This is a genomic window from Pseudomonas sp. G166 (assembly GCF_037027455.2).
GTDB lineage: Bacteria > Pseudomonadota > Gammaproteobacteria > Pseudomonadales > Pseudomonadaceae > Aquipseudomonas.
Genome location: NZ_CP146985.1, coordinates 3,668,098 through 3,725,209 on the forward strand (window position 1 = coordinate 3,668,098; position 57,112 = coordinate 3,725,209).

General features: G+C 59.7%; 52 protein-coding genes and 1 pseudogene (2 of these 53 running past the window's edge). 32 read left to right on the top strand and 21 right to left on the bottom strand.

The genetic code is table 11. The features are described 5' to 3' along the window. Positions 1-1,408, top strand: partial view of a DNA ligase D gene (gene ligD, locus SGN16_RS15820; RefSeq protein WP_335945222.1) — the 3' portion only. 581 nt of this gene lie to the left of the window's left edge; the window shows 1,408 of its 1,989 coding nt (coding positions 582-1,989); its start codon lies off the left edge, out of view; its stop codon occupies positions 1,406-1,408. Between the two features lie 27 nt (positions 1,409-1,435). On the opposite strand, the gene lpxO is transcribed toward ligD, so the two are convergent. Further along, complete coding sequence (gene lpxO / locus SGN16_RS15825) at positions 1,436-2,335, bottom strand: lipid A hydroxylase LpxO (protein ID WP_335945221.1); 900 nt, start codon at positions 2,333-2,335, stop codon at positions 1,436-1,438. Positions 2,336-2,737: 402 nt separating this feature from the next. On the opposite strand from lpxO, the gene SGN16_RS15830 reads away from it, so the two are divergent. Next, on the top strand, positions 2,738-4,327 hold the full coding sequence (locus SGN16_RS15830; RefSeq protein WP_003181279.1) for an ABC-F family ATPase: 1,590 nt from the start codon (positions 2,738-2,740) through the stop codon (positions 4,325-4,327). A gap of 268 nt (positions 4,328-4,595) precedes the next feature. Here the strand turns inward: SGN16_RS15830 and SGN16_RS15835 are convergent, their stop codons facing one another. Further along, positions 4,596-6,305: an RHS repeat-associated core domain-containing protein gene (locus SGN16_RS15835; protein WP_335945220.1), complete on the bottom strand. Its 1,710-nt coding sequence runs from the start codon at positions 6,303-6,305 to the stop codon at positions 4,596-4,598. 469 nt (positions 6,306-6,774) lie between these two features. On the opposite strand from SGN16_RS15835, the pseudogene SGN16_RS15840 reads away from it, so the two are divergent. Next, a pseudogene (locus SGN16_RS15840) lies at positions 6,775-6,951 on the top strand (fimbria/pilus outer membrane usher protein); the annotation flags it as partial. 350 nt (positions 6,952-7,301) lie between these two features. Here the strand turns inward: SGN16_RS15840 and SGN16_RS15845 are convergent. Then, complete coding sequence (locus SGN16_RS15845) at positions 7,302-9,305, bottom strand: hypothetical protein (protein ID WP_335945219.1); 2,004 nt, start codon at positions 9,303-9,305, stop codon at positions 7,302-7,304. Positions 9,306-9,649: 344 nt separating this feature from the next. On the opposite strand from SGN16_RS15845, the gene SGN16_RS15850 reads away from it, so the two are divergent. Continuing rightward, positions 9,650-10,843: an MFS transporter gene (locus tag SGN16_RS15850; RefSeq protein WP_335945218.1), complete on the top strand. Its 1,194-nt coding sequence runs from the start codon at positions 9,650-9,652 to the stop codon at positions 10,841-10,843. Here the strand turns inward: SGN16_RS15850 and SGN16_RS15855 are convergent. Then, positions 10,837-11,874 (bottom strand): dienelactone hydrolase, encoded by a 1,038-nt coding sequence (locus SGN16_RS15855; RefSeq protein ID WP_335945217.1) that lies wholly within the window; start codon positions 11,872-11,874, stop codon positions 10,837-10,839. The two genes, SGN16_RS15850 and SGN16_RS15855, sit on opposite strands and share 7 nt — an antisense overlap. 183 nt (positions 11,875-12,057) lie before the next feature. Next, positions 12,058-12,666 carry an FMN-dependent NADH-azoreductase gene (locus SGN16_RS15860; RefSeq protein WP_335945216.1) on the bottom strand — a complete coding sequence of 203 codons (609 nt, stop codon included), beginning with the start codon at positions 12,664-12,666 and terminating at the stop codon, positions 12,058-12,060. Between the two features lie 129 nt (positions 12,667-12,795). Here SGN16_RS15860 and SGN16_RS15865 point away from each other — a divergent pair, with 129 nt between their 5' ends. Further along, entirely contained in the window at positions 12,796-13,704 is a 909-nt protein-coding gene (locus SGN16_RS15865) for a LysR substrate-binding domain-containing protein (RefSeq protein WP_210638973.1), read from the top strand. Continuing rightward, a complete protein-coding gene (locus tag SGN16_RS15870; RefSeq protein WP_210638974.1) occupies positions 13,701-14,051 on the top strand; it encodes an MmcQ/YjbR family DNA-binding protein in 351 nt (116 codons plus the stop codon). The genes SGN16_RS15865 and SGN16_RS15870 overlap by 4 nt, the downstream gene beginning before the upstream one ends. On the opposite strand, the gene SGN16_RS15875 is transcribed toward SGN16_RS15870, so the two are convergent. Both SGN16_RS15875 and SGN16_RS15880 read right to left on the bottom strand, forming a co-directional pair. Further along, a complete protein-coding gene (locus SGN16_RS15875) occupies positions 14,048-14,473 on the bottom strand; it encodes a DUF1294 domain-containing protein (RefSeq protein WP_335945215.1) in 426 nt (141 codons plus the stop codon). The two genes, SGN16_RS15870 and SGN16_RS15875, sit on opposite strands and share 4 nt — an antisense overlap. Further along, complete coding sequence (locus SGN16_RS15880; protein WP_210638976.1) at positions 14,470-15,300, bottom strand: undecaprenyl-diphosphate phosphatase; 831 nt, start codon at positions 15,298-15,300, stop codon at positions 14,470-14,472. The genes SGN16_RS15875 and SGN16_RS15880 overlap by 4 nt, the downstream gene beginning before the upstream one ends. Before the next feature lie 268 nt (positions 15,301-15,568). Here SGN16_RS15880 and SGN16_RS15885 point away from each other — a divergent pair, with 268 nt between their 5' ends. The 9 genes from SGN16_RS15885 (at position 15,569) to SGN16_RS15925 (ending at position 23,852) form a co-directional block, all read left to right on the top strand. Further along, the gene (locus SGN16_RS15885) at positions 15,569-17,203 is read left to right on the top strand and encodes a methyl-accepting chemotaxis protein (RefSeq protein WP_335945214.1); all 1,635 of its coding nucleotides are present in this window, start codon (positions 15,569-15,571) and stop codon (positions 17,201-17,203) included. A 257-nt stretch (positions 17,204-17,460) separates the two neighbouring features. Then, a complete protein-coding gene (gene pnuC / locus SGN16_RS15890; protein ID WP_210638978.1) occupies positions 17,461-18,024 on the top strand; it encodes a nicotinamide riboside transporter PnuC in 564 nt (187 codons plus the stop codon). Then, the gene (locus SGN16_RS15895; protein WP_335945252.1) at positions 18,021-18,545 is read left to right on the top strand and encodes an AAA family ATPase; all 525 of its coding nucleotides are present in this window, start codon (positions 18,021-18,023) and stop codon (positions 18,543-18,545) included. The genes pnuC and SGN16_RS15895 overlap by 4 nt, the downstream gene beginning before the upstream one ends. 363 nt (positions 18,546-18,908) lie before the next feature. Next, positions 18,909-19,355 carry a hypothetical protein gene (locus SGN16_RS15900; protein WP_335945213.1) on the top strand — a complete coding sequence of 149 codons (447 nt, stop codon included), beginning with the start codon at positions 18,909-18,911 and terminating at the stop codon, positions 19,353-19,355. Position 19,356: 1 nt separating this feature from the next. Continuing rightward, positions 19,357-19,935, top strand: a complete 579-nt coding sequence (locus tag SGN16_RS15905) for an adhesin (RefSeq protein WP_335945212.1) — start codon at positions 19,357-19,359, stop codon at positions 19,933-19,935. Positions 19,936-19,998: 63 nt separating this feature from the next. Next, positions 19,999-20,979, top strand: coding sequence for a heme utilization protein (locus SGN16_RS15910; RefSeq protein WP_210638981.1), 981 nt, complete (start codon positions 19,999-20,001; stop codon positions 20,977-20,979). Between the two features lie 64 nt (positions 20,980-21,043). Next, positions 21,044-21,724, top strand: coding sequence for a C39 family peptidase (locus SGN16_RS15915; RefSeq protein WP_210638982.1), 681 nt, complete (start codon positions 21,044-21,046; stop codon positions 21,722-21,724). Positions 21,725-21,775: 51 nt separating this feature from the next. Continuing rightward, on the top strand, positions 21,776-22,522 hold the full coding sequence (locus tag SGN16_RS15920; protein WP_210638983.1) for a hypothetical protein: 747 nt from the start codon (positions 21,776-21,778) through the stop codon (positions 22,520-22,522). Positions 22,523-22,568: 46 nt separating this feature from the next. Beyond that, the gene (locus SGN16_RS15925; RefSeq protein WP_210638984.1) at positions 22,569-23,852 is read left to right on the top strand and encodes a hypothetical protein; all 1,284 of its coding nucleotides are present in this window, start codon (positions 22,569-22,571) and stop codon (positions 23,850-23,852) included. Between the two features lie 235 nt (positions 23,853-24,087). Here the strand turns inward: SGN16_RS15925 and SGN16_RS15930 are convergent, their stop codons facing one another. Continuing rightward, positions 24,088-25,413, bottom strand: coding sequence for a sigma-54 dependent transcriptional regulator (locus SGN16_RS15930; RefSeq protein WP_210638985.1), 1,326 nt, complete (start codon positions 25,411-25,413; stop codon positions 24,088-24,090). 341 nt (positions 25,414-25,754) lie between these two features. Between SGN16_RS15930 and SGN16_RS15935 the strand changes: the two genes are divergently transcribed. The 3 genes from SGN16_RS15935 (at position 25,755) to nhaB (ending at position 29,095) form a co-directional block, all read left to right on the top strand. Next, a complete protein-coding gene (locus tag SGN16_RS15935) occupies positions 25,755-26,021 on the top strand; it encodes a hypothetical protein (RefSeq protein ID WP_003181216.1) in 267 nt (88 codons plus the stop codon). Between the two features lie 186 nt (positions 26,022-26,207). Further along, positions 26,208-27,497 carry a delta-60 repeat domain-containing protein gene (locus SGN16_RS15940; protein WP_210638986.1) on the top strand — a complete coding sequence of 430 codons (1,290 nt, stop codon included), beginning with the start codon at positions 26,208-26,210 and terminating at the stop codon, positions 27,495-27,497. Between the two features lie 95 nt (positions 27,498-27,592). Beyond that, positions 27,593-29,095, top strand: coding sequence for a sodium/proton antiporter NhaB (nhaB, locus tag SGN16_RS15945; protein ID WP_335945211.1), 1,503 nt, complete (start codon positions 27,593-27,595; stop codon positions 29,093-29,095). Positions 29,096-29,208: 113 nt separating this feature from the next. Here the strand turns inward: nhaB and SGN16_RS15950 are convergent, their stop codons facing one another. From SGN16_RS15950 to gnd, 3 genes are read right to left on the bottom strand one after another with little or no spacing between them, the layout of a single operon-like run. Next, a complete protein-coding gene (locus tag SGN16_RS15950; protein WP_210638988.1) occupies positions 29,209-30,030 on the bottom strand; it encodes an HAD family hydrolase in 822 nt (273 codons plus the stop codon). Continuing rightward, entirely contained in the window at positions 30,027-31,547 is a 1,521-nt protein-coding gene (gene zwf / locus SGN16_RS15955; RefSeq protein ID WP_210638989.1) for a glucose-6-phosphate dehydrogenase, read from the bottom strand. The genes SGN16_RS15950 and zwf overlap by 4 nt, the downstream gene beginning before the upstream one ends. After that, positions 31,544-32,548 (bottom strand): phosphogluconate dehydrogenase (NAD(+)-dependent, decarboxylating), encoded by a 1,005-nt coding sequence (gnd, locus tag SGN16_RS15960; protein ID WP_335945251.1) that lies wholly within the window; start codon positions 32,546-32,548, stop codon positions 31,544-31,546. The genes zwf and gnd overlap by 4 nt, the downstream gene beginning before the upstream one ends. Positions 32,549-32,797: 249 nt before the next feature. Here gnd and SGN16_RS15965 point away from each other — a divergent pair, with 249 nt between their 5' ends. Both SGN16_RS15965 and SGN16_RS15970 read left to right on the top strand, forming a co-directional pair. Next, the gene (locus tag SGN16_RS15965) at positions 32,798-32,971 is read left to right on the top strand and encodes a DUF6026 family protein (protein WP_210638991.1); all 174 of its coding nucleotides are present in this window, start codon (positions 32,798-32,800) and stop codon (positions 32,969-32,971) included. Positions 32,972-33,388: 417 nt separating this feature from the next. Then, entirely contained in the window at positions 33,389-35,128 is a 1,740-nt protein-coding gene (locus SGN16_RS15970) for a phosphoethanolamine transferase CptA (RefSeq protein ID WP_335945210.1), read from the top strand. Positions 35,129-35,223: 95 nt separating this feature from the next. Here the strand turns inward: SGN16_RS15970 and SGN16_RS15975 are convergent, their stop codons facing one another. From SGN16_RS15975 to SGN16_RS15990, 4 genes are all read right to left on the bottom strand, one after another. Further along, positions 35,224-35,718, bottom strand: coding sequence for a GNAT family N-acetyltransferase (locus SGN16_RS15975; protein ID WP_210638993.1), 495 nt, complete (start codon positions 35,716-35,718; stop codon positions 35,224-35,226). 57 nt (positions 35,719-35,775) lie between these two features. Further along, positions 35,776-36,897, bottom strand: a complete 1,122-nt coding sequence (gene zapE, locus SGN16_RS15980) for a cell division protein ZapE (RefSeq protein WP_335945209.1) — start codon at positions 36,895-36,897, stop codon at positions 35,776-35,778. A 144-nt stretch (positions 36,898-37,041) separates the two neighbouring features. Then, on the bottom strand, positions 37,042-37,383 hold the full coding sequence (locus tag SGN16_RS15985) for a nuclear transport factor 2 family protein (protein ID WP_210638995.1): 342 nt from the start codon (positions 37,381-37,383) through the stop codon (positions 37,042-37,044). Positions 37,384-37,434: 51 nt separating this feature from the next. Further along, on the bottom strand, positions 37,435-38,151 hold the full coding sequence (locus tag SGN16_RS15990; protein ID WP_210638996.1) for a YafY family protein: 717 nt from the start codon (positions 38,149-38,151) through the stop codon (positions 37,435-37,437). Between the two features lie 299 nt (positions 38,152-38,450). Between SGN16_RS15990 and SGN16_RS15995 the strand changes: the two genes are divergently transcribed. Then, positions 38,451-38,921 carry an LEA type 2 family protein gene (locus tag SGN16_RS15995; protein ID WP_210638997.1) on the top strand — a complete coding sequence of 157 codons (471 nt, stop codon included), beginning with the start codon at positions 38,451-38,453 and terminating at the stop codon, positions 38,919-38,921. Here the strand turns inward: SGN16_RS15995 and SGN16_RS16000 are convergent, their stop codons facing one another. Continuing rightward, positions 38,922-39,845 (bottom strand): carbon-nitrogen hydrolase family protein, encoded by a 924-nt coding sequence (locus SGN16_RS16000; RefSeq protein WP_210638998.1) that lies wholly within the window; start codon positions 39,843-39,845, stop codon positions 38,922-38,924. It abuts the gene before it with no gap. Between the two features lie 85 nt (positions 39,846-39,930). On the opposite strand from SGN16_RS16000, the gene SGN16_RS16005 reads away from it, so the two are divergent. Beyond that, positions 39,931-40,839, top strand: a complete 909-nt coding sequence (locus SGN16_RS16005; protein ID WP_335945208.1) for a LysR substrate-binding domain-containing protein — start codon at positions 39,931-39,933, stop codon at positions 40,837-40,839. Positions 40,840-40,842: 3 nt separating this feature from the next. Here the strand turns inward: SGN16_RS16005 and SGN16_RS16010 are convergent, their stop codons facing one another. Continuing rightward, positions 40,843-41,097 carry a hypothetical protein gene (locus tag SGN16_RS16010; RefSeq protein ID WP_076384979.1) on the bottom strand — a complete coding sequence of 85 codons (255 nt, stop codon included), beginning with the start codon at positions 41,095-41,097 and terminating at the stop codon, positions 40,843-40,845. Positions 41,098-41,257: 160 nt separating this feature from the next. On the opposite strand from SGN16_RS16010, the gene SGN16_RS16015 reads away from it, so the two are divergent. Next, positions 41,258-41,575, top strand: a complete 318-nt coding sequence (locus SGN16_RS16015) for a DUF883 family protein (RefSeq protein WP_210639000.1) — start codon at positions 41,258-41,260, stop codon at positions 41,573-41,575. Positions 41,576-41,761: 186 nt separating this feature from the next. On the opposite strand, the gene SGN16_RS16020 is transcribed toward SGN16_RS16015, so the two are convergent. Together SGN16_RS16020 and SGN16_RS16025 are read right to left on the bottom strand one after the other, a co-directional pair. Continuing rightward, positions 41,762-42,793 (bottom strand): Ldh family oxidoreductase, encoded by a 1,032-nt coding sequence (locus tag SGN16_RS16020; protein WP_335945207.1) that lies wholly within the window; start codon positions 42,791-42,793, stop codon positions 41,762-41,764. Between the two features lie 146 nt (positions 42,794-42,939). Next, positions 42,940-43,515: a hypothetical protein gene (locus SGN16_RS16025; RefSeq protein ID WP_335945206.1), complete on the bottom strand. Its 576-nt coding sequence runs from the start codon at positions 43,513-43,515 to the stop codon at positions 42,940-42,942. An 18-nt stretch (positions 43,516-43,533) separates the two neighbouring features. Between SGN16_RS16025 and SGN16_RS16030 the strand changes: the two genes are divergently transcribed. Together SGN16_RS16030 and SGN16_RS16035 are read left to right on the top strand one after the other, a co-directional pair. After that, a complete protein-coding gene (locus SGN16_RS16030; protein ID WP_335945205.1) occupies positions 43,534-47,841 on the top strand; it encodes a DUF6543 domain-containing protein in 4,308 nt (1,435 codons plus the stop codon). Positions 47,842-48,033: 192 nt separating this feature from the next. After that, positions 48,034-49,044, top strand: a complete 1,011-nt coding sequence (locus tag SGN16_RS16035) for a FecR family protein (protein WP_335945204.1) — start codon at positions 48,034-48,036, stop codon at positions 49,042-49,044. A 75-nt stretch (positions 49,045-49,119) separates the two neighbouring features. Here SGN16_RS16035 and SGN16_RS16040 read toward each other — a convergent pair whose 3' ends face one another. Then, the gene (locus SGN16_RS16040; RefSeq protein WP_335945203.1) at positions 49,120-51,468 is read right to left on the bottom strand and encodes an acylase; all 2,349 of its coding nucleotides are present in this window, start codon (positions 51,466-51,468) and stop codon (positions 49,120-49,122) included. A 296-nt stretch (positions 51,469-51,764) separates the two neighbouring features. On the opposite strand from SGN16_RS16040, the gene SGN16_RS16045 reads away from it, so the two are divergent. Beyond that, positions 51,765-52,145: a fe2+ zn2+ uptake regulation protein gene (locus tag SGN16_RS16045; RefSeq protein ID WP_335945202.1), complete on the top strand. Its 381-nt coding sequence runs from the start codon at positions 51,765-51,767 to the stop codon at positions 52,143-52,145. A gap of 9 nt (positions 52,146-52,154) precedes the next feature. On the opposite strand, the gene SGN16_RS16050 is transcribed toward SGN16_RS16045, so the two are convergent. After that, positions 52,155-52,343: a hypothetical protein gene (locus SGN16_RS16050; protein ID WP_210639006.1), complete on the bottom strand. Its 189-nt coding sequence runs from the start codon at positions 52,341-52,343 to the stop codon at positions 52,155-52,157. Positions 52,344-52,493: 150 nt separating this feature from the next. On the opposite strand from SGN16_RS16050, the gene SGN16_RS16055 reads away from it, so the two are divergent. The 6 genes from SGN16_RS16055 to SGN16_RS16080 all read left to right on the top strand — a co-directional run. After that, on the top strand, positions 52,494-52,646 hold the full coding sequence (locus SGN16_RS16055) for a hypothetical protein (protein WP_335945201.1): 153 nt from the start codon (positions 52,494-52,496) through the stop codon (positions 52,644-52,646). A 165-nt stretch (positions 52,647-52,811) separates the two neighbouring features. Next, positions 52,812-54,806, top strand: a complete 1,995-nt coding sequence (locus SGN16_RS16060) for a methyl-accepting chemotaxis protein (protein ID WP_210639008.1) — start codon at positions 52,812-52,814, stop codon at positions 54,804-54,806. Between the two features lie 284 nt (positions 54,807-55,090). After that, positions 55,091-55,537, top strand: coding sequence for a DUF411 domain-containing protein (locus SGN16_RS16065; RefSeq protein ID WP_210639009.1), 447 nt, complete (start codon positions 55,091-55,093; stop codon positions 55,535-55,537). Further along, positions 55,537-55,971: a YqaA family protein gene (locus tag SGN16_RS16070; RefSeq protein ID WP_335945200.1), complete on the top strand. Its 435-nt coding sequence runs from the start codon at positions 55,537-55,539 to the stop codon at positions 55,969-55,971. Before SGN16_RS16065 ends, SGN16_RS16070 begins: the two co-directional genes overlap by 1 nt. A gap of 85 nt (positions 55,972-56,056) precedes the next feature. Next, positions 56,057-57,088 (top strand): alpha/beta hydrolase, encoded by a 1,032-nt coding sequence (locus SGN16_RS16075; protein WP_210639011.1) that lies wholly within the window; start codon positions 56,057-56,059, stop codon positions 57,086-57,088. An 11-nt stretch (positions 57,089-57,099) separates the two neighbouring features. Then, positions 57,100-57,112, top strand: the 5' portion of a protein-coding gene (locus tag SGN16_RS16080; RefSeq protein ID WP_210639012.1) for a D-2-hydroxyacid dehydrogenase family protein. The gene runs 950 nt beyond the window's last position; only the first 13 of its 963 coding nucleotides appear in the window; its start codon is at positions 57,100-57,102; its stop codon lies off the right edge, out of view.

Consider the following 57,112-nt stretch of genomic DNA (forward strand, 5'->3'; position numbering starts at 1 on the left):
CGCCCTCTCCCTGGACAGCGTGGTCGGCAAGCGCCTGGGCAGTCCATATATGTCCCGACGCAGCGCCGATTGGGTGAAGCTCAAATGCCGGCTTCGCCAAGCCTTCGTGATCGTCGGCTTTACCCGCCCACAGGGCAAGCGCAGCGGTTTCGGCGCGTTATTGCTGGCGGTCAACGGGCCGTCGGGGCTGGTATATGCCGGTCGGGTCGGCACCGGGTTCACTCAATCCCAGCTCAAACACCTCCATGAACAACTCAGTGCCCAGGAGCGTGACACCGCGCCGCTGGCTACACCGGTCAACGGCGCGCAAAAACGCGGTGTGCATTGGGTCGAGCCGACACAAGCCTGTGAAGTCGAATTCGCCGAATGGACCCGTGACGGCCTGATACGCCAGGCGGTTTTCCTGGATCTGTCAGCCAGCACACCGACCAGCAGGATTGTCCGTGAGCAGCCCATGCCGATAAAGGCCATGACGGCTAAACCCCAACACCGCGGCAAAACCCGCAGCGTGAAAATCGGCGGCGTAGTGATTAGCCATCCCGAGCGCGTCATCGACAGTGTCAGCGGTGTCCAAAAAGCCGAACTGGCCCAGTATTACGCGGACGTCGCTCCATGGATCCTGCCCCACCTGAAGCAGCGTCCCGTTGCTCTGCTAAGAGCTCCGGACGGAATCGGTGAGGAGCAGTTTTTTCAGAAACACGCTGATCGCCTGGACATTCCCCACATCAAGCAACTGGATCCGGGGCTGGACCCCGGCCATGCCGCCCTGATGGAAATCGACAGCGTCCAGTCGCTCATCAGCGCGGCCCAGATGGGCACCGTGGAGTTGCACACCTGGGCCGCGACCCACGACCGGATCGAAACACCCGACCAGTTCGTCCTGGACCTGGACCCCGACCCGTCGTTGCCCTGGAGCGCCATGCTCGAGGCGACACGCCTGACTCTGGCGCTGCTCGATGAGCTGGGCTTGCAGGCCTTTCTCAAGACCAGCGGCGGCAAAGGCATGCACCTCATCGTGCCGTTGGCGCGAAGCGAAGGCTGGGACAGCACCAAGGCGTTCGCCAAGGCCATATCCCAGTATCTGGCCCAGCAGATGCCCGAACGGATCACCTCTACCATGGGGCCGAAAAATCGCGTCGGGAAAATATTCGTCGATTACCTGCGCAACGCCCGAGGCGCCAGTACCGTGAGCGCCTACTCGGTACGCGCCAGGCCAGGCCTGCCGGTATCCGTGCCGATTGCCCGTGCCGAACTCGACAATCTGCGTAACGCCCAGCAGTGGGATATCTATACGGCACTGGAACGGGCCAAGGGCCTGAGCGCCGATCCGTGGGAGGGCTACAACCATCGACAGCGGATCACGGCGAGAATGTGGGAACAATTAGACGCGCAAAAACCCATGCAATGATCGGACAGGGTTCAGGGAGGAACCCGCTCAGATCCAGACGAAGATCGCCAACAAACCGCCGAAAAAGGCCCATTTCTGCAAGTAATACAGCTTGCGGTTGCGTTTCTTCAGCTCTTTGCCCTGCAGACGAATCTTGTAGAGCCTGGAAAATGCCCGGTTCAGCCACCCCGTCTTGTCACTCGCATCGTTAGGCGCGCCGGCGGCGGCCATCACGGTACGGCTGAACCAGCGGTTGAACGCAGTGGCCCAGGAAAATTTCATGGGGCGTTCCACGTCACAAAACAAAATAATGCGATTGTGTGGCGTGGTGTTCTCGGCGTAATGAATGAACGTCTCGTCGAACATCACCGCTTCGCCATCACGCCAATGGTAAGGCTCGCCATCGACGTTGATATAACAGCCGGCATCATTGGGCGTTTCCAGGCCCAGGTGATACCGATACGACCCTGCGTACGGGTCGCGGTGACGGACCAGTTTCGACCCCGGTGGCAATTGCGCGAACATCGCGGCCTTGATCGATCCGATGCTTTGCACCAGCTCCGTGGTCCGCGGGCAGAGCTTCATGGCCGAGGGATGGCTGTCGCCGTACCACTTGAGGTAAAAACGCTTCCAACCGGTCTTGAAGAATGAGTTGAAACCAAGATCATCGTATTGATGGGAGCGCTTGATTTCCCCCGCTTGCAACAGGTTCTGGCCTTCGGCACGGATCTCCTGCCAGTGGGCCTGCAACGGGCTCAGGTCGGGAAAATCCGCCGGATTGAGGAAAGGCTTGTTGGGCAGTTTCGAACACAGGTAAAGCAGGCAGTTGATCGGCGCGAGAAAGGACGAATGGTCGCTCAACTGGCGTCCGAACTTATGCCGTACATGCCCACGCAGATGCACATAGCCGATGGACAGGATATAGATCGCGATAATGATGAGCTTCACGGAATCGATCACAAATAGGAGTGAACAGGCGGTTCCCCCCGGCCAGCCGAGTGACAAGGGAGACGGCGTCGGGTGAGATGGCATTTTAGCCAGAGTTTGTAGCCGAAAGTTATCCTTCAGTTGTGAAAAACTGTCATGCCGGGGCAATACCCTATCGTTAATGCGGCCAGATCAGTACAATCGCCGCCAAACATCACGCGCCCCCTTTGGCCGATACCGGAAACCCGGCTTCGGCGCACGTCTATTCGGGCCGGGCGCTCCGTATGCTGCTGTCCTCTTATGCCGGATGGACCCTTGCGCTTGCGACCGCGATGCCTTAGTGCGGTCGGGACCTGCGCAAACAGGTACTGAACAGGTACTGCCGCACCCTTAGCTACTCTGAATGTTCCGCAGGATAAACCTTTGATCTCTACAGCTAACATCACCATGCAGTTCGGCGCCAAGCCGCTGTTCGAAAACGTCTCGGTCAAGTTCGGCGCGGGTAACCGCTATGGCCTGATCGGCGCCAACGGTTGCGGCAAGTCGACCTTCATGAAAATCCTTGGCGGCGATCTTGAGCCGTCCGGCGGCCAGGTGATGCTCGAGCCGAACGTACGCCTGGGTAAATTGCGCCAGGATCAGTTCGCCTACGAAGAATTCACCGTGATCGATACCGTGATCATGGGCCATGAAGAGCTGTGGAAGGTCAAGGCCGAGCGCGATCGCATCTATTCGCTGCCGGAAATGACCGAAGAAGACGGCATGGCCGTGGCCGAGCTGGAAACCGAGTTTGCCGAGATGGACGGCTACACCGCCGAATCCCGCGCCGGCGAACTGCTGCTGGGCCTGGGGATTGGCATCGAGCAGCATTTCGGCCCGATGAGCGAAGTGTCGCCAGGCTGGAAACTGCGTGTGTTGCTGGCCCAGGCACTGTTCTCCGACCCGGAAGTGCTGCTGCTGGACGAGCCGACCAACCACCTGGATATCAACACCATCCGCTGGCTGGAAAACGTGCTGACCCAGCGTTCGAGCCTGATGATCATCATCTCTCACGACCGTCACTTCCTGAACAGTGTCTGCACCCACATGGCGGACCTGGACTACGGCGAGCTGCGCCTGTTCCCGGGCAACTATGACGAATACATGACCGTGGCGACCCAGTCCCGCGAGCAGCTGCTGTCGGACAACGCCAAGAAGAAGGCACAGATTTCCGAACTGCAATCGTTCGTCAGCCGTTTCTCGGCCAACGCCTCGAAAGCCAAGCAAGCCACCTCCCGCGCCAAGCAGATCGACAAGATCCAACTGGCCGAGGTCAAGCCATCGAGCCGTGTCAGCCCGTTCATTCGCTTCGAGCAGACCAAGAAACTGCACCGCCAGGCGGTCATTGTCGAGCGCATGGCTAAAGGCTTTGACGGCAAGCCGCTGTTCAAGGACTTCAGCTTCACCGTCGAAGCCGGCGAACGCGTGGCGATCATTGGCCCGAACGGTATCGGCAAGACCACCCTGCTGCGCACCCTGGTCAATGAACTGGAACCGGATGCCGGCACCGTGAAATGGACCGACGCCGCGGAACTGGGCTACTACGCCCAGGACCATGCCCACGACTTCGAAGACGACGTCAACCTGTTCGACTGGATGGGCCAATGGACCCAGGGCGGCGAACAACTGGTGCGTGGCACCTTGGGCCGCATGCTGTTTTCCAACGACGAGATCCTCAAGTCGGTCAAGGTCATTTCCGGGGGTGAACAGGGCCGCATGCTGTTCGGCAAACTGATCCTGCAAAAGCCCAACGTGCTGGTCATGGACGAACCCACCAACCACTTGGACATGGAATCCATCGAAGCGCTGAACCTGGCGCTGGAAAACTACCCGGGCACGCTGATCTTCGTCAGCCATGACCGGGAGTTCGTCTCCTCCCTGGCCACCCGCATCATCGAGCTGAGCGCCGACGGCGTGGTCGACTTCAGCGGCACCTATGACGACTACCTGCGTAGCCAGGGTGTGGTGTTCTAAGGGCAGCTCCGAGTTGTAAGCTTCACGCAGCAAGTAAAAAGCCCTGTCCACTGTGACAGGGCTTTTTGTATTTCAAGGCGCATATCCCGTGATGCAGTTCATGCAAGAAGAATGAGGAAATCCGTGGCGAGGGAGCTGGCGCCCTCGCCACGGATGACTTCGTCGCCCCGTTGAACGGCAACCAATATAGCCATCCGACGAACACATGCGTCATGAACACGCTGGGCTTTAACAGCACAATGAAGGAATGGCGTTGCGCGGGTTAGGCTTATGAAGAAGTTTGTCTAATATTATTCATTCTTATTGTCTGGACTTTCGCCCCTCTCAGCAGTAGCACGTTAAAATCCACCGGTGGCATGCCTGATTTTCCTGTCACGGCAGAATAACTCGGCGGAGGAGAAGGAGGGGGGGCAGTAGCAGCAACGTGTGGATCGCCAGCCCCTATCGACGCTAGGGATTCATAACTCGGGGGAGCAGTCGCAGCGTATGGATCGCCAGGCCCTATCGACGCTAGGGATCCATGACGCGGGGGAGCAGTCGCAGCGTATGGATCGCTACCCCCTCTCGACGCATTGCCTGTGGAGCGCGAAGAAGCTCCAACGCTAGGCCGTGGACGCGCACCGGGCATTCTATTCATTGTTGGGGTCATCCTAAATGCCGACACCCCTAAACCAATCGACGCCCCCGCCGCTACCGAAGCAATGGCGATAAACACGATGCGAGCCGTGTTGTCGTCGGTGCGAGCTGCACCAACACCTGTGGCGACAGCTATAACGCCTAAAAGCAAGGCGCCCAACGCCGCGTTAACAACGAAGTGCCCCGTAGGGTCTACCTCATCGAGCGGCCTCTGGCTGTATGCATACCCATTCAGCCCCCCCTTGCCGAACGGACTCCAGCTGTCCGGACTATGGAATCGCATGAGCACCGGGCTATACACCCGGTAACCCTTTCCCAACATATATCCTCCGGTCTGAGCCTCCCTCAGTTCACCATTGAAACCCAGTTCGGTACTGATAGGTTGTTCGGCGCTACGATGGCCATAAGGGCTGTAAGCAAGAGAATGGGTTGAGTCGGAGCTGACTTCATTCATTACACTGTTGGTGAAGTTACTGGCCAGTAACAGTGTGTTGTCGCCCTGACGCTCTGCCAGTAAATGGTCATCGCCGCGCATGAAGGTACTGCTCCGCTCCCCGTTCACAAGGTTGGCGATGTGATCGCCCTTGTAAAAATGTTGCTGGGAACCGCCACCGTCATCGTTATTGGATAACCGGTCCAGCGGATCATATTGGAAGTTACCCGTTTTACCCGATCCGGACTCACTCACACTGAGCAGCCGATTAAGCGCGTCATATTCCAAGACTCGGCCTTGCTCGTCTTGAATCAGGTTACCGTTGGCATCATAGGAAAGCACCAACTCGTCTGGATGCCCCGCATCCCCTGAATGGGTGACTCGACTCAGTTGGACAGGGTCTTGCGGGTTTTCATAATGATATTCGGCCATGTTGTTTTTCCCATCGGCCGTCTCTGTGATGACGATGATCAGATTATCCATCGCATCGAAGATAAAGGTTTGCCCCGAGAGCCTGTTGCCATACGGATCAATTGGCGGTTGGCTGCCCGCACAGGTATACGTCTCCAGGCGTCCACGAAGATCATAGGCATAGGTTTCGTCACGCAGCGTCTGGGCGCCTTCGGTCAAGGTGCGTCGCACGAGACAGTCAAACTCGTCGTATACCTGATCCAATACCTGGATAACGCCATCAAGGTCGAACGTACGCTTTATTTCGCGATGAAACTCATCGTATTCAAGGCTGATACCAAGGGTTCTCGCCGGTGCGCCGTCGACAATGTCTTGCGTGGTGATGGTAGCGACACGCCCCAAGGTGTCGTAAGTGAAGGCCGACGAAGTCGTCCCCAGGGATGTACGCTCCAATCGACCTTCAGGGTCATATTCATACTGCTGTATTTGATCGAGCACATCGGTATAGCTGGGCGGTAGTGAACTGATCGTCTATGACAGCGAACACAGCTTCCCCGGCCCGTCAGGCCGCTACCTGCCACGTGTCAGCCGTCACGAGATTTATCCCGATGGCGCCCCTGACAACCCGGACAAGGTGCAAGTCGAATACACCTATCTGGATGATAAGAACTTTCTGGGCAACACCTTGCCGATCCAATGGGGCACCGACAACAAGGACCCGCTGATCTATCAGAGCGGCACTTACGACTACAGCACCGTGGAAACCCATTACCTGGCGGGGACACCTGTGCGCAGTGTCAAACGCACGTTCAACCGTTTCCACTCGCTCATACTCCAGACCACGACGCAAGGTGACAATATCCAGGAAACCGAAACCTTTTACCCTTTGCGAAACGGCTCGGTGCTGGATCAACCGAATACCTATCAGTTGCCTACGCAGGTGATCAGTCGCTGGCGGCTTAAAAGCAAATCATTCCAAAGCGGGACTCAGTTGCGTTTCGCTGGCTATCGCTATTCCACCGAGGGTTACCGCGATTTCGACGAAGCTGTGCGCGACCGCGAGCACGACGTCCGTTTTTTTGGCAGCCGACGCAGCCGTCTCGAAGCGGCAATCAACCAGAAAATTGGGAAACACAGCTCCGTCAGGTATTGCTCTCTGTAGGGCCCGAGCCACAACAACTTAACGTGCGCTGGGCACCGGGCGACGCCCCTCAATGCCGGCTCGACGTCAATCAGCAGACGATGGAGCAGGTGCAGGGCTACCGCATTCAGGCGCTGACATGCCATTGACACGCGCCACCCAGCCACTGGCAAACAGCCTATTGTCATGCCCGATCCCACAGGAAACACCATGAAACAATCGACACGTCTGCTGCTGACATCTCTGGTGCTGGTCACCGGCAGCCCGACTTCATCCGCATTCGCCGCCGCCGATACTTGCTGGTGGGAGGCCGGAAGTGGCCCCCTGCATTTCCAGCCTCAGTTGGGCACGCTTTATGTCCCTCGGGATGCTGCCGTAGGAAGTGTCATCGGCACCTTGAACAAACACACCTTCACGAGCGGCGGTGGTTCGCAACTGGACTGCAGCATCGATACCCCCGGCATTATCCTCAACTTCCAGGCCCAGCCAACCGCCCCGCTGTTCGCCGGCCAGTTGCCGCCGGTTGACGGGATCGATGTGAACGGCAAGGTAAAGCCTGTCACCGGCCAGGTTGTGTCATCCAGGGTGACCGTTTCATCCTTCTCGGCCCCATTGATCGGCGTTTCTCCAGCGGTACCCGCCAGCGCGACCCAGTGCAGCGTCACCTCATCCCCGGCGGTCAAATTGTAAGGCGGGCCCGATAGATCAGGCACTTGCACACGAATGGCGTAGTCGGGACCATCGAGCGAATCGCAATTCAAGAACTGGCCCTTTTTATCGGGGAAGGTCGGCGCAGGGGGCTTGAAGATGACCGCGTTCACCTCGACCGGCGTGTCGTCCGAACGTTGGCGGTTGGGAGAGTTGGGGGAATTGATCCAGTACCACACCGGCACCTCGTCGCCATTGCCGCCCTTGTCGATGTAGGACCACGGAATGATTTGCGTTTTTTCATAACCCTCTTTATCAGTGGGCAAGACTGTATAATCGGCTTCGACGACGTGCTCGCCGTTCCAGTAAATCGTTACGACTTCGTCCGTCTTCACATTCGGGTACAACTCAAATACAAAGTTGGCACTTTTATTATTGTGCGCTCGGGTCAAAACGTTAGGCGTTGTTGAATTCTCGCCAAAGACGTTACCCAATGGGATGTCACCATTGATCGGATCAGGCCAAGGAATGGTGGGCGTGGGCCCCGGTAGCCAAAAATTGGTCACGACCGTAATCCCTGTTTCGATGTCCGAACCATAAGGCTCCGTACCTCGAAGTACGCGATAACTTACTTGAATACTAATCGGCCCGGTCGCAGCGCCATATTCGCTACGCAGCACGTCGGGGTCGATGCGGATGCTCTTGGTTGGGGCCAAACCCATGGTTTCCAAAGGAAGCACTGTCGTTCCCCAGGTCACCTCAATGAAATCGGTCCCCTTTCGCCCCGTATAGGTTTTGACGACCGCATCCACGCCATCCAGAGCATCTTGAAAATCGAGGAACCCCTTGAATGTCGCTTGCGGCACTTCGATTCTTTGAAGATCAGGGGGCGGCCAAGTGCCCAAGGCCACGCCCAAGTCGGTTACATCAGACAGCGGGGTGCGATTCTGCGCTTTGTCGCGCAGTGCATACACCGCATAGCAGCCACCATCCCCCTCCTCATGAATGATGTTGACAGGTATCCGTAATATCAGGTCATTCGGTACAAAATCTGTGACCGTCGGCGGGGTACCGGGCAGGGAGTCCGGCAACGGGAGTTTTCCGTACCACAGAAAATATTCATCGCTTGCCGCGCGGTCGTCATATTCGTCAAGGATCGCCGGAACCCCAGTAGGATTAGCCACCAAAACAGCATCGGTGATGGGAGACGTAATGGTTAACTTCTTGGGCTCCTTATGGTTATAGGGCGGCGTGCTATCGAAAATACGAGTGGTAGGTGTCGACCTTTCGTAGCCGCCGTTATAACTCTCTAACAACGCTCTAAATGTATAAACGCCATCGACGGCAAAGTGCTTGCGCTCAAGAGTCAGTTCAAACGGAAAATCGGCTTGCGGGTCGACCGGATAAGGAAAGCTTTTTTCAGCGACGTTCTGATAGTCTCCCTCAGCAGGCGTCGCACCCGAAGCGAACTGCAAATACATGGTCGACTCATCACCCGGAAGTGTCGGCAAGTCAGAGAAACCCAAGAATTTGACTTGCAGATCCCTATCCAGATCTTCGCCATGGAGCGTACCGTCTGTGCTATCAACAACCCTGGCCAGAAGCTCAGGAGGATCCAAAGCCTTGGGCCCTGAATGCTGTTCACGTCGCTGCGCGAGGTAGTCAATACGAGCCTGCGCCGCACTGGTTTTCTTGTCCACGCTTGCCATATCTGATTCTCCTGATATTCAGACCGTCGTGATTGGAGCTACCGCCGTAAAGCTCGGCAAACACAATGCCCATGGACATCTCGAAGCGTTTCACATCGACCAATAGGGCCTGCGACTGATTGAACGCCCTCTTTCATATCTTGGATACTGTCAGAGTTGACAGGTCGTCCTTTTACAGAGCACAAGCAGCGACTGCCCGCCAGAAAAGCCGGGGGTTCAAACCAAGGGACTATTCGCCAAGCCCGGGCCGCATCCCGTGCCAGCACATTTAGTTAGCCTGCTTTCTTTTATCCTCACCTCGCGCCATGATGAGGCTCTCTTACCGCTGCCCGCGAACGAGCCCCATGCCCACGCCCTCCTCTGCTCCCAGTTCCCTATCGATCACCCTGCAGATCGTCTCCATCGTTTTCTACACCTTCATCGCGTTTCTCTGCATCGGCCTGCCGATTGCCGTGCTGCCCGGGTATGTTCACGAACAGCTGGGCTTCAGCGCGGTGGTGGCCGGGTTGACCATCGGTTCACAGTACCTGGCGACCCTGCTCAGCCGCCCCATGGCCGGGCGCTTGTCAGACAGCGTCGGCACCAAGCGCGCCATCGTCTATGGGTTGTCGGGGATTGTGCTCAGCGGGGTGCTGACGCTGGTCTCGACCTTGTTGCAAGGTTTTCCCCTGCCCAGCCTGCTGATTCTGATTGCCGGCCGCTTGCTGCTCGGCGTGGCCCAAGGGCTGATCGGCGTGGGCACCATCAGCTGGTGCATGGGCCAGGTGGGTGTGGAGCACACGGCCCGCTCGATTTCCTGGAATGGCATCGCCTCTTACGGGGCCATTGCCATCGGTGCCCCGCTGGGAGTGGTGATGGTCGGTGGACTGGGGTTCGCCAGCCTGGGCATTGCGTTGTCGTTGCTGGCGGGCGCTGCGCTGTTGATGATTCGCAACAAACCGTCGGTGCCGGTCATTCGTGGCGAGCGTTTGCCATTCTGGGCGGTGTTTGGGCGCATTGCGCCGTATGGGGCGGGCCTGAGCCTGGCGTCGATCGGCTACGGTACGCTCACGACGTTCATCACACTGTTTTATATCAGTCGCGGCTGGACCGGCGCGGCCTGGTGCCTGACGGTCTTCGGTGTCTGCTTCATCCTGGCGCGATTATTGTTCATTTCCAGCATCGCTCGCTTCGGTGGCTTCAACTCTGCCATTGCCTGCATGAGTATCGAAACCCTCGGCCTGGTATTGCTGTGGTTGGCGCCGTCCACCGCGTTCGCCCTGGTCGGTGCCGGGCTGGCTGGCTTCGGGCTGTCGCTGGTATACCCGGCGCTGGGAGTGGAGGCCATCAAGCAAGTGCCGAACACTAGTCGTGGCGCGGGATTGAGCGCCTATGCGGTGTTCTTTGACCTGGCGCTGGCGATTGCCGGCCCGCTGATGGGCGCGGTGGCATTGAACCTGGGCTATTCGTCGATCTTCTTCTGCGCCGCGTTGCTGTCCGTCAGCGGCCTGGGGCTGACCTTGCTGCTGCGTCGCCGGGCCATAAACTCACCTTATTGATCGGCCGTCCTCATCCCCGCCCGGGTCGGCTTGCCCAAGGCCTCGCCGAAGAAGCGACTGGCCTCGGAAATCATGGTGCGGTGGATATCCTTGCGGTCGACACCGTCAGCGTCGGTGCACAACGCCGGCATCGCGGCGATCTGTTCATCGGTACACGGGGCCAGGAAGACAAAATGCCCCGCTCCGGCCAGCGTCTTGAAATCCGGTGCGGTAGGCAGCTTGCGGGCCAAGGCGGCGGCGTTTTTATCGAAAGCCACCAGCTTGTCGCCGTCGCCACTGTACAACAGCACCGGTACATGGACGTCGGCCAGGGTGTGACGGCCAAACTTCAGGCTCAACGGCGCCATGAGCAACAATGCCCGGACCCTGGGGTCGGCCACCGGGTACAGGTCGTCGCGATCGGCAATCAACTCGCCCTGGGTGTTACAGGCGTCACGGTCATCCGGTCGCTCCTGGCAGTAGCGACGCAGGCGGTTGAGATCCGGCGTCGCGCCGGACAGGATCAGCGCCGTCTCGCCACCGGCCGAATAGCCGATCACCCCGACCTGCCCGGCGTTGACGAACGGCGAGAGCATCGGGTCGTTCAACGTTGCGGTAATGGCTTCGGAAATCTGGATCGGCCGGCCATACAGGTTGCTCAGGGTCCCGAGCCGGCTGTGGTCCTGGGCGTTGTCGCCGGGATGAATCACCGCCACCACCACGAACCCCCGGCGCGCCAGGGAAGTGGCCAGGTCATGCAGGGCCAGCGGCGTACCGGTATTGCCATGGGACAGCATCAGCAGCGGAAAGCGGCCGATGGCGATCTGTGCGTCTGGCGCGGCATCGATCTGGTAGCCACCCAGCAGGCTGGACTGTTCCCGGTCGGTGGACGGATAAAAGGCGATGGCGTGCATCGGCTGCTGATCCAGCGGATCGAGAAAGCTCAGTTCATGGAAACCGGCGCTCCAATGCGGATGCGGCCCCGGTGCGGCCTGCACTGAAGCGAGACTGGCTAACAAGCAAAGCAGCAGCGCTGCACCAAAACGTGTCATCGAATCTTCCACCTTCACCAGCGCACGGGAAGGCCCCGCCGCTCGCAATCCTGGCCGTGCATAACCTGCGCCATAACGCCCAGCGCCGAATGCAGAAAACCCTGCATCCCGACCATCCAATGACGACGAGAATACAGGGTTTTACCAAGGTTGCCCGAAGAGCTTGGTGCCTTTACGCAAGCCTTACGCAGCGGCGAACTGCTGGCCGATCTGCAACGTGGCTTCGCGCATGGCTTTGGTGCGCATATCATCACCGTAGGCCAGGCCTTCGGCGCGGACGAATTCGATATCGGTGATGCCGAGGAAACCGAACATCTGCTTGAGATACTCCTCGTGACCCACTCCGCTCGGTTGGCCGGCATGCAAACCGCCTGCGGTGGAGACAATCACCAGTTTCTTGCCGCCACACAGGCCTTCTGGACCGGCTTCGGTATAGCGAAACGTCTGGCCGGCCACGGCAATGCGGTCGATCCAGGCCTTGAGTTGGGTCGGAATGCTGAAGTTGTACATGGGCGCAGCGATGACCACCGCATCAGCCGCCAGGAACTCGGCCATCGTCGACGCACTGAGATCGGCTTCGTGTTTGAGGGCCGCGTCGCGCAATTCGGCGCTGGTGCCGGCGGCAACCAGGGTCTGGGCGGAAAAATGACTGATGGCGTCGGCCGCCAGGTCGCGGTAGGTCACCGTGATGCCTGGCTCGGCAGCTTTCCAGGCTTCAACCACTTCACGGCTCAATTGGCGGGAAGCAGAGTTATCGCCGAGGATGCTCGAATCGATGTGCAGCAATTTCATGTGAGTGCTCTCCAAGTGAGGACCGCAACCAGGCGATCAATTGAAGACAATCCTATAGATCGAGCCAATATTCGATAAGTGAGCATAAATGCGATAGTTTGTCCCACTGATAGGACAATCGAGCCAGACATGCAAGACCTCAATGACTTGTACTACTTCGCCAAAGTCGTCGAAGCCGGCGGTTTCGCGGCGGCCGGGCGATTGCTGGGCATTCCCAAGTCGCGATTGTCGCGGCGTATCGCCGAGCTGGAAGAGCGCCTCGGCGCCCGCCTGCTCCAACGCACTACTCGCCAATTGAAACTGACCGCGGTTGGCGAACGTTATCTGCGCCATTGCCAGGCCATGTTGCTGGAGGCCGAGATGGCTGACGAAGCGGTGGCAAGCATGTCCAGCGAGCCCCGTGGGCGCCTGCGGGTTTCGAGCCCGGTCGGGCTGGCTCATCAGTTCCTGCCGGTGGTGATCGAGACCTTCCTGGCGAAATACCCTTTGGTGCAACTGGATATGACCCTGCTCAACCGGCGGGTGGACTTGATCAGCGAAGGCATCGATGTGGCGTTGCGCGTGCGTGACCTGGGAGACGAAGACCCGCTGCTGATGACCCGGCGCCTGCGCCAGGCACGGCTGATGCTGGTTGCCAGCCCAGCCTTTGTCGAAGGACGGCGGATCGAAACCCCGGACGATCTCAAGCCATTGCCAGTGCTGGGAGCCCTTGAAGCGGATCGCCTGGTGCACCTGCGCCTGGTCAAGACCAACGGGGAAAGTGTCGAACTGGCTCTGGAGGCCCGCCTGGGCATCGACGACTTTGTCGTACGCCGTGCCTGCACCCTTGCCGGCTTGGGTTTTACCTTACTGCCAAGTATGTATTGCGAGCAGGAATTGCAAGACGGCACACTGGTGGAATTATTGCCTGGATGGTCGCTACCCGATGGCTGGCTGCAGGCGGTCTACCCGCATCGACGCGGCATGCTGCCGGCGGTGCGCGCATGGATCGACCATCTGGTAGAAGCGTTCGAAGGCTGTGGAGATAGAAAGATATGAGCTTGAGCGAAGAGGATGTCGCGCAATTTTGCCTGGGCTTGCCCGGTGCTCGGGAAGACTACAAATGGGGCGGCGTGCGGGTGTTCTCCATCGCCGGAAACAAGATGTTCGCTCTCCAAGGCCTGCGCAGCGATTCGTTGGCGTTCAAGGTCGACAAGGATCTGTTCCTCGGTCATTGCGACCGCCCGGGCATTCATCCGGCGCCCTACCTGGCGCGGGCCCAGTGGATCATCATGCACCTGCCCTACCCGCTGGGCGCCGACGAGCTGCAAGGCCTGCTGCAACGCTCTCACCAATTGGTGGTCAGCAAATTGCCCAAGCGCACCCAGGTCGGGTTGCTGCTCTAGAACAACGCCAGCAGGCGCCCGAGGAACAACTGGTCGATCCAGAACACTTGGTGCAGCAGGACGATGCACCAGAACACCACCTGGAACGACACCTTGCGGGTTTTGTGGCGAAACACCTGCTGGGCCAGCAATGCCCCCGGCCAACCGCCCGCCAGTTCCACGGCATGCAGCACATTCTCGGGGATGCGCCAGGCGTCGGCACGGGCCTTGCGCTTGTCACTCCAGTAGAGCAGAAACGCCACCAGACTGACGAGCCCATAGGCTGTCATCGGCACCCAGGACACGGCTCGCAATCCGAGCATGAGCGAACCGAACAACGGCAAGGCACACAGCAGCGCAAACACGATCAACTTGAGCCGCAGGTTCTGCACGGCACTGTCGGCAGTGCGCGCGGAGCGTTTGCGGGCGCCGAAATCGTTCATGGCCGGGCTGCCGCCCAGTCCACCCAACCGAATTGCCAGGTTGCCAGGATCAACAGGCCGAACGCGATCCGATACCAGGCGAACACCGCGTAGCTGTGACTGGCGATAAAGCGCAGCAGGCCCTTGACCGCAATCATGGCGAAGATGAACGCGGTGACGAAACCGATGGCGAACACCGGGAAATCCGCCGGAACGAACAGTTCGCGGTACTTATAGCCCGAATAGACGGCTGCCCCGACCATGGTCGGCATCGCCAGGAAGAACGAAAACTCGGTCGCGGTCTTGCGTGACAGCCCGAACAGCAACCCACCGATGATCGTTGCGCCCGAACGGGAAGTCCCGGGAATCATCGCAATGCACTGGGCCAGGCCGACCTTCAGCGCATCCTTCCAACTGATCTCATCCACCGTTTCGGCATGCACTTGATGCTGGCGCTTCTCGGCCCAGAGCATCACCAAGCCACCCAACACCAGCGCCATCGCCACCGTGACGGGGTTGAACAGGTACTCGTGGATCAGATCAGCAAACAGCACGCCCAGCACCACGGCGGGCAGGAAAGCGATCAGCAGGTTGGCGGTAAACCGGCGAGCGCTGGGTTGCGTCGGCAAGCCCAGCACCACGTCGAAGATCTTGCGCCGAAACTCCCACACCACCGCCAGGATAGCGCCAAGCTGGATAATGATGTTGAACGCCATAGAGCGCTCGCCGCCGAACTCGAGCAAGTCGGCGACAATGATCTGGTGCCCCGTGCTGGAAATCGGCAGGAACTCCGTCAAGCCTTCTACCACGCCAAGAATCAGTGCCGAAAAGGCGGTCCACAAATCCATTCATCCCCCAAAAGACTATGCTTGCGCAGGTCTCATCAAATTTTAAGCGGTATGCGAGTGAAAACAGCGGGTGCACGGTGACTGCGATTTTTCAGAAAAACCAATGAAAAAATCAGGACAGGCTCAGGTTTTGCGCTGCGGGGCCGAAATCCTATCAGACAAGCCCTGATAACGCTGCCGCGTTATGACCCAGGTCAATCACGCGTACCTGGCGGGCGCTAAAGTGCCGGCCGTCGTTATGACAAGAATAAAAACGGAGTGACAGCGTATGAATAGCTTGCGCAGTGTGTCGATCAGCCGACGCTTGTGGCTCATATTGGTCGTAGCCATCGTGATGTTATTCACGTTGGGCGCGTTCATGTTGAAACAGATCCACACCGACCTCTATCAGGCCAAGGTGCAGAAGACCCAGCATGTGGTGCAGACCGCCAGCGGCGTGCTGAGCTATTACCATGGTCTGGAAACTGCCGGCACCCTGACCCGCGACGCCGCGCAAAAGCAGGCCCTCAGCGCCGTGCGTGGCCTGCGCTATAACGAGACTGATTATTTCTGGATCAACGACCTCACGCCCGTCATGGTCATGCACCCGGCCAACCCGAAACTCGAAGGCCAGAACCTCTCGGCGATCCGCGACCCGAACGGTTATGCGCTGTTCAATGAGATGGTTGCCATCGCCAAGTCCAAGGGCGCCGGCATGATCAACTACCTCTGGCCGAAACCGGGGGCCGAGGCGCCGGTGGGCAAGACTTCCTACGTCAAACTGTTCGAGCCGTGGGGTTGGATCATCGGTTCGGGCGTGTATGTTGATGACGTGCAAGCCGAATTCCAGTCCCAGGTGATCAAAGCCACCGTGATCGGACTGGTGATCACCCTGCTCATGGGCCTGCTGCTGACCTTGATTGTGCGCAGCATCGTTCGCCCCCTGCAGGAAACGGTCAACGCCATGGCCAACATCGCCAGCGGCGAAAGCGACTTGACCCGCACCCTCGACACCCACGGCCAGGACGAAGTCACCCAACTGGCGCGGCACTTCAATGCCTTTACCGCCAAGCTGAGGCAAGTGGTGACCCAGCTGCAAGCCTCGGCCAGCGCGCTGGGACAATCCTCCAACGAGTTGGGCAACGACGCCGCCCAGGCACAGGAGCGCAGCCAGCAGCAATCGCAACAAATGGAACTGGTGGCCACCGCGATCAACGAAGTGACCTATGGCGTGCAGGACGTGGCGAAGAACGCCGAACACGCCGCCAGCGAGATGCGTGACGCCGAATCCCAGGCCCAGCAAGGCCAGGTCAATATCGACGGCAGCCTGCAACAGATCGACCGCCTCTCCCAGACCATCGATCAGGCGGTGGAAGTGATTCGCACCCTGGCCAGCGAAAGCACCCAGATTGGCAGCGTGCTGGAGGTGATCCGCTCAATTGCCGAGCAGACCAACCTGCTGGCCCTCAACGCCGCCATCGAAGCCGCTCGCGCCGGTGAGCAAGGCCGCGGCTTTGCGGTGGTGGCTGACGAAGTACGGCTGCTGGCCCAGCGCACGCAAAAGTCCACCGCCGAAATCCAGGCAATGATCGAACGTCTGCAGAACCATTCCGAAGCGGCGGTAAAAGTCATCAGCGACAGCAGCCGAGCCTCGCAGCTCACCATCGAACAAGCCGGCCTGGCGGGCGCCAGCCTCAACGCCATCGGCCAGGCCTTGCGCAACCTCAACAGCCTGAACGCTTCCATCGCCAGCGCCACCCTGCAACAGGCCCATGTGGTGGAAGACATCAACCAGAACGTCACCCAGGCGGCCGGTCTGTCCCACAGCACCGCCCTGGCCGCCGAACAGTCGAGCCTGGCGAGCACCCGCCTCAAGGCTCTGAGTGAGCAGTTGAACGGGTTGCTCACACAGTTCCGTGTCTAAGGATTGATGGCCCCTTTGTGGGAGGCGAGCTTGCTCGCGATGGCGACGGTACATATCAGCACTGATACAAGCTGAGCCACCGCTATCGCGAGCAAGCTCGCTCCCGCAGGTTTTTTTTGTATTGGCCCCACACCGCAAGTCCCTTGTGGGAGCGAGCCGGCTCGCGATAGCGGCGGCACAGCCAGCATTGATATTGGAGCTGGCCACTGCATAACGTTTACAATCGCCGCCCTCTCCTATTTTCCCAAGGAACCGCCATGTCCGGGCTTGAACTGTTTGCCGCAGCCCTCGGCGTGATTGCTGTCTGGTTGACGGTCAAACAGAACCCCTGGTGCTGGCCGATCGGCCTGGTCATGGTGTTGCTGTACAGCTGGATTTTCTTCGAAGTGAAGTTGTACTCAGACATGTTGCTGCAGGTGATCTACGCCGCGCTGCAACTCTATGGCTGGTGGCAATGGACCCGTGCCGGACAGCATCATGATGGCCGTCAGGTGACGTACCTGGGCACGCCGTCGGTGCTGCTCGGTCTGGCCATTGGTGCGGCAGGCAGTTTGATCCTGGGCGCCGCCATGGCGCACTGGACCGACGCCGCCCAGCCCTGGCTCGACGCGGCGCTTACCGGCTTCAGCCTCGTGGCCCAGTGGTGGATGGCGCAGAAACGCGTGCAATGCTGGCCCCTGTGGATCGCCCTGGACGTCATCTTCGTTGGCCTGTTCATCTACAAAGGCCTGCACCTGACCGCCGCACTCTACGCCTTGTTCACCCTGCTGGCCGTGCAAGGCTGGCGGGAATGGCGCGTCGACCCGGCCCTGCGCGCATGAAAGTGGTGGTCCTGACCGGTCCGGAATCCAGCGGCAAAAGCTGGCTGGCGGCGCAATTGCAGGCGCATTTCGGCGGTTTGCGCGTGGACGAATACGTTCGCCACTACATGGAACAGACCCTGCGCGATACCTGCCTGGCCGACATCACTGACATCGCCACCGGCCAATTGGCCTGGGAGGACACGGCCCGCGCCCATCAGCCCGCGTTGCTGATCCTCGACACCCATCTGTTGAGCAATATCCTCTGGAGCCAGACCCTGTTCGACGACTGCCCGGACTGGCTCGAACCGGCCTTGCTGGCACGCCATTACGATTTGCACCTGCTGCTGAGCCCCGAGCAGGTCGAATGGACCGGTGACGGCCTGCGCTGCCAGCCCGACCTGACAGCGCGCCTGCGTTTCTTCGACGCGATCGAGCATTGGCTGGTCCGGCATCGGCAGCCTTTCCAAGTCATCGAAGGTAATTGGGCACAACGTCGGGACCGGGTGTTCGCAGCCGTGACCCGACTGCTCGAAGCCTGACCCCGGTCAAAATCCCTCCTTGAGGCTAGCAGCCTTGCCCCCCCTCACCACGGGAATGTGTTCCGCTGCTGAAACACTTGCCCCGTGCCAAACCCTGCCCCCGTGCCGCTTCACACAATTGTCATCGTCACTGTAAGTTTTTTGAAACACCTGCCTCCAGGCCCCTGATCCAGAGCCAAGCGATAGCGCACGGCCATTAGCGGCCATTACGGCTGTCTCACGGATGAAACAGATCGACTTCGCGACCCACCCCAAAAAACCTAACCCATTGAATTCGAAGTCATTCCAAAACACGGCACAACACCTGCTCTCCCACTTCGCAACGCTGACAAGGGCCAGCCCACCGAAGAAGGAATCGATGCCGTGGGGACTTTCAAAAGAAGTTTGACCTGCCTGCTATTGATCGGCTGCGCCGCTGGCGCAACGCTCAGCCTACCGGTGCAGGCCGAGGGAAATGGCGTCATTGTGCTCAACCGTGACGTGCAGCCCGTCCACATCGGTCGCAACGGTGGCAAAGACCCCTACCCGACCACTGTCAACGCCAACCCATCGGACCGAATCAATCAGGCGATCACCAGCACCGAATTGAGTGACGGCGAGTTCGCCAGCGTTGCCAGCGGCTCCTCGATCCGCAACACCATTAACTCGAACACTGGCGTACAGGGCCTGAATGTCGTCACCAACCCCAACGGCATGCCGGGCATGAGTGCCGGCCACGGTGGCGGCAGTGGTGGCGCGATTTCCGGCACCATCAACCGCTCGCTGAGTTCCGGCCTGGCCCCACTGGGTCGGTTGGCGGGAGGTCAGTGACATGAAGCCAGCCTTGTTTCTGCTTGCCCTGCTCGGCACCTCCATCGCGTTCGCCGATCCTGGCGCGGCGGTGGTCAGCAGCGCCACCTTGCAAGATTCCGGCAGCCATTACACCGGCAACTTCAACGTCAACCAGGCGGCCGGCGACCAGACCCAGCAGACCAATACTCGGGCCATCGCCATCGGCACCAGCGCGCATGCCACCACCAACGTGCACCAACGTCTCGACACACCGGCTGACCCGTCCATGAACGCGACCGCCCGCATCGGCGGCAACTCTTTCACCAACGGCAACGGAGTACTGGGCGTCAACCAGTCCGCCGGAGCCAACAATCAGATGGCCAATGTCATGCGCGTGGGTATCAGCGCCCATCCGCAGAGCATTGACGACAGCGCCCTTTCTCAACAGAACGTGGCGTTGCTACCGAACTCAGGAGCAACTGGCACCCCAACCGGCAGTCGCCAGGTCGTCACCAGCGACCAGGCCTTCACCGGCAGCCGAGGGGTCATCCAGGTGAACCAGAGTGCCGGGGTGGGAAACCGTATGGCCAACACCCTGAGCATCCGGGTCGCAGACTGACCCGGCGCAGCAACCATAAGAAAAGCACTGACACTTAACCAACGACACGCAAGGAGAAACACCATGAAACCTACAATGGCACTCAAACCATTGGTTTTCGCTCTCGCCGCTGTCATGGCAATGGCCGCACAGGCCGGAGGAAACGGCAACGGTAACGGGCACGGCAATGGTCATGACCACCATGACCATCAAGGGCCAACATTGGATCAACTGCTCTCCATCAATGCCGGCGCTGGGGCTACGGTGCTGGATGAGCAGAACAGCGACGGCAACGTGGTGACCAACCAGGCCACCAAAAACACTGCTGACGCCGCAGACTCGCTCAATGGCAGCAACGGCAACATGGGCGCCAACATCGCCGCTGGCGACGGCAACCAACAAGACAACGCCGCCGCCCTGGCCACCGCCGACGAAAGCTTCATCTTCGGCTCGGCAGTTGCCGCCTCCAGCGCCACGCAAGTCAATAACAACAACTACGTTAAAAACAACTCGACCCAAAACAACGCCTCACTCACCAGTGCAGGCAACAACGGCTCCGGCAACATCGGCATCAACGTGACCGCCGGCAACTTCAACCAACAGAAAAACAACCTGGCCATCGCCGTCTCCGGAGGCCGTGTCGCACAAGCCTCTGCCTCGGCTGACCAGTCTTCCACCGGTCTTGTGGTCGACAACAAAGGCGTGCGGACCTACAAAACCGACACCCTCACCAGCACCTACAGCGCATCTGGCACGTTCAAAGCCAAAGGTACCGGTACCGCCGAGGATGATCACGGTGGCTGGGACAACAAAGGTGGCTACGGCGGTGGTCACGATGACGACAAGTTCAAGTTCTCCGCCGTGGGTACGTTTGAACTGGCCGGCAGCAACACCCAGCAGGTGCTGACGCCTGATGGCTGGAAAAACCCTGTGATCAACAACGCCACGATGCACAACTCCATGAACGGCTTCTCCGGTAACGGCGGCGCCAACGTATCGGCAGGCGTGGGCAACCAGCAAAGCAACTCGCTGTCCATCGCAGCCGGCTGCAAAGCCTGCATGTAAGCGCGTATGAAAGAAGCCCCGGAAACGGGGCTTTTTTTCCAGGTTTCCATAAGGCGTACTCATCATGCGTATGACTGCCCTTTCCCTGCTCCTGTGCTTTGCTTGCGTAGCTGAAGCGGCGCAGATGCCAGTCGCAGCCCTGCCTGGCGGCATGCTGGTCTATAAGCCGGTGCAAAGCGTACGCGAACGCAAGTTCAGCGACATCGTCGAGCAGAAAACCGATTTCAGCTGCGGCGCTGCCGCACTGGCCACGGTGTTGCGCCAGGCCTATTGGCTTGACGTCGATGAAGAGCACGTCATCAAGGGCATGTTGACCAATGCCGACCAGAACCTGGTTCGCACCCAAGGGTTTTCCATGCTGGACATGAAACGCTATGTGGAAACCATCGGCATGCGCGCCCGGGGCTACCGGATACCGCCTGAGAAACTCGAAGCGGTGACGATTCCGGTGGTGGTCCTGATGGAAATACGCGGCTACAAGCACTTCGTGGTGTTGCAACGGGCCGACAAGCAATGGGTCTACATCGGCGACCCGGTGCTGGGGCACAAACGCTACACCCATGATGATTTCGTCAAAGGCTGGAACGGCATCGTCTTTGCCATCGTCGGCCCGGGTTATGACAAGACCAATGCATTGCGCAGCCCTCCGCAACCGCTGACGGCGCGTAACAAGCTGGACGGCTTCAACCCGGTCAAGGATGCAGAACTGATGGATTTCGGCTTCATACAGAGCGACTTTTTTTAATCGCCGACAACTGCCAAAGAAAAAAGGAGCAGGACGCTCCGGGAGCAACACATGAAAACTTCACACTGGCTGTCGCTGGCCTGCCTGGCCGCGACTGCCTCGGGCTATGCCCATGCCGGATTCAAACCCATCGAGGTCAAGGACCAGGAGCTTGCCGAGCTACGTGGTCGTTATGTCATGCCCGGCCGAGTCATCAGCTTCGGCATCGTCATGAGCAGTACCTGGCGCAACGCCAGCGGCGACCTGATCGGCGCCAGCAGTTCCATGCAGATCCAGGCCGCTACCGTCAAACCCGAGTTCTACGTCTCGACCATCAAGCAGACCGGCAACGGCAGCGCGCCGGAACAGGGCAACGGCAATATTACCGGTGGCGCAGGCCTTGGCAGCAGCCAGGGCGTGACCCAGAGCGTACGCGCCGCCGGCGACGGCAACACCGCCTACAACAATGTCACCATCAATGTGAAGGAGAGCAGCCAGGCACCCGCATTGACGCCCTCCCAAGGCCAATTGCTGACCAAGGGCCAGACCATCAGCGGCAGCAACGCCGCCGGCAGTGTCGCGGTCACCGCCACCGGCAGCGGCGTGCAAATGGCGATCCAGGCCAGCCACAATCAGGGCAGCACCCTGCAACAAGTGGCCCAGGGCGGCCTGCTGCAAAACACCCGTCTGTTGGGCAACAGCAACCTGGTCAACAACATGACGCAGCTCAACGTGGTGCTGAACAATAACGGCCCCAGTGCTGGGGCGCTGGACTGCAACCTGACCCAACTACGCGGCCTTCGTAACCTCGGTTATTGAACTACGCTGTTTTGCGACCATTGGGCAATTAGGGACGGCATATTTCATGTATCGATCCGTATCGTTGCGCGCTGTGATGTGTTTAAGCACGTTGTTCCCGGCAACCGTGTTGCAAGCGGCACCGGACGCGGACATCGAGGCCCTGAAACAGGAACTTCTTGAGCTCAAGCAGCGATACGAGGTCCAGCAAAAAGCCCTGGCGGTGCTCGAACAGCGGGTTCGCCAGGTGGAGGATCAACCCGCCGCCCCACCGCCCAAACGCCTGGTCAAATCCCCGGCCGACATGAAAGGCAGCCAGACCGTGGCCGGCAGCGGTGCGCCAACGACCGGCGGCAGCGGCTACGGACAGTCCCTGGCGGATGACTCCCAACCGGCCCAGAGCGTCTCCAACCTCTATGACGAGGCCAGTGGCTTCTTTGGCGGCGGCAAATTCAGCTTCGAAACCGGCGTGACCTATTCGCGCTACGACACACGACAACTGATCCTCAACGGCTTCCTGGCCCTGGACTCGATTTTCCTGGGCAACATCAACCTCGACCGAATCAAGGCCGACACTTGGACGCTGGACCTCACCGGTCGCTATAACTTCGATAATCGCTGGCAGTTCGACCTCAACGTGCCGGTGATCTACCGCGAATCCACGTACCAATCGGGCGGCGCCAACAATGGAGCCGCCGGCGTCACCAGCGAAGAAACCGTCACCCGCGACCCCACCATCGGTGACGTCAACTTCGGCATCGCCTACAAGTTCATGGATGAATCGATCGACACCCCGGACGCAGTGGTTACCCTGCGCGTCAAGGCGCCAACGGGCAAGGATCCGTTCGGCATCAAGCTGCGCCAATCCCAGGCCAACACCAACCTGTTCGTGCCTGAAGACCTGCCTACCGGCAACGGCGTCTGGTCGATCACGCCCGGGCTCTCGTTGGTCAAGACCTTCGACCCGGCGGTGCTGTTCGGCACCCTGTCCTACACCCACAATTTCGAAGAGTCGTTCGACGACATCAGCTCAACCGTCAATCAGAAGGTACCGGGCAAGGTACGCATCGGCGACAGCTTCCAGCTTGGCGCGGGCATCGCCTTTGCCTTGAACGAAAAAATGAGTATGTCGTTCTCGGTTTCTGACCTCATACAAAAGAAAAGCAAGCTCAAGCAGGACGGCGGGGATTGGGAGTCGGTGGTATCCAGCGACGCCAATGCCGGCTACTTCAACATCGGCATGACCGTGGCGGCCAGCGACAACCTGACCATCGTGCCCAACCTGTCCATCGGGCTGACCGACGACGCGCCGGATTTCACCTTTAGCCTGAAGTTTCCGTATTACTTCTAGCGTCATCCCTGCTCGCGATAGCGGCGGCACTTCCCACATTTATGCAGGCAGGTCCACCGCTATCGCGAGCAAGCTCGCTCCCACAGGGGTTTTGGGGGACTGAACATCCAGGTTCACCGCTATTCTCCTTGTGGGAGCGAGCTTGCTCGCGATAGCGGTGTGTCAGTCCCAGCAAAAATGACCGATCCACCGCTACCCGAGCAAGCCCGCCACAAGGGGTTTTGTGTTGGCAGCCCTAGCGGATCTGATGCTTGTGCAGCAACCGATAGAAAGTCGGCCGGGACACGCCCAGCACCCTGGCCGCCACGCTCAGGTTGTCGCTGTGGCGGTTGAGCACGTCGCTCAGCGCCTGACGTTCGGCGCGGGTCTTGTAGTCCTCCAGGGTGCCCATGGGTGCAACAACACCGTGGTGACTGGCCAGGCCCAGGTCCCGGGCTTCGATCTGCCGTCCCTCGGCCAGTACCAGCCCGCGGCGGACACGGTTGGCCAGTTCCCGCACATTACCCGGCCAATCATGCATGCCCATCGCCACCAGCGCATCCTCGCTGAAGCTGCGGGGCCGGCGGCCGGTTTCCTGGCTGTAGAAATGGGAAAAGTGACTGGCTAGCATCGCCAGGTCACCATGACGTTCACGCAGCGGCGCCATCACCACCTGCAATACGTTCAAGCGGTAGTACAGATCCTCACGAAAACGCTTGTGCTCGATGGCTGCCTCCAGATCGACGTGGGTGGCCGCCAAGACCCGCACATCGACCGCAATCGGCTGGCTGCCCCCGACCCGCTCAATATGCTTCTCCTGCAAAAAGCGCAACAGGTTGGCCTGTAATTCCAACGGCAGGTCGCCGATTTCATCCAGAAACAATGTGCCGCCGTGGGCCGCCTCGATCCGCCCGATCTTGCGTTGATGAGCGCCCGTGAAGGCACCTTTTTCATGACCGAACAACTCAGACTGGATCAGGTGCTCCGGGATGGCCCCGCAGTTAATGGCTATGAAGGGCTTATTGCGGCGGTGAGACTGAAAATGCAGGGTGCGCGCCACCAGTTCCTTGCCGGTGCCGCTCTCGCCACGAATCAACACGGGCGATTCGGCAGGCGCCAGTTTGCTCAGCAACTTACGCAGTTCGCGGATCGGCTTGCTGTCGCCGAGCAATTCATGTTCGGGCTGATCGATGTGAATCGAGCCCTGCCCTCGCAGGCGCGCCATGCCAAATGCCCGTCCCAGCGTCACCTGAACCCGGGAGACGTCGAACGGCAAGGTATGAAAGTCGAAAAACCACTCGCAGACAAAATCACCCACATTTTGTAAGCGCAGGACTTCCTGGCTGAGCACGGCGATCCACTCGGTGCCGCTGCGACTGATCAACTCCTTGACCGCTTCCGGACGGTCCAGGTGAAAAGGCTGCAAACGCAAAAGCCCCACGTCACAGGTTCGGTCGGCGGCATGCTCGAGAGAGCAACTGTCGACGTCCCAGCCAATGGTACGCAGGCCAGGCAACAGGCGATGACAGTCATCGCAGGGATCAACCACGAGCAGACGACGCGACGTACTGGCTTCGATCATGACTGATCCTTGGCGCCAAAATTAAGAAATATGAGTAGAAACAGTCGTTTGGCGAACCTGCATGTAACAGTAGCAAGAAGTTGACACGCCCTTGTATCAATTGATTATCGACATCGCTACAAAACGGTTATAAGCAAGCCTTTGATAAGTTGCCGGTGCGTTAAATCTTTCATCCAGCTTTCAAACAAAAGCCCACGGGCCTTGTCTGAAAGAAAGTCGAAATTTATTTGAAGATTGTGTGACCTGTCCCCCTATTGCGGACATCAGTACAAGTAACCAGCCGCACGGTACGCCCAACCGACGGCAGATCATTTGATTGGGCACACTTAAGAGAAAATGCCATGAACGCCCCGCTCCGTATCAACGAAGCTCTTTTGATTGCCGACCGCGCATTCCGTCCTTTCCAATGCGTGGCCTGGGCTCCCCAAGACGGTAACGGCGAACTGAGCCTGACCGTCATCGACCGCACCAATACTCATATTGGCCGCACTCAGATTCCAAGCAGCGCTTATACCGACCCCGCCCAACTGGCCAACCTGTTGAAACAGGCCCGTGCTGAATTGAGCCAGGAAGGTTACAAACTGCAATCCTGGTCCATGCCTGAATAACGCGCTCATAGAGCCGGTTATTGATTAAAGACTCGGCAGTGGGTCGAAAAGCCATCGTTATGGCACGAATCGCCCTTATATCTATAGTGCCTGACAGTTGTGCACTGTCACGTTCAGGGATTGAATGTTGCCCTCATGCAGTCGTCTCGCCCTTCCGGGCTGGTCGACGCGCAAGGAGAGGCATGCATGCTCGATCACCCCGTGTTTGCACTCCCGACGGCTGCGGCTCACGCCGGGGAGCTCGACCCAGGCTTTGCCACTACCGGTAAAGCCTGGGTTCATTTCGCCGATGGTGCATCGAGCCTGACCACAGGGCTGACCATCGACCATACCGGGCGGATTCTGGTGGCGGCCAGGATCGATACCCCCCACGGCAGCCGGTTCGGGCTGGCACGGCTCAATCATGACGGCTCGAGCGATCCTGGCTTCGGCACCGGCGGTTGTGTCATCGGCTCTTTTGAACAGAACTTCGAAGCGACTGCAGGCAAAGTGATTGAGTTGCCCGACGGGCATATCCTGTTGTCAGGCCTGCACTACGAAGGCCCCGACCGCACCTTTCCCGCCCTGGCGCTGTTCGATCAGCATGGCCGTGCCGTACAAAGCTTCGGCAACGCTGGGCGGCAGGTCATCCGGCTCTGCGGCAATCTCTCCCAAGGCCTGCGCGACCCGTGGTTGCCGCCCGGCGTACCGGGCCTCGAAGCCTGTGACATGCGTGTGCAAGCCGATGGCCGGATTCTCCTGCTGGCCAACCATCATTACCAATTGTCTGATCATGTCGGCGTGCTGATCCGGCTGTTGCCCGATGGCACCTTGGATACCTCGTTCAACAATCGCGGTTTTGTGATGGTCCGGCGCTTGTTGAAAAATACCTGGCTGGGCTGCCTGATACTCCAGGCCGACGGCAGCATCGTGGTGGGCGGTGCCATCGACCTGCCCCAACATGGCTTAATGGCCCGCTATGACCCCAGCGGCAAACTCGATGACAGCTTCGGCGAGAACGGATTCCTGTCCATCATGATGCAAGGGCACAGCGTCATGGTCAGCCAGATCGTCGAGCACGAAAACGGTGATTTGCAGGCATTGGGCAGCAGCCGCGACCCGATGCATTGCCTGTCCTTCAAGGTACGCCAGGACGGCACGCCAGACCGGCATTGCAACCAGGGCCAGTGTCGGCTCCTGGAGGTCGGCCGCAACGCCAGCCAATGGACCGCCGCCCAGATTCTGCCGGATGGAAAGCTGGTGACCGCTGGCGCCACCATCGGCGGTATCGAGGCTGATTTCATTGTTGCCCGGCATCTGCCGGATACCAGCCTCGATCCCGATTTTGGCCAAGGCGAAGGCTGGGTTCGCACGCGACTGGGCTATAGCCTGGACACCGCTACCTCCATCGCCGTGCAAGCTGACGGGAAAATCCTGGTGGGGGGCTACTCGCTGCATGGCCGTTATCGAGCGGTGGTGACACGGTATTGGGCCTGAGCCGGATTCCTCCAGGCTAACAGTATTCGTTCCTACGCTTGATCTTCCGCATTTCTTACGGCAAGTTGCGCGCTTCTAATTAAAAGGAGCAGCCGATGTCCGGTCCAATGGCTCAAGCGTTCGCGCATAACTTTCTTGGGCACTCACCGCGCTGGTACAAGGCGTGCATCATCACCTTCCTGATTCTCAATGCCGTGGTGCTGTGGACCCTGGGCCCGGTCGTTGCCGGTTGGATGCTGGTCGTGGAGTTCATCTTCACCCTCGCCATGGCCCTTAAATGCTACCCGCTGATGCCCGGTGGGCTGCTGCTGGTCGAGGCCCTCGTACTGGGCATGACCACCCCCAAGGCGCTGTACGACGAACTGCTGCACAACTTTCCGGTGATCCTGTTGCTGATGTTCATGGTGGCCGGGATTTACTTCATGAAGGACCTGCTGCTGTTCCTGTTCTCGCGCCTGCTTCTGGGGGTTCGCTCCAAAGCGGTGCTGTCCTTGATGTTCTGCTTTCTCTCGGCGTTCCTGTCGGCGTTCCTGGATGCCTTGACCGTCACAGCGGTCATCATCAGCGCCGCGGTGGGCTTCTATGCGGTGTATCACCGTGTGGCTTCAGGCAATGATCCGCGCCAGGACAGCAGCGTCGATGAGGACCACGACCTGCCGTCGCGCCATCATGAAGACCTCAATCAGTTTCGGGCATTTCTGCGCAGCCTGCTGATGCATGGCGCCGTAGGCACCGCGCTGGGTGGTGTGTGCACCCTGGTAGGCGAACCACAGAACCTGCTGATCGGCCATGAAATGGGTTGGCATTTCGTGGACTTTTTCGTAAAAGTCGCGCCTGTGTCGTTGCCCGTGCTGGCGGCGGGGCTGTTGACCTGCGTGGCACTGGAAAAGCTGCGCTGGTTCGGCTACGGCACGCTGTTGCCGGAAAACGTACGCACCGTACTGGCCGACTACGCCGAGCAGGACAATCGTGAACGCACTGCGCGTCAGCGGGCGGCATTGATCGTCCAAGGTATCGCCGCCCTGATTCTGATCGTGGGCCTGGCGCTGCACATTGCCGAAGTCGGCCTGATCGGCCTGATGGTCATCGTGTTGATTACCGCCTTCACGGGGATCACCGACGAGCACCGTCTCGGTAACGCGTTCAAGGACGCCATGCCCTTCACCGCACTGCTGGTGGTGTTCTTTGCCGTGGTGGCGGTCATTCATGACCAGCAACTGTTCACCCCGCTGATTCAATGGGTGCTCGCCCTGCCCGCCGATCAACAGCCAGGCATGCTGTTCATTGCCAACGGCCTGCTGTCGGCCATTAGCGACAACGTATTCGTGGCGACCATCTACATCACCGAAGTGAAGCAGGCCTTTGTCTCCGGCCACATGAGTCGTGAGCAGTTCGAGACCCTGGCGGTGGCCATCAACACCGGCACCAACCTGCCCAGCGTCGCCACGCCTAACGGCCAGGCCGCCTTCCTGTTCCTGCTGACCTCAGCGATCGCACCACTGATTCGCCTGTCCTATGGCCGGATGGTCTGGATGGCCGTGCCCTACACCGTGGTAATGGGTGGCTTGGGCTGGTATGCAGTGACGTACTGGCTGTAAACGCTCCCCCTGTGGGAACGAGCTTGCTCGCGATGACAGCGGCACATTCAGCATAGATACGGCTGAACCGGCGCTATCGCGAGCAAGCTCGCTCTCACGAAGGCTCCTGGTCGCTATCGGGGCAGGATGTACCGCTCGATCGCCAGCGCCGCACCGTCGTCGACAACGGCGGCTGTAATGACATCCGCCTGACACTTGATCGCCTCCTCCGCCTGCCCCATGGCAATCGACAGTCCCGCACGATGAAACATCGCCGGGTCATTGCCGCCATCCCCCATGGCCGCCGTCTGCTCCAGCGGCACATCCAGGAACGCCGCCAGGGTCGCCAGCGCTTGCCCCTTGTTGGCCTGCATCGCCGTCACGTCCAGGTAGATCGGCTGCGAACGCGATACTTGGGCCTGGTCCTTGAGCAGTGGATGCAACCGTGCCTCCAATTCAACCAATAGATCCGTATTGGCGCTGGTAGCGACGATTTTATCGATGCGCTCCAGGTAAGGTTCGAAGCTGTCGACCTGCACCGGCGGATAGCCCAGGCCACGGGTTTCCACTGGCACCATCGGCCCGTTGGCATCACGCACCAGCCAGTCGCCATCGGCGAATACCCACACCTCGATACCGGGCTGATCGGCGTACAACGCCAGGGTGGTCAGCGCCGCCTCGGCAGGCAAGTAATGCACGGCAAGGAAACTGCCGTCCGGATGAACCAGTGTGCCGCCATTGAACGCAGCAGTGGGCAGGTCGACGCCCAGGGCCTCGATCTGTTGCAGCATCGCCCGGGGCGGCCGCCCGGTGGCGAGACTGAACAGCACACCGGCTTCGCGCAATGCACGAACGGCCTCGATGGTGCGTTGGTTGAGACTGTGGTCAGGCAGCAGCAGCGTACCGTCCATGTCACTGAGCAAAAAGCGGATGGGGTGTTTCACCTGAATACTCATCCGAGGCTGTGCCAGACGCGACCGTCGCGTATCAGCAGATCATCGGCGGCCGACGGGCCATCTTCTCCGGCCTTGTAAGGCTGGACCGTGGCATCTTGTTGCCAGGCATCGAGGAAGGGTTGCACCACACGCCAGCCGTTTTCGATGTTGTCGGCGCGCTGGAACAACGTCTGATCGCCGGTAAGGCAATCGTAGATCAGGGTTTCGTAGCCCGTGGACGGTTGCATTTCGAAGAAATCCTTGTAAGCGAAGCCCAATTCAATATTCGCCATGTCGAGTGCCGGCCCTGGCCGTTTGGCCAACAGGTCGAACCACATGCCTTCATTGGGCTGAATCTGGATTCTCAGGTACGTAGGTTGCAGTTCGTCGACTTCGGTATCACGAAACTGCGCGTATGGCGCCGGCTTGAAGCAGATGACGATTTCCGTGTCGCGCACGCTCATGCGCTTGCCGGTGCGCAGGTAAAACGGCACGCCCACCCAACGCCAGTTATCGATCATGACCTTGAGGGCGACATAGGTTTCGGTGCTGCTGTCGGCAGCCACATTCGCTTCCTGGCGATAGCCCTTGACCGCCTTGCCAGCGACTTCACCGGCCGTGTACTGGCCCCGTATGGAGTTGGCACGCGCCTGCTCCACCGACCAGGGCCGGATGGCCCCGACCACCTTGGCTTTTTCCCCGCGTACCGCGTCTGCGCCAAATGCCGCCGGCGGCTCCATGGCCACCATCGCAAGCAACTGGAACAAGTGATTGGGCACCATGTCCCGCAGGGCGCCGGTGTGCTCATAAAAACTGCCACGGGTTTCCACACCGACGGTTTCGGCGGCAGTGATTTGCACGTGGTCGATGTAGTGGTTGTTCCAGAACGCTTCGAACAAGCTGTTGGAGAAACGGCTGACCAGAATGTTCTGCACCGTTTCCTTGCCCAGGTAATGGTCGATCCGATAGATCTGTTTTTCGCTCATGACCTTGAGCAGGCAGGCGTTCAGCGCTTCGGCGGTTTGCAGGTCGGAACCGAACGGCTTTTCGATCACCACGCGCCGGAACGCATCCTCCTGCTCCTGAAGCAGCCCGGCCGCGCCAAGGCGGCTGACCACCTCACTGAAAAAGCGCGGCGCGGTCGCCAGGTAGAAAACCGCATTGCCAGTGCCGCTGGCGGCGATTTTCGCCGCCAGCGCCTGGTAGGTGCTGTCATCGAGGAAATCACCCTGGATGTAGCTGATCCCCCTGGCCAGCTTGGCCCACAGTACCGGGTCGAGCGCACGGCTGGCATCGCCGCCCTTGCTCGCCGTTTCGTGACGGATGAAGTCCTCGAGTTTCTTGGCGAAGTCCACGTCGCTGATGGCGTTGTGATCGACGCCGACTATCCGCAGCCCATCGCCCAGCAGACCGTCACGACTGAGGTGGTAAAGCGCCGGCATCAGCAGGCGCTTGACCAGATCACCATGGGCGCCGAACAGGAACAACGTGGTCGGCGGCGCGGCTTCTGCCTTGGATTTGCTGCCGATCGAGGTCATTTTTTCGGTGTCTCCACGTGGCCGCCAAAGCCGAAGCGCATGGCCGAGAGCATCTTGTCGCCGTAGGTGCTTTGCTGGCGGGAACGGAAACGGGCGAACAACGAGCTGGACAGCACCGGGACCGGCACGGCTTGTTCAATGGCCGCCTCGATGGTCCAGCGCCCTTCCCCGCTGTCAGCGACTTCGCCGGAAAAACCGTCGAGTTGCGGATCACTGGCCAACGCATCGGCGGTCAAGTCCAGCAACCAGGAGGAGACTACGCTGCCACGCCGCCAGACTTCGGCGATATCGGCCACATTCAGGTCGAAACGCTGTTGCGCCGGCAAGCTTTCGCTGGATTTGGTCTTGAGGATGTCAAAGCCTTCGGCGAAAGCCTGCATCATTCCGTATTCGATGCCATTGTGGATCATCTTCACGAAATGCCCGGCGCCTGCCGGACCTGCGTGGATGTAACCGCGCTCGGCGCGGTCGTCGTCCGACTTGCGGTCACGGGTACGGGGGATATCACCCATGCCAGGGGCCAGGCTGTCGAACAGCGGATCCAGGCGCTTCACCACCTCGGCGTCACCGCCAATCATCATGCAGTAACCGCGCTCCAGGCCCCAGACGCCGCCAGAGGTGCCGACATCGATGTAGCCCAGGCCTTTTTCCGACAGGGCCTGGGCCCGACGAATGTCATCCTTGTAGTACGTGTTGCCGCCATCGATGATCACATCGCCCGGCTCAAGCAATTCGCTGAGGACGTTGATGGTGTCTTCGGTGGGTGCGCCCGCCGGCAGCATGACCCAGACCGCCCGCGGTTTCTCGAGGCCGGCGACCAACGCCGGCAGATCGGTAACGCCCGTGGCGCCTTCCTGGCGCAGGTTTTCGACAAAAGCGGCATTGCGGTCATAAACGACGGTGGTGTGCCCATTGAGCATCAGGCGCCGCGCAATATTGCCGCCCATGCGGCCCAGTCCAATAATCCCGAGTTGCATGTGCTGATGCTCCCTACTACAAATAAAGGTGTGTCAAAGATGAAACGCTATCGACTAGTGGAGGTTAGTCCAGAGCATTGCTGCATAGTTTCCGGGTAATTCGAGCGATCACAAGGGATAACGCTCCAGATCCGGCCGAAGACACAGCGACCATGAAAAATAAAAAAGTTCCAATCACAAGCAAAAGAAATCAGAATCGGCGCCGATAGTAGAGGTGTCGACCAAAAACTGGCGGCATCTCTATAGTTGATGTAGCCATTTGCGAGGTGAGCAATGGGCCCTGTCGTTACCGCACGTCCTCCCCAAACCCTTTACGTGACCATTCGTCGCGACGAATTACGCCTACTCAAGGAAGAACGTGATCTGCTGCTCGATGAAGTGATGCAGTTGCGCATGCAGTTGCAGCACGCACAGCTACCCCAGCAAAGCCAGACGCTGGTTCGATAACCTGCCCTAGAGGCACGGCACCAGGAAGTGATACCGGCCAATCCGGCGTCACTTCCATGCAAGCCCCGCCATGGGCTCTTGTGGCGAGGGGATTTATCCCCGCTGGACCGCGCAGCGGTCCCGGACACGTGCGCCTGGTATGCCAATCTCTGACTGTTGCCTAGCAGGGTTGCTACGCGACCCAACGGGATAAATCCCCTCGCCACAGATAAATACCCTCGCCGCAGATCCCCCTCGTCACAAATAAGTCCTTCGCCACAAGCGTATTCGCACCCAAGTCATCGATTTGTATCCGAAAAACTCACGAAGTTTTCACACCTCTACCGCAATACTCCCGGCCTTTTAGGGTTGCTCGGCGTATGCCCGCGGTCACCAACCTGGTGCCTGTGGCTTCGTCGATGAGGGCTGGAGCGCTTGATGAGCTTGTTCAAACGCAGCAAAACGACTGCGAAAGGTTTCGACTGGGCCGGGCTGGGCTGGCTTTTTCTGTTCTTCTGGTATTTCTCGGGTATTACCCAACTGCTGATTCTGCTAAGCGACACATCCGGCTTCACGGGGTTTCGCCAGGCGTTCGTGATGAGTGCGGTGTGGCTGGCGCCTATGCTGCTATTCCCCGCCCGCACGCGCGTGCTCGCTGCGTTGATCGGCGTGGTGCTGTGGGCCTGCTCCATGGCCAGCCTCGGCTACTTCTTCATATACCAACAGGAATTCTCCCAGAGCGTCATCTTCATCATGTTCGAATCGAACGTGTCCGAAGCTGGCGAGTACCTGACGCAGTATTTTGCCTGGTGGATGGTGGCGGCTTTCCTGGCCCATACCGTCGTCGGCTATTGGCTCTGGACTCGGCTGCGTCCGGTGTTCCTGCCCCGAGGCCAGGCCTGGGTGGCAGCCGTCGTGATTGTGGGGGCCGTGGTCGGGTACCCGCTGGTCAAGCAAACCCTGCGTACCGGCGATTTCGCCGGTGGCCTGGAGAAGTTCGAAGATCGCATCGAGCCCGCCGTGCCGTGGCAAATGCTGGTGGCTTATCGTCGCTATGGTGAGCAGCTGGAGAACATGCAAGGCATGTTGCACAGCGCCAGCAAGATCAAGCCCCTGAGCAACCTCAAGGACGCCATGGCTGACCAGCCGGCAACACTGGTGCTGGTGATCGGCGAGTCCACCAACCGCCAGCGCATGAGCCTTTATGGCTACCCGCGGGAAACCACACCGGAGCTGGACAAGCTCAAGGACCAGCTGTCGGTTTTCGACAACGTCATCACACCGCGCCCCTATACCATCGAAGCGCTGCAACAGGTGCTGACGTTCGCTGACGAAGAGAACCCGGATCTGTACCTGAGCACGCCATCGCTGGTGAGCATGATGAAGCAGGCCGGCTACAAGACCTTCTGGATCACCAACCAGCAGACCATGACCAAGCGCAACACCATGCTCACGACCTTCTCCCAACAGGCCGATGAGCAGGTGTACCTGAACAACAACCGCAACCAGAACGCCGCGCAATACGATGGCGACGTGATCGAACCGTTCAACAAAGCCTTGGCCGACAGCGCACCGCGCAAGCTGATCGTGGTGCACCTGCTCGGTACTCATATGAGTTACCAGTATCGTTATCCGCCGACCTTCAACAAGTTCACCGACCGCCAAGGCGTGCCCGCTGGCGTGAGTGACGATCAGGTGCCGACCTACAACAGTTACGATAATGCGGTGCTGTACAACGACTTTGTGGTGTCCAGCCTGATCAAGGACTACGCCAAGACCGACCCTAATGGCTTCCTGCTGTACCTGTCGGACCACGGTGAAGACGTGTTCGACTCACTGGGCCATAACACCTTGGGCCGCAACGAAGCCAAGCCGACCGCGCCGATGTACACCATTCCGTTCATGGCCTGGGCCTCGCCGAAGTGGCGCGAAAGCCATGACTGGAACCTTGCCGGTGACCTGTCACGGCCCTACAGCAGCTCCCATCTGATCCACACCTGGGCAGACCTGGCTGGCTTGAGTTTTGATGAGCTGGACCACAGCAAGAGCCTGGTCAGCGCGGACTTCAAGGCTCGCCCGCTGTTGATCGGCAACCCTTACGAAAGCCAGCACAAGGGCTTGATCGACTTCAGCCTGATGAAGCCCAAGGCGCCGGTGGCTGAGGTTGTGCAGAAATAACTGCTCCTACAGGTAATGCTTTTCGCTTAGGGAAAACGGCGCTTCTCTGTATAGGGCAAGCGTCGTTTTTTTTGGATTGTGTTATGGGCTTGCTTTTAAAGGGGCTTTATCCAAAACAACATACGCCCGTGGGCTGGGTCGAACATGCCAGCGGAAAAACCAAATTTGGCGTAACTGCCCTGGGCCACGGCATTCCCCTCAAGCACCTCCAGAGTGATTTTGCAGCAACCGCGCTGGCGGGCAATGTCCTCGACTTTCTGCAACATCTTCTGGCTCAGCCCGAGCCCGCGAAAATCCTTCATTACCGCCACATCGTGGATATTGACCAGCGGCCGGCAGGCAAAGGTGGAAAAACCTTCGAAGCAGTTGACCAGCCCCGCCGGTTCGCCGTTGACGAAAGCCAGCACGCTGAACGCATGGGGGCGCTTGGCCAGTTCCTCGGGCAGGTGCAGCAGCACCTCGGCGGGCAGCGAGTGGCCACCCCCCATTGGATCCTCTGCATAGCCATTGAGCACGTGGCAGATTGCTTCGGCATGAACCGGGTTGGTGTAGCTGGCTTGCAGTACAAGAATGTCCTTGGCTTCTTCCATGACCTTCCATCTCACTTCGGTAGTACCGACGGCTCGAGGTCGTCGGCGGGATATAGGTCAGGCGGGCTGACCAAAACGTTGCAATTGCATTTCCTGGAGGCGACTGAGGGTACGGCGAAACGGGAATTGCAGATAGCCCTCGGTATACAGCTGATCCATCGCCACCTGGGCCGAAAGGTACAGCGGCACCTTGCGGTCATAGCACTCGTCGACCAGCGCGATGAAACGCCGTACACCATCGTCATGCACCGACAATTGTGGCAGTTCGCGATCACCGGCCACCACTCGCTCGACACCGTCTTCCGTGCCACGAGCAATGCGCCCTTCGCGCTGTTCGGCGCTCAGGCAGGGTACGTCACTGAGCAGGATGACCTTGAAACGGTCGCACAGGGCCATGAAATCCACGGCCGAAAACGGTTGCTCACATAGGTCCGGGTAACGGCTCCAGAGCGCCGTTTCACTGGCCTGGACCGGTTCAAGCAGACGATGACCGACATTGATCGGCTCGCTGCTCAGTGTCTGCCCTGCCGTCAGTTGGCCAAAGACATCACCCAACGGTTCGGGTTGCCCAGGTTCGCGCAGCCAGTAGCGCTGCTGCAACTGGCCCGGATGCTGGCGATGGTCTTGCCATCCGTTGACCGGCACGACTTGCATGTGCTGCTTGATCGCAGTGATGGTCGGCATGAACCGTTCACGGTTGTGGCCGTTGGCGTAGAGCTCCTCCGGCGGCAGGTTGGACGTGCTCACCACCACCATGCCCTGTTCGAACATCACTTGGAACAGCCGGCCAAGGATGATGGCATCGCCGATGTCACTGACAAACAATTCGTCGAAACACAGCACCCGCACTTCTGCACTCAACTCCCGGGCCAGGGCTTGTAAAGGGTCCGGTGTGCCAGTGAGCTGGAACGAGCGCTGATGCACCCAGGCCATGAAGTGGTGGAAGTGCTGACGGCGGGCTGGCACCTTGAGGCTTTCATAGAAGCGATCCATCAGCCAGGTCTTGCCGCGCCCGACCGGGCCCCAAAGATAAACGCCCTTGATCGACCTGCGGCCCTCGTGCACCGCCTTGTGGCATTGCTCCAAGGCCATGATGGCCAACTCCTGGGCTTCGTCCTGGACAAAACCGTGGTGTTTGATGGCATGCTGCCAGGCACTCAAGGGGGAGTCGAAAGTCATACGGCCCAGGTCCGGGAAATGAAGGTGGGGAGTATGCCACGACGGACGACCTGGGGAACCCTGCACAGAGCCCCTGCGGCGAGGGGATCCAGCGAAACCAAATCCCCTCGCCACAACAGTGTTCACATAACCGGGTGCAGAACGCTAGATCGAGATATCCAGCCGACTGATCTTGCCTTGCTCATCGAGGCGGAAGGTATAGCGCAGCTCCAGCGGGCTGCCGGGAAAGGTGCCTGAGATCAGGTTATGCACCAGCACCTTGCCGGTTCGTTGCTGCACATTGAGCACTTGCACCTTGGGCTGGTAGCGCCGCGCGGCGTCTTCCATCCATTGGGCGATGGCCTGGGTACCGGCCCGGTGCTGGCCTTCATCGAATACGTTGGCATCCTCGGCGAAGAAACGCGTCACCGCCGAACTGTCACGGGCATTGGCGGCCGCGATGTAGCCGGCGATGGCCGGGGCCAGGGAAGAGACGGGATTGGACATGGTGGGGCTCCTTGTTTTATCGATCTGGCGCCATGCTAGAACAGCCCTGTGTCAGTTTTTGTCAGGAGTGAAGCGGCCGTTTTCATCCAGCTCCATCAGCTTGAACCAGGCACGCAACCAGTCACTGCGCCTGCCGGGATAACGCTCGCCCTGTTCGGTGGCCGAGGCGATGCGGTCGGTGCGAAAGGTCCGATAGGCGCCGCGCAATTCGCACCAGGCCACCACTACCCGCGCCTCATTGAAAAAGCCCAGGGCCAGCGGCCAGATCAAGCGCTGGCTCGGGGTTTTGTTCACATCGGCGTAATCGATGTGTAACTTGGCCTGCGTGCGGATGGCCTGGCGATAGACATTCAGCTCCACCGTATTCTGCGGATAGCCACAGCCAGGCGGCCCGGGCAGCACCGTGGGATTGCGCAAGGCGTCCCGCACGTCAGGGGCCAGCACCGCCGCGACTTTGGCCAATGCATCGGCGGCGGCCTTGCCCAACACGTCGTCACCACGCTGATCGACGTAGCGCAAGCCCAGCACAATGGCCTCGATTTCATCGGCAGTGAACATCAAGGGTGGCAGGAACAAGCCGCTGCGCAACACATAACCAATGCCCGCTTCCCCCTGGATCGGCGCACCGAGGGCCGAGAGTTCGGCGATGTCACGATAGAGCGTACGCTCGGAGACTTTCAGCTCGGCCGCCAAGGTCGCGGCGGTGACCGGGCAGCGTTTGCCCCGCAAGACTTGCAGCAGAGTGAGCAGCCGAGTGGTACGCGACACGATGGCGATCCGGAAGGAAAAAGTTGACGCAGATTAGCAGAGGCTGGTGTCAGAAACTGTCAGGAGCACTTTGCTATAGAGTGCATAACTGGGTGAAGCCCGCTTTCTGTGGCGAGGCAGCTTGCTCCCGCTTGGTTGTAGAGCAATCGCAAAAGCCAGGGGCTGCTGCGCAGCCCAGCGGGACCAACTCCCTCGCCACAAAATCTCCCTCGCCATAGGGGTTTGCGGTTGCCTTGAGGCGTGGTGGTATCGTGCCCATCAGTGTTCCGAGTTTTTCTCCATCTCTTGAGAGTTTATCCATGCGCAGAATCCTCGGCTTGTCCCTTTTCCTGATGTTGCTCAGCTTGAGCGCCTGCGCCCTCTTCCCGCACCGGGATCCGTTGAACATCAACGTGGTCGGCATCGAACCATTGCCCAGCCAGGAGCTGGAGATGCGCTTTGCCGTCAAGCTGCGCTTGCAGAACCCCAACGAAACCGCCATCGACTACAACGGCGTGGCCCTGGACCTGGAGGTCAACGGGCGTACCTTGGCATCGGGTGTCAGCGACCAGAGCGGTACCATTGCGCGCTTTTCCGAAGCGGTGCTGAGCGTGCCGGTGAGCATTTCGGCGTTTTCCGTGCTGCGTCAGACCCTGGGCCTGAGCCAGACCCAAAGCCTGAATAACCTGCCCTATGTGCTCAAGGGCAAGCTCGCCGGCGGCGTGTTCGGCACCATGCGTTTCGTCGACCGCGGCACCCTGGACTTGCCAGGCTCCGCGGCCACCTGGTGATCAAGCGGTAAATCGCACGCCGGGCTTGGCGCGCTCATCCACCACCAGCTCGAACACGTCCGGCCTGGCATAGTGCCCGACCACGTCATAGTCGTAGCGCGCCCGCACCAGTTCATCGGTATCGATTTCGGCGGTCAATAGCCCGGCCGTGTCTTTCAGCGGCCCAGCCAGTACATCGCCCATGGGCCCGACAATCACACTGCCACCGGCAATCAACGGTCGCTCGGCCGGCCAATGGGCAACGTCGATGCCCAGCGCCTGTGGCGAGGCCTGGACCTGACAGGCGCTGACCACAAAACAACGGCCCTCATGGGCGATGTGACGCATGGTCACCTGCCACATCTCCCGCTCATCCACCGTCGGCGCACACCACACCTCGACGCCTTTGGCGTACATCGCGGTGCGCAGCAACGGCATCATGTTTTCCCAACATACCGCAGCACCCACGCGCCCGACCTGGCTGTCGATCACCGGCAAGGTCGAACCGTCGCCCTTGCCCCAGATCAGCCGCTCAGTGCCGGTGGGCATCAGCTTGCGATGCTTGGCCACCAGGCCGGCCTCGGGCTCGAAGTACAGCGCCGTGCAGTACAAGGTGCTGCCGGCCCGCTCGATAACGCCCAACACCAAGCTAGCCCCGGTGCGCGCCGATAGCCCGGCCAACGCCTCGGTTTCAGCACCGGGTACGTCGATGGCATTGGCAAAATACCGGGCAAACGCCTCGCGCCCCTCCGGCAGCCGGTAACCCAGTTGAGTCCCGAACCCCTCGCCCTTGGGATAGCCACCCAACAAGGCTTCGGGCATCACCACCAAACGGGCGCCAGCCTGGCGGATGGCGTCTTCATAGGAAAGGATCTGCGCCAGGGTCTCGTCCTTGCCGCCGGGCAACGAACCGATCTGCAGGGCAGCGACAATGGTTTTTGGCATGGTGTTCGACTCCTTGATAATCAGGTGTTGCTGATTCTCAGGGGGCGGCCGATCATGAATAAAGCCCCGATCGCTGCTAAATGATATGAGCCTTATGAATATCGCCGATATCGACCTCAACCTGCTCAAAACCTTCGAAGCCCTGCACGATGAATCCAGCGCCAGCCGCGCCGCGTTGCGCTTGGGCGTGACCCAGTCGGCCATCAGTGCAGCCCTGCGCAGGCTTCGAAACCTGTACGACGATCAATTGTTCGTACGCACCGGGCGCGGCCTGGCACCGACCCTGCGGGCCAACCAGCTCAAGCCGGTGATCAGCGATGCCTTGAACAAGTGCCGCCAGAGCCTGGCGATGGTCGACCCGGACGCTGGCCATTACGAAGGCCGTTCGGTCATCGTCGGGCTGTCCGACGACTTCGAGATTGCCCATGGGCGACGCTTGATCGAGGAAGTGGCGCGACATGCGCCGGGGTTACGCTTGATTTTTCGCCAGACCCACAGCCAGATCGTCGGCCGGGCCTTGATGGAGCGCAGCCTTGACCTGGCGATCACGGCGGGAGGTTTCAGCGAAAGGTTACTCAGCCGCCAGGTATTGGGCGAAGGCGACTATGCCTGCCTGGTAGACCCGGCCAGCCTGACGCAGGGCCAGCAAAGCCTCTCCCTGGAAGCGTTCGTGGCCCGCGAACATGTGCTGGTGTCTTCCGGTGGCTTCATCGGCATTACCGACGAAGGGCTGGCCGGGCTCGGTCTGAGCCGGCGGGTATGCGCCTCGACCACCCACTTTGCCGCGCTGCCGTTCCTGCTCAAGGGCAGCCAGGCGGTGGCGACCATTCCGACCCATGCCGCCCGGGCCATCGCGTCGCTCAGCGGCCTGGCATTGCTGCCCTGCCCCCTCGCCTTGCCGCGCTATCCCATTGAACTGGGCTGGCGAACCCACGCGCAAATGGATCCCGCGGTGGTCAAGGTTCGCGAGGCCATTGTCGTCACCTTCGCGTAAAGCTTACTTGTTGGCGGCCATCAGCCGATTGACTTCACTGCGCACCATGTTGGCGTATTCGGGCGGCGACATGCCGTCCAGTTCGGCACGCACCCACTCGGACCACTTGCCCTTGCGCTTGGAGCGCTCGCCGAACAACCTGGCAGCGTCGCCCTTGGCCTTGCCCAGGTTGTTTTGCCACAGTTCAAAGAGTCGGGATTTTTCGTCTTCCAGCGCCGCGCGCTCGGCCAGGGGCTTGTCAGCCAGATTGAAGCTCATGGGAATTACCTGTTGCGTAAATAGGCGCCATCTTACACCTTGCAGAGAAACGTCTTAACCACGATTTATGAAGGGTTGCGCTGCCAACGCTCTGCGCTGCAACTTTTACCCGGGCGCAACACTCCATTGTTCACTGCCATCATCACCAAGGAGTACCTCAATGGCTCGCAAAAGCACCGTGCAAACAAACGGAGAGCAGATCAAGGATCAAGCCTTCAGCGAACTGAAGGCACTGATTGAGGAATCGGAAAAGCTGCTCAAAAGCAGCGCCTCGCTGGTCGGCGAGGACGCCGAAGACCTGCGGGGCCAGATTTCCCAGAAACTGCAACAGGCCCTGGATTCGGTCGCCGAGGCTCGGGAGCGCACCCGGCCGATTGTCGATGCCACTGAGGTCTATATCGGCGGTCATCCATGGCAAACCGTGGCGATTTCCGCCGGTTTCGGGCTGGTGGTGGGGTTGTTGCTCGGACGGCGTTAAGCGTTTGGCAAGAATTGAATGATCACAGCGACTACCGATCGTTTCCCACGCTCCTGCGTGGGAACGTCGCCAGGGACGCTCCGCCTTCCACTTCTGAAAGGTGACGCAGAGCGCCACGGGATGCATTCCCACGCAGAGCGTGGGAACGATCGAATCCGCGCTCCCTCGCCACAGACATCCAATTGCTTACTGCCCCGCCAACTCGCGCAACTGCGCCAACGTCTGCTCCTCCAACACAATCCCCCGCTCACTGGATTTGCTGCGTTCGCGATGCCGACGATCCCCCGGCAGCCGCCGTAGCCCCACGGCGTGCATTTGTCTCACCAGCTCCTGACTGCGCTCGGCGAAGTTCTGGCCGGCGGCCTTGCTCGGGTCGATCACGATCAGTAGCTGGCCAGTCCACGGTGTCTTGGCGCCTGGATGATTGCTCCAGTCGAACTCGAAGGAAAAATTACCCCCGGTCAAGGCAGCCGCCAGCAACTCGACCATCATCGACAACGCCGAGCCCTTGTGCCCGCCAAACGGCAGGAGTGCCCCGCCTTCGAGAATCGCTTTCGGGTCGCGGGTCGGTTGGCCGAGGCTGTCCACGCCCATGCCTGGCGGTAACAGCTCGCCCTTGCGGGCGGCAATCTGCACGTCGCCATGGGCGATGGCGCTGGTAGCCAGGTCGAAGACAATCGGCTCGCCGTCGGCCCGGGGGGCGGCGAAGGCGATCGGATTGGTGCCAAACAGCGGACGGTCGGCGCCGTGGGGCACCACACAGGTCATGCTGTTGACCACGCTCAACGCCACCAGGCCTTCGTAGGCAAATGGCTCGACATCCGGCCACAGAGCAGCGAAGTGATGGGAGTTACGAATCGCCAGGACCGCGATTCCGGCACTGCGGGCCTTTGCCACCAACAATGGGCGCGCCGCCGCCAGGGCTGGCTGGGCAAACCCGTTAGCGGCGTCCACCGCGACAAAGCCTGAGGCGACGTCTTCGACCACTGGCACGGCCTTACCGTTGACCCAACCGCTGTCCAGTGTCGAGACATAGCCCGGGATGCGAAACACCCCGTGGCTGTGGGCACCGTCGCGCTCGGCACCGGCGCAGTTTTCGGCCAGGGTCCGGGCGACTTCGACCGACGTTCCATGCCGCAGGAAAATTTTCTCCAGCAAACTCACCAAAGCATCAAAGGACAGGGTGCAAGAACCAGCTTGATCGGATAGCGCAGACATCTGAAGCTCCAGAGAAATTGTTGGAGGTAGCAACAGCGTAGGAACGATGATTAAACACTGCTTCACGGTGAGAGCAAAGCCTGCTCCGCGTCCTTCAGCCTGACCAGCCTGTCGCCTTGTGTGCGGTAACTATGTACCACCTTTGCTCATTCGCCGTTGCCTAGTGTGGCCGCTTCATCCACACATGCGCCGCCCACCGGCGCCTTGAGCGAGAAGCGACGATGACCACTCAGACCCCAACCCTTTTGTTTCCCGAGGTATTGGCCGCCAAGCGCCTGGAGCAATTGACCAATCCCCATGGGTTGACGCAGGCAGACCTCGATTGGCTGCACCACACGGCCCTGCCCAACCACACGCTGCGCGCCGCGCAGACCCCGCCGATGTGCGCCGAAACGCTGTTGCTTGAATCCGAGGGTAACGCGCCGATCCCCCTGGCCGGCTGCTTTACCCTGAGCACCCTGACAAGGGCCGACGCGCCAGACATCAAGCCCGCGTTTCTCTACACGCATTTTGGTGGAATCAAAAAATTCGACAGCCTGGCAGCACTCGAAAAGAAAATTGACGAAATGCTGGAGGACCCGGCGCAACGGGACGATTTGTTTTGCCTCCTGGCCATTTCCCAACGTAACGAATTGAAGGGCACGACCTCGGTCAAGAAAACCAGGCAAACCATCAGCGGCGAGGTCTTCAAAACCCTGGTGGAGTCCATCGAAAACGCCCAAGGTCTCAATGCACTGGCCATGGTCGATGAACTGATCAAGCTACCCTCGCTGATAACGATGCTCGATCAGGTATTGAATGAGGTGGTGTCGAATTTTGATCATAAGCAGGCCCGCGTGACGCTGAGTAAAGGGGGGGACTTGGGGAGCCAACTGACCCGCAGCCTGTCCCTGAGCGACGCACTCTTGGTGTACTTCCACAACCAGGGCCGCCCCTGCGGGCACGACGTCGACTTCATCCACCCACAGATAACGGCATCACCACAGAACACGCGCCAGTGGGAAAGCCTGCTCAGGGTCACCGCCAGGCACCTGATTCCCAGACTCACCCATTGCATCGACGCTTATTGGGACGCCATGGGCCCTTTCTACGTATCACGTCGTAACTTTCTGTCTCAAGTCCTCAGCGACGCCCTACGGGCAACGATCCTGATCCAGCGCGAGAAGCAGCAGCTTACGCACGCGCAAAGCGAGGAGCTGCTCCGCCTCTACAGGCCATCTCGCCAGGACGAGACGCTGCTGTTTATCGAGACGATTCGTCTCTGGGAATATGAGCCCCTCTACGTGGAGCCTTCGGGTGCCTTGATGATCAGTGGCAAAGGCCACTACCTCTACACCCCCAACCACGGCCTGCAGAGAGTGGACAATTATCTGGGCTTCAAGGATGCGCTGCTCAATACCCCAACCAGCGTTGCGGGAAAGGAAGACCTCTATAGCCTGCTGAGCCTGGAAGAACGCAACCGTTTTCTGCGCCTTGATGCACCGCAGTTGTCGGGCAGGTCGCTGGCCTTGCCGGCATTCGATTCGTTGGCGGATGTAATCATCGGCAAACAGACGAGCAACCTTCGTTACGCACTGGAGATGTCCCGCCAAGGCGACGTGGACATCCACGCCCTCGTCGATAAAGCGCTGGACATACGTTCCTTGATCAACAAAAGCCTGCTCAAGCGCAAGACCGATGGGCATTGGGGCACGCAACCGGCCTTTTACGGAGACCTGCGACCGTCCAACTTCATGGCCGATCAACTGGAAAGAAAGGTCAATACCTATGCCAGTGTCGAAGAGGCTTTCAACACCCTGTTCACCCAGTTACCGCTCTCCGACAAGACTTGGCTGCGCAGTGAATTGAAAGACCTGCTTCCCAAACTGGCCAACGTTTTTTCCCTGGGGATACGTGAAGAGGCCCTGCTGCGAGAGCTCAACGGGACACTGCCACCTGCCGCACACGACCTCATCAAGGCCGTCTTTGCCTACGATTCCGAATTCCCGGACCGCAAGCAACGCATCGGGGTCAAAGGCTTTCGGCCAGATGTCTATTCTTTGCGGCTCGCGTACACCGCCGAAGGCGAATCGGCCTCAGTCGCCCTCGCCAACTGTTTTTTCTTGACCGAGCGCGGAGGGCTGGATACGCCTTACTCGGGCATGGGCATCCTTTGGACGCCCGCCGATGGCTTGCAGGTTTATGCGTCTGTCGAGCTGGCCACGAAGCAACTGAACCAACAACTGCTCGATTCCCGACGGCGCTTTGCGCTGCTGGAAAACCTCACGCTGGCCCAACGCAAACCCCACAGGCGCTATCGACTCGAGGCACTTGAGCTGATCGAAGACAATGTGCTGCTCAATCGGATGACGTCGTTCATCGAGTACTTCGAGGCCGAGCACCGTTATGTGAGCACCTTGAAAAGTGGCGATTGGCAACTGACCGGGCCTGCCTTGGTAAAGAGCCTTGGGGCACTACTGAAAAAAGGCGCTCCCAGCAATCTCACGCGCGCCGCACGTATCGCCCAGGCCAACCGATGGCAACAGAAACTGCCCGCCTGGCTCGGCACCGCCGCTGTAGAAGGCCAACGCCTGCATATCGATCTGCTGGAGCAATATCGGAGCAGCCTGGGCGATGGCAGCGATTACCTGGACGGGATCGAGCCCTTGCACACCTACGTCAGTAAAAAGCTGAAAGCTCTCCTGGACGCGCGCTTCGCCGAAAAAGACCTTGACCCCGCCGCCATCCAGATCACGCCGAACCTCGCACTGGCGGGGCCTGCCAGCACGTTGAACGATTTTGCCCTGAGTCATATCAACGACACTCAAAGGACCGGCTTCAAGGTTTCCTCAACCTCCCGGCAGCAGTTGCCGGACGGCTTGAACGAGGCCGCAGTCAGGCAGATGTTGCTGTCATTGGATATCCCCACCGCTTATAAGAAACACGTACAGGACAAGCTCTGCGGCAGCGCTGCCGACGTCCAGCAACGCAAGCAGCGGTTCCACCGACAAATACCCTGGCAACTGTTGCAGCACGCTCACGCACGGCAGCTACAGCAGCACCTTTCGCCCCCGGCGTTTGACTTGATCCGCCAAGTGCTGGACATGCCGGACGCCATTGCTCGCCAAGCAGTGCAAGGCGCCAGCGCGCTGATTCGTCCATTGGAGCTGATTAAAACCGAGGGGGCGGCAGCGATCAAAGCACTGGGTTTTTACCTGATCGGCTCGAGTGCCGATACGAAGGCGCCGCAGGTTCTGTACTCGCCCTACCATGCCGGCGATTGTTTTACGGAGTTCCAGGATGAAGCGGGCGTTGTGGCGGCATTCAATACGCCCGGCACGCTTCAGGATTTGTTGATTCGCCGACTGCCCAAAAATCAGCAAGCCACCTTCAAGAACCTGTTCGCCTCGACGGCCGGGTATCTGTCGGAAATCACCCTGGGTTCGAATCCGATCAGGACCAACCTGCTCGATACATTGTTTGACGACAACACAACGTTGTTGTCGGACATGCTGACCACGCAAACAGACAAAAACCGTCAGTTCGACTGGGAAACGGTCCGGCATCTGTTCAGCACTGGTGTCAAGTTTGTGGGTAGACAGTTGCCGGGCAAACTGACGTTTATTGAAACGCTTTGGGAAAGCTATCAGGACTTCAAGTCCTCCGCCGAGTCGTTGCAACAGCATGATTGGAAAGCCGGCTTGCACGACTTCATCGCCGGCGCCGTCGAGATGGCCTCGCTGGGTTCACTGAATCCCGACGATACGTTCGGCCTGCTCGCCCCGGTCGGTCCTGGTTCGCAGAACAGCCCGGCGGCGACCCCGACCGCCTGGAAGGACATTGCCTCCACGGCCCCGGCGCGCACTAACCTGCAAGCCTTCGAAGCCACTGGTGTCAGCCTCCAAGGCCTCCAGAGAAGCGCACTCGACGGCACCTACACATCAATGGAATCCGGCAAGCGCTATGTCCACCTTGCTGGAAAAGTCTTCCAGGTCGCGACAGTCAATCAGCTCTGGCGCGTTGTCCATGAACATGGAGAGGGGCCGATACTGCAAAGAACGCCGGGCAGCCAGGAATGGACGATTGATCCGCAGCGCCAGACCATTCGTTACGGCAAAGTGATGTCGACACTGGCCTATTCATACAGTGACTACAAGGCTTCGGGATCACTGAATATCGAAGCCCGGGGCATGGCTGAAATACGCAGGAAATATCCCCATTATGCAAACGCGATTGTGCAGGCCCTGGAGACGGCGAGGCATTACTCGTTCAATGCCCTGCACAACCTCGATCAAGTCAAGCGACGGGTCCCTTCCGGCTCTCGGTTGGATACTTTTCTAAAGAACTTTTTCAGTATCAGCACCGTCGATACCCATTTGATCAAAAAAGTACACGCGGCCGTTTCACCGATATGCCAAGCGTTGGCTGATCCGTCCTGGGAGGCACAGAACGCGCACCGCATCGTTATCGGTGACCTTAAGGATGCAAACGATACGGCGACCGCATTTGTACTTGAACCTGATGTAGCCGGAAGAATCTATCTCACGCAGTTTTTCTTCGATGTGGGGTTGGATCGGTACAAGGACTTAGTCCCAGCGTTCTTCAACGTCGATGCTCATGCCCAATGCGCGACCCTTATCCACGAAATATCCCACCAGCTTTTCGACACTTACGACATCGTCTACATGGACGCCGCGCTGCCATTCCTGGACCTGATTTCCACGGTGACTCATTCCGGACAAGAGAAATATGACTATCAAAAAAAACAGCAATCCAGCGCGCTTTCGTTAACCACGCCTCGATCCAAGCTGTTCATGGGCTGGGACAGCAAAGCCAACGAACTCAAGAGCCTGGAGCTTCTCCCCGGGCTCAAGGACATCGCCAAGGAAATTTTGAAAGTGACCGGTTGCAAGACCATGAACGAGGCACGCGATGCCTTCCTGGACCCTGGGTCGCCGGACAAACGCATCGACGTCATCCTTCGAAATGCCGACTCCCTGACGCTGCTTATTTGTGAGTTGGGTCGCCAGTTGGACCCGCCATCGCCCACTTCGACGACGTCCCCTTGATAGCGGCGCTTCGCCCAGGGCGCCCGACTGTTGATCTTTTTTTCACGGCGCCTATGGGATGCTAGAGCCTCGGAACACCGGTGTCAGAGCCTTTGACCGGGAAAAACAGGCTCATTTGATATGCAAACGCCATGATGGTTGTTCTCGGCAGCTCCTGCCGAAGGTTAGAATGCGGCAAACCAGGAAGCGTCAATGACCGAACACACACTCTCGGAAGCCGAATACGATGCCATTACCGATGCGGCCGCGCATTGGTGCATGCGGTTGCATGCTGCTGACTGCACGCAAGCCGAACGGCTAGCGTTCAAACAATGGCACGATGCCGATCCCCTGCACGCTTTCGAATATGAAGCCATGCTGGAAATCTGGGCTGTTGCCGATCATCTGCCCCGGCTCGAATCAACGGCGGCGCCCGTTCCAGCGTCCCGCCCTCGTGCACGGCCACGATGGAGCCGGTTGGCTGTTGCTGCGACGGTGCTCGCACTAGGCTTGCCCCTCGCCGCTTTCACTGGCTGGAACCTGGGCTGGTTGCCGAATTCGTACCAGCGCTTCGAGGCGGGCGCAAGCGTACGCCACATCACCCTGGGCGACGGTAGCCAGGTAGAGCTCAACCTGGGCAGTGAGCTGGTCTATGCCAACTACAAGCATGAGCGCCGGGTTACGCTGAAAAAGGGCGAGGCGTTTTTCGACGTCAGCCATGACACCCGACATCCATTCATCGTTCGCGCGGCTCAGGGCCAAGTGCGTGTGACCGGCACGCGCTTCAATGTCTGGATGTATCAGGATCAAGTGCGGGTCACGCTGGTAGAGGGCTCGGTATGGGTGACCAGCAACCAGGCGCTCGCCAATAACGGCACCCAGCTTTCGCCGGGCATGCAGGCAAGCTACAAGGCTGGCGACTACCAAGCGCAAGTGCGTGAGATTGGCCCCGATGACAGTTCACTGGCGTGGCGCAACGGTAAGCTGGTGCTCGATGACCTCGCCCTCAGCGACGCGCTGCCACTGATCAACCGCTACCTCGAGCATCCGGTCATGTTGGCCGACAATAGCACCGGCGCCCTGCGTGTCGGCGGTATCTACAACCTCAACGAAGTGCAGAACCTTGTGCCTTCGCTGCCTAAAGTCCTGCCGGTCTACCTGACGCGAAACAAGGACGGCAACCCGGTCCTCAATTCCATCGGCCAACGGCCCGCCACAAACTGAAAAAGCCGCGACCCGATCGGGTCGCGGCTTTTGGGCCTTCTAGTCCTGCAATCTTTCGGGACCCGACAACAACACCTATTGCGTAGCCACCCTGCCCGCCTCATCCCGTTCACGGATAATCAGCGCCTGATAATGCGGATCAGCCTTGATCTGCTGTTCGGTGAAGGGCAGCACACTCCATTGTTTCTTCGAAAAGGCCTGGGTCTGGTCCGCCGAGTAAGGCGAAGCGGGGTCGCTGGAGATGGAAAATGCCAACAAGCCCTCAGCCTGGGGGCCTTTGTCGTCAAAGGTCACCACTTGCAGATAACTGGTACCACTGACCACTTCTCGCTTACCGTTCGCCGTTGGCACGCTCTGGATCGCGTTATAGATCCCCAACTCACCGGGGCCGCCATGGATCGGCGTTTGCAGGCCACCAGCACTGGCCACCTGAACGTCCTGCCAACGGCTGTCTTTCGTCAACCCGGCAGCCTTCACCGCCGCCACGGAGGCCAGCATGGCTTCGCGCACGGCCTGGCGCACGGCTGGCCGCTCGATTGCCAGGCCGCGCGGGGTATGTTGCGGGTCCTTTGGATCGAACGCGACGCGCCACGAACCAGGCTCAGCCTGCAAGTGTTGCATGATGACCTGGAAATGCATGAACCCCAGCCCACTGTTCAAACCGGCAGTGCGATCCCAGGCCTTGAGGCGGGTACAGGCTTGGACCAATGCCGAGGCATCGGGCCCCAGGTCACTGGCGCAAAAGCCGAGCAGGTCCGGCATCACTTGGTCCGCCAGGTACACCTGATCGTCCATGACCATGCGCTGCAAATCCTCCACCTTCACCGGCCCGCCCTTGGCCAGTTTGCCCAGTCGGTCCAGGGCAAAACGCGCCCGCAGGCCCAACGGCTGGCCCTGCTGGCTGATCAACGGCGAATAACCGGCCAAAGGTTGCGAGGGATTGACCATCCAGGCCGAATCGTTGGAGTTCTGCACATAATCGCGGCGCAACAGCTGCGGCAGCTTGTCGGCTGCGTAGATGCCTTTTTGCCTGGCTTTGGCATCGATGTCCCAGGCGCATTCACTGCGCGAGCCATCGAGTACGATCAGTTGCAGACCGGCCCGGGGATCGCTGCAGCGGGCCAGCTTGTCGGCGCTGACATTCGGCACCACCGAGACGTTCATGTAGAGGCTTTGGCCCTGATCATCCACCGCCAGGGTATTGACCCAGGGAATGCCCTGGAGCTCATGGACCGCATTCTGCAGATCCTTGAGGGTGACGGCTTTGTTCATGGCGTACCACTGGGCCAACACCCGATCGTTTTCCAGGTTGGCGTCCCGCAGGCTATAGGCGAACCGACTATCCCAATCCAGCCGGCCGGGCCATTGCACGATCGGGCCGAACTGCGAGCCATAGACCACTCGGGAAATCGTCTGCACTTGGCCGTCAGGTTGCTTGATGTCGACCGCGACCGTCTGTTGGCTCATCGGCACAGACTTGCCGTCGAGCAGATAGCGGGTCGGGTCTTTCGGATCGAGCTGCAGCCGATACAGGGTGAAATGCTTGGAGCTGTCGACGGTGTGGGTCCAGGCCAGGTGCTGACTGAAACCGATGTTGATCAGCGGCAGGCCTGGCAGGGCCGCGCCCATGACGTCCAGTTTGCCGGGGATGGTCAGGTGCATCTGATAAAACCGCATGCCACCCACCCATGGAAAATGCGGATTGGCCAGCAACATCCCGCGCCCGTTGAACGAACGTTCACTGCCGATGGCCAGCGCATTGCTGCCGCGTTCCAGGGCAAAACGCTGCTGGCGGGTTGCCGCTGCGGCAAAACTCGCAGCCGGCCCCGCAGTGACGGCCGTCGCCTGGGGCGGTTGCGCGCCAGCCAGGGCTTCGGCGAACTGGCCGACCCCGCCTTCCACCAGCAGGCGACGAGTCAACTTGACCAGGTCCAACGCCGTGATGGGGCGCACCCACTCGCTCGCGCATTGCTCGGGCAGGCCTTTGGCCTTGCGCTCGGCCAGGGCGCGGTTGTAGCCCGCCACATAGCCTTCAATCAATTGCTGCACTTCAGGCGTCTGGGTTTGCCAGAAACCGGACACCGCTTGCGGCGTGTTCAGCCAACTGAAAAACACATCGCTGACGCGGTTCTCCCGCTGCTCGACCGTAAGCTGTTCAGGCCCAAAATAGCGCGAGCGCTGGCCGTTGACCGTGACGATTTCATTGGCCAGCAGACAAAGATTATCCTGGGCGTACGCATAGCCAATGCCGTAACCCAGCCCGCGCTCATTCTGAGCCTGGATATGCGGCACGCCAAAACGAGTGCGAGCGATCTCGGCACTGGCCTGGCCTGCATCGCCTTGAGCGCTGGCAACCGGGTTGAGCCCCAGGCTAATCGCCCAAAACACGCCTGCGAGGCCACGCCTCGATAACTGACCGGACATTCTTGCGTTCACTCCCAAGCAAAACTTCAGAACCAGGCCGGCGACCGGTGCGACAGCGAAAACATCCGCATGGCCCGCCTGGACAATCACATCCCCCCTGCCGAAGCGGAATGTGCCCTTCCTGAAAACGAACCCGATGAAAAAAAATTAATGACTTTTCAGCGGGTTTCCTGCGCCGGATGAAAACCCCAGACATTTTTTTCACCTCAGGGCCCTCATTATTGGTCGCCCTCGTTCGTCCTATTACAGGAGAGTACTTGTGACCTTTTCTGAACAGGCTGGTAAGGAGTTTTTGCATGCATGACAGGCAACTGCCAATGGAAGGTAAGCCACGGTCGAGCGGCGTCTCGATGACAACCACGAACAACCTGTTCGGCGGTCCAGCGGAGCGTGTCGGCAATGAACACATCAGGCGCCTGCTCAAGAGCTACGGGCTCAGGACCAGCCTGATTCGCCTCAAAGTCATCGACTCACTGCTCAAGGCCGCCGAGGAGAACCGCTGCCTGGGCGTGCGGGGCGTGCACAGTCAACTGCTGGGGCTGGACATTCCTTTGTCCTTCCTCAGCGTGCGCGAAGTACTCAAGCGCTTGTGCAGCGAGGGGGTCGTCACCTTCAATCCCGACAAGAGCTACTGCCTGGACCCCAAGGCCATGGCCGTACTCGAGGCAGGGGAGTGACGCCGATGATCAGGGTTTGACCTTGCGCCGCATCACGCCATTGATCACCACCACGATGATCGCTACGGCAATGGCGACGTACTGAAACAGCTGCTCGCTGATCATGCCTCTGTTTTGCATCCACGACAGTCCCAGCATGATTGCCAGGACGACGAGGACGATCAGGATCGAATATTTCAAACGTTGCGAATGAGTCATTGCCAATTTCCCGAATGTATCCGTTCTGTATCCGCCTGCTTGCCAGGCTCATACCTTGTTTTGGGGATAAGCGGCAGCAAACGGGGTCCCATGGTACAGCCGAAGGAGCGTTTTCGCGCAACCACGGTGTTTAATCATGAGGATTTATTTATGTTTCGTCGCCTGACCCTGTTGCTTCCCCTGCTGTCCATCCTGACCTTGAGTGGCTGTCTCTTTTTTCCTCACGACCGTGGTCATGGCGACCATGATCGTCGCGGCGGCCCCGGCCCCGGTCCTGGTCCTGGCTTCGACCAGCATCGTTAAGCGCGCTTGCCAACCCACAGGCCGCTGCGGTTCGACAATGAGGTGAGCCTGGCGGCTTGATGTAGCGAGGCATGTGGCACTCAAGCTCTATCGTAACAGGCCGATAAAAACAGAATCTCCCATCGTGCCTGCTCCGAACGACGCCTACGTGCAAGGACTCTCCACATGCCCGCATTCCGCACCATTCAGGCCCGCTACACGCTATTCCTAGTCATCTTCATGTTGGTGCTGTCAATTCTGACGGTGGTGGGCATCAGCTATCTGGTCGCACCCAAACTACGCCAGACCGAGGAACAAGTGGTGCTTAACCGCATCGCCGAAGTCGCCGAACAGATCAAGGGCGAACTGAACAAAGTACAGGCGCAGCAACGCAGCATCACCCAGACCATCCCATTGCTCGACAGCGATGCCATCGACAAAGTGCTACCCGGACTTGTCGATCAATATGGCGAGTTGAAAGTCTTCGGCGGCGGGATCTGGCCGTTGCCCAACCAGCGCGCCGAGGGCCGCAACAAATTCAGCACATTCTGGCACCGCGATGCATCCGGCAAACTGGTGGTCAACACCTTCTGGAACAGCGACGCCGCGCCAAACTATTACGAACAGCCCTGGCACAAGGGCGGGATGGCCACCCCAGCCGGCAAATGCGCCTGGGCCGCAGCGTATAAAGATGACGCCAGCGCCGAACCCCGTACCAACTGCGCCATGTCCATCCAGAAAAACGGCGTCCCTTACGGCGTTTCCACCATCGACGTGACCCTGGGTTTCTTCAACGAGCTGGTGGCGCGCAAGGAAGCGGACCTGAGCGCTGAAATGCTGATTGTCGAAGCAGACGGCAAGATCATCAGCAACAGCTCGCGCATCAACGGCCCGATCGTGCTCAAGAATATCAGCGAACTGGCGGCCACCTCGCCCTTCGCTGCTCAGGTCAAGGCTGGCCTGGCCAACCGTGACCAGCCACTGCAACGGGTCGAGTTTGACAACAAGGGCGAAGCCAGCACGTTTTTCATGCGCCCTATCGAAGGTTCGCCGTGGTTCCTGGCCACCGCCCTGCCTACCCGCCTGATCACCGCCCAGCGCGACGATGTCCTGAGCACCCTGAGCCTGCTGCAAATTCCGATGGTGATTCTGCTGGTATTGATGCAGTTGTACGCGATCCGTCAGTTGACCAACCGCATGAAGATCCTCAAAGGCAACATCGACGCGTTGTCCACCGGCGATGCCGACTTGACCCGGCGCATCACCATCCGTGCCGAGGACGAGCTGGGGGCTATCGGCCACTCCGTCAACCGCTTTATCGCTTACCTGCAAGACATGATCAGCGAAGTCACCCAGGCCACCGGCGCCATGGCGTCGAGCCTGGATAACCTGCAGCGGACCTCGGCCCACACCAGCGAAATCCTGATGCGCCACGCCTCGGAAACCGACCAGACCGTGACCGCCATCACCGAAATGAGCTCCACGGCAGAAAGCGTCGCACATAATGCCGCCGAAACCGCAGCGTTCACTCAGCGCGCGAACGAACACGCTGATCGCTCTCGGGTGGTGGTCGGCGAGGCATCCAATAGCGTGGTGGCGTTGATCGATGAAGTGGCCAGCGCCACCCGCAAGGTCGAGAGCATGCAGCAGGATGCTCATCGCATCACCGAGATCCTCGGCGTCATCGGGGCCATCGCCGGGCAAACCAACCTGCTGGCGCTCAACGCCGCCATCGAGGCCGCCCGGGCAGGCGAGCAGGGTCGTGGCTTCGCGGTCGTGGCCGACGAAGTCCGCGCCCTTGCCGCCCGCACCCAGGCCAGCACGTCGGAAATCAACGAAATGCTGACCCGCCTGACCCAGGGCGTGAGTTCGTCGGTCGCGGCCATGGAAAACACCCAGGCCAGCTGCCAGTCGGCCGCCGACGCCACCTCCCGCGTCAACTCGGGCCTGGATGAAATGGCCGGCTCCGTCAGCCAGATCAACAGCCTGAGCACCCAGATCGCCACCGCTGCCGAGCAACAGAACTCCGTGACCGAGGAAATCAATCGCAGCATGGTGCAGATCCGCCACATGGTCGAGGAGCTGGTGGAAAGCGGCCTGGCCAGCGAGAACAACACCCGGCAGCTGCTGGAGGCCAACACTCGGGTGAATGCGATCATGGGGCGGTTCAAGGTTCGCTGATCCATTGGCAGGCGGATACAAACTTCTATCCGCCGCACCACCTGTGGGAGCGAGCTTGCTCGCGATGGCGACGGCAAGACCAGCATCGTCATCGCAGCTCCACCGCTATCGCGAGCAAGCTCGCTCCCACAGGGGGGCTGCGGTGTCAGGTTAACCTGCGTCACCCCTCCCATCGCAGTGCCCCTCCAACCTGACAATTCTGTAATCCCCTCCTCAGCCCCCTGTCAGCTCACCGTCGCTACTCTGTTATCCTGCGCCCAAACGTTCGATACGAGACCACCCCCATGGCCAAGCCCCTGCACCTGCTCGCCCTGAGCGCCCTGTTCATGACCTCCCTGGCCCAGGCCGCCGAACCGGTGACCATCGATGTGCACCGCGATGCCAATTGCGGCTGCTGCAAAAAATGGATCTCGCACCTGCAAGAAAACGGCTTCAAGGTCAACGACCATGTCGAAGCCGACATGAGTTCGGTCAAGCAACGCCTGGGCGTGGCGCCGAACCTGCGCTCCTGCCATACCGCCGAGATCAACGGCAAATTCGTCGAAGGCCATGTCCCGGCCGACCAGGTGCTGGCTTTGAGCCAACGCGATGACTTGCTCGGCGTGGCCGCGCCGGGCATGCCCATGGGCTCGCCCGGCATGGAAATGGATGGCATGAGTGATGCCTACCAGGTGATCGGCCTGAAAAAAGACGGGACGCAAACCGTAGTGGCGGATTACCCGGCCCATTGATGGGTGAGGCTTACATCGGGTTATTCCTGGCCGCCTTCGGGGCGGCAACCTTGTTACCCCTGCAATCGGAAGCCCTGTTGGTTGGCCTGCTGCTCAGCGAGCGCTATGTGCTCTGGGCGCTGCTGGGGGTCGCCACACTGGGCAATGTCTTGGGCTCGCTGGTGAACTGGTGGCTGGGCACACGCCTGGAACAGTTCAAGGATCGGCGCTGGTTCCCCATCAGCACGGCCCAACTGGACAAGGCCCGCGTGCATTACCGCCGCTATGGACGCTGGTCGCTGCTGCTCAGTTGGCTGCCGGTGATCGGCGATCCGCTGACCCTGGTGGCCGGGGTGATGGGTGAACCCTGGCGGCGCTTTCTGTTGCTCGTGACCCTTGCCAAAGGCCTGCGTTATGGCGCCCTCGCCCTCGCGACCCTGGGTTGGATGGGTTGAACGTTCGGGTCGTTCGGTTGCCTGTGGTTAATGTCGCCATAATCGGGCCACTCCAGGATCGGCGGTTGCCCCAAGGAGATTGACCATGTCGCGTCCCACCTCTCGCTGGTTGCCCAGCCTGTTCCTGAGCGCCGCCCTGCCCTTGCTCGCCCACGCCGAGAATCCGCCACAAGGCCAGGCCTACGGGCCGCAGCTCGAAGGGTTCGAATACCCCTATACCCTCAAGCATTTCGCTTTGCAGTCCCAGGGCCAGGCGTTGCAGATGGGCTACATGGACGTGCCGGCCCAAGGCAAGGTCAATGGCCGCAGCGTGGTGCTGATGCACGGCAAGAACTTCTGCGCTGCGACATGGGGCGATTCGATCAAGACCCTCAGCGAGGCCGGCTACCGGGTGATTGCCCCGGACCAGATCGGCTTCTGCACCTCGAGCAAACCAGCCCATTACCAGTACAGTTTCCAGCAGTTGGCGAGCAACACCCAGGCCCTGCTCAAGGCCCTCGGTGTGCAGAAAGCCATCGTGCTCGGCCACTCCACCGGCGGCATGCTCGCCACCCGGTATGCCTTGCAGTTTCCCGATCAGGTCGAGCGTCTGGCGATGGTCAACCCCATCGGCCTGGAGGACTGGAAGGCCCTCGGCGTGCCCTACCGCAGCGTGGACCAGTGGTACGAGCGCGAGCTGAAACTCAACGCTGATGGCATTCGCAATTACGAGCGCACCACCTATTACGGCGGCCGCTGGAAGCCGGAATTCGAGCGCTGGGTGGACATGCTCGCCGGATTGAACAAAGGGCCCGGTCATGTGCAAGTGGCGTGGAACTCGGCGCTGATCTACGACATGATCTTCACCCAGCCGGTCTATTACGAGTTCAAGGACCTGAGTGTGCCAACCCTGCTGTTGATCGGTACCTCTGACACCACCGCCATCGGCAGCGACATCGCGCCGCCGGCGGTGAAAGCCAAACTGGGCCGTTATGAGGTACTGGGCAAGCAGGTTGCCCGGTTGATTCCCCGCTCGACCCTGGTGGAGTTCCCCAATCTGGGGCATGCCCCGCAGATGGAAGAGCCGGATCGGTTCCACCAGGCCCTGCTGGGCTGGCTGGACAAACCCATTCCCTGACGAGGTGTTCCATGGCGGTGCAAA

What these genes read in the sequence shown, in the direction of transcription:
- SGN16_RS16030 (WP_335945205.1), top strand. Translation starts at nt 43,534, where the DNA reads ATGGTCGATGAACTGATCAAGCTACCCTCGCTGATAACGATGCTCGAT.
- SGN16_RS16035 (WP_335945204.1), top strand. Translation starts at nt 48,034, where the DNA reads ATGACCGAACACACACTCTCGGAAGCCGAATACGATGCCATTACCGAT.
- SGN16_RS16050 (WP_210639006.1), bottom strand. Translation starts at nt 52,343, where the DNA reads ATGACTCATTCGCAACGTTTGAAATATTCGATCCTGATCGTCCTCGTC.
- SGN16_RS16070 (WP_335945200.1), top strand. Translation starts at nt 55,537, where the DNA reads ATGGGTGAGGCTTACATCGGGTTATTCCTGGCCGCCTTCGGGGCGGCA.
- SGN16_RS15855 (WP_335945217.1), bottom strand. Translation starts at nt 11,874, where the DNA reads ATGACACGTTTTGGTGCAGCGCTGCTGCTTTGCTTGTTAGCCAGTCTC.
- SGN16_RS15875 (WP_335945215.1), bottom strand. Translation starts at nt 14,473, where the DNA reads ATGAACGATTTCGGCGCCCGCAAACGCTCCGCGCGCACTGCCGACAGT.
- SGN16_RS15905 (WP_335945212.1), top strand. Translation starts at nt 19,357, where the DNA reads ATGAAGCCAGCCTTGTTTCTGCTTGCCCTGCTCGGCACCTCCATCGCG.
- SGN16_RS15915 (WP_210638982.1), top strand. Translation starts at nt 21,044, where the DNA reads ATGCGTATGACTGCCCTTTCCCTGCTCCTGTGCTTTGCTTGCGTAGCT.
- SGN16_RS16075 (WP_210639011.1), top strand. Translation starts at nt 56,057, where the DNA reads ATGTCGCGTCCCACCTCTCGCTGGTTGCCCAGCCTGTTCCTGAGCGCC.
- SGN16_RS15970 (WP_335945210.1), top strand. Translation starts at nt 33,389, where the DNA reads ATGAGCTTGTTCAAACGCAGCAAAACGACTGCGAAAGGTTTCGACTGG.
- SGN16_RS15965 (WP_210638991.1), top strand. Translation starts at nt 32,798, where the DNA reads ATGGGCCCTGTCGTTACCGCACGTCCTCCCCAAACCCTTTACGTGACC.
- SGN16_RS15850 (WP_335945218.1), top strand. Translation starts at nt 9,650, where the DNA reads ATGCCCACGCCCTCCTCTGCTCCCAGTTCCCTATCGATCACCCTGCAG.
- zapE (WP_335945209.1), bottom strand. Translation starts at nt 36,897, where the DNA reads ATGACTTTCGACTCCCCCTTGAGTGCCTGGCAGCATGCCATCAAACAC.
- SGN16_RS15885 (WP_335945214.1), top strand. Translation starts at nt 15,569, where the DNA reads ATGAATAGCTTGCGCAGTGTGTCGATCAGCCGACGCTTGTGGCTCATA.
- SGN16_RS15995 (WP_210638997.1), top strand. Translation starts at nt 38,451, where the DNA reads ATGCGCAGAATCCTCGGCTTGTCCCTTTTCCTGATGTTGCTCAGCTTG.
- SGN16_RS16010 (WP_076384979.1), bottom strand. Translation starts at nt 41,097, where the DNA reads ATGAGCTTCAATCTGGCTGACAAGCCCCTGGCCGAGCGCGCGGCGCTG.
- SGN16_RS15925 (WP_210638984.1), top strand. Translation starts at nt 22,569, where the DNA reads ATGTATCGATCCGTATCGTTGCGCGCTGTGATGTGTTTAAGCACGTTG.
- SGN16_RS16000 (WP_210638998.1), bottom strand. Translation starts at nt 39,845, where the DNA reads ATGCCAAAAACCATTGTCGCTGCCCTGCAGATCGGTTCGTTGCCCGGC.
- SGN16_RS15910 (WP_210638981.1), top strand. Translation starts at nt 19,999, where the DNA reads ATGAAACCTACAATGGCACTCAAACCATTGGTTTTCGCTCTCGCCGCT.
- SGN16_RS16040 (WP_335945203.1), bottom strand. Translation starts at nt 51,468, where the DNA reads ATGTCCGGTCAGTTATCGAGGCGTGGCCTCGCAGGCGTGTTTTGGGCG.
- pnuC (WP_210638978.1), top strand. Translation starts at nt 17,461, where the DNA reads ATGTCCGGGCTTGAACTGTTTGCCGCAGCCCTCGGCGTGATTGCTGTC.
- SGN16_RS16020 (WP_335945207.1), bottom strand. Translation starts at nt 42,793, where the DNA reads ATGTCTGCGCTATCCGATCAAGCTGGTTCTTGCACCCTGTCCTTTGAT.
- SGN16_RS15950 (WP_210638988.1), bottom strand. Translation starts at nt 30,030, where the DNA reads ATGAGTATTCAGGTGAAACACCCCATCCGCTTTTTGCTCAGTGACATG.
- SGN16_RS15930 (WP_210638985.1), bottom strand. Translation starts at nt 25,413, where the DNA reads ATGATCGAAGCCAGTACGTCGCGTCGTCTGCTCGTGGTTGATCCCTGC.
- SGN16_RS15845 (WP_335945219.1), bottom strand. Translation starts at nt 9,305, where the DNA reads ATGGCAAGCGTGGACAAGAAAACCAGTGCGGCGCAGGCTCGTATTGAC.
- SGN16_RS15985 (WP_210638995.1), bottom strand. Translation starts at nt 37,383, where the DNA reads ATGTCCAATCCCGTCTCTTCCCTGGCCCCGGCCATCGCCGGCTACATC.
- SGN16_RS15860 (WP_335945216.1), bottom strand. Translation starts at nt 12,666, where the DNA reads ATGAAATTGCTGCACATCGATTCGAGCATCCTCGGCGATAACTCTGCT.
- SGN16_RS15895 (WP_335945252.1), top strand. Translation starts at nt 18,021, where the DNA reads ATGAAAGTGGTGGTCCTGACCGGTCCGGAATCCAGCGGCAAAAGCTGG.
- SGN16_RS16065 (WP_210639009.1), top strand. Translation starts at nt 55,091, where the DNA reads ATGGCCAAGCCCCTGCACCTGCTCGCCCTGAGCGCCCTGTTCATGACC.
- nhaB (WP_335945211.1), top strand. Translation starts at nt 27,593, where the DNA reads ATGTCCGGTCCAATGGCTCAAGCGTTCGCGCATAACTTTCTTGGGCAC.
- SGN16_RS16015 (WP_210639000.1), top strand. Translation starts at nt 41,258, where the DNA reads ATGGCTCGCAAAAGCACCGTGCAAACAAACGGAGAGCAGATCAAGGAT.
- SGN16_RS15870 (WP_210638974.1), top strand. Translation starts at nt 13,701, where the DNA reads ATGAGCTTGAGCGAAGAGGATGTCGCGCAATTTTGCCTGGGCTTGCCC.
- SGN16_RS15920 (WP_210638983.1), top strand. Translation starts at nt 21,776, where the DNA reads ATGAAAACTTCACACTGGCTGTCGCTGGCCTGCCTGGCCGCGACTGCC.
- SGN16_RS16055 (WP_335945201.1), top strand. Translation starts at nt 52,494, where the DNA reads ATGTTTCGTCGCCTGACCCTGTTGCTTCCCCTGCTGTCCATCCTGACC.
- SGN16_RS16005 (WP_335945208.1), top strand. Translation starts at nt 39,931, where the DNA reads ATGAGCCTTATGAATATCGCCGATATCGACCTCAACCTGCTCAAAACC.
- SGN16_RS15940 (WP_210638986.1), top strand. Translation starts at nt 26,208, where the DNA reads ATGCTCGATCACCCCGTGTTTGCACTCCCGACGGCTGCGGCTCACGCC.
- SGN16_RS15865 (WP_210638973.1), top strand. Translation starts at nt 12,796, where the DNA reads ATGCAAGACCTCAATGACTTGTACTACTTCGCCAAAGTCGTCGAAGCC.
- SGN16_RS16045 (WP_335945202.1), top strand. Translation starts at nt 51,765, where the DNA reads ATGCATGACAGGCAACTGCCAATGGAAGGTAAGCCACGGTCGAGCGGC.
- SGN16_RS15935 (WP_003181216.1), top strand. Translation starts at nt 25,755, where the DNA reads ATGAACGCCCCGCTCCGTATCAACGAAGCTCTTTTGATTGCCGACCGC.
- SGN16_RS15880 (WP_210638976.1), bottom strand. Translation starts at nt 15,300, where the DNA reads ATGGATTTGTGGACCGCCTTTTCGGCACTGATTCTTGGCGTGGTAGAA.
- SGN16_RS16060 (WP_210639008.1), top strand. Translation starts at nt 52,812, where the DNA reads ATGCCCGCATTCCGCACCATTCAGGCCCGCTACACGCTATTCCTAGTC.
- zwf (WP_210638989.1), bottom strand. Translation starts at nt 31,547, where the DNA reads ATGACCTCGATCGGCAGCAAATCCAAGGCAGAAGCCGCGCCGCCGACC.
- SGN16_RS15975 (WP_210638993.1), bottom strand. Translation starts at nt 35,718, where the DNA reads ATGGAAGAAGCCAAGGACATTCTTGTACTGCAAGCCAGCTACACCAAC.